51 protein-coding genes and 1 riboswitch (1 of these 52 only partly in view) are annotated in these 57,193 nt (G+C 66.4%); of the genes, 32 read left to right on the plus strand and 19 right to left on the minus strand.

Going from position 1 to position 57,193, the window contains the following annotated elements; translation table 11 throughout:
* Positions 1–74: 74 nt before the first annotated feature.
* The 3 genes from WKW82_RS25140 (at position 75) to arfB (ending at position 2,402) form a co-directional block, all read left to right on the plus strand.
* Positions 75–566 carry a DUF6630 family protein gene (locus WKW82_RS25140; protein WP_340345113.1) on the plus strand — a complete coding sequence of 164 codons (492 nt, stop codon included), beginning with the start codon at positions 75–77 and terminating at the stop codon, positions 564–566.
* Between the two features lie 241 nt (positions 567–807).
* Positions 808–1,992, plus strand: a complete 1,185-nt coding sequence (locus WKW82_RS25145; protein ID WP_340345115.1) for an acetyl-CoA C-acyltransferase family protein — start codon at positions 808–810, stop codon at positions 1,990–1,992.
* Positions 1,993–1,994: 2 nt separating this feature from the next.
* The gene (gene arfB, locus WKW82_RS25150; RefSeq protein WP_340345116.1) at positions 1,995–2,402 is read left to right on the plus strand and encodes an alternative ribosome rescue aminoacyl-tRNA hydrolase ArfB; all 408 of its coding nucleotides are present in this window, start codon (positions 1,995–1,997) and stop codon (positions 2,400–2,402) included.
* 407 nt (positions 2,403–2,809) lie between these two features.
* Here the strand turns inward: arfB and WKW82_RS25155 are convergent, their stop codons facing one another.
* The gene (locus tag WKW82_RS25155; RefSeq protein WP_340345118.1) at positions 2,810–3,004 is read right to left on the minus strand and encodes a hypothetical protein; all 195 of its coding nucleotides are present in this window, start codon (positions 3,002–3,004) and stop codon (positions 2,810–2,812) included.
* Positions 3,005–3,417: 413 nt separating this feature from the next.
* Between WKW82_RS25155 and WKW82_RS25160 the strand changes: the two genes are divergently transcribed.
* From WKW82_RS25160 to WKW82_RS25210, 11 genes are all read left to right on the plus strand, one after another.
* Complete coding sequence (locus WKW82_RS25160) at positions 3,418–4,380, plus strand: trypsin-like peptidase domain-containing protein (RefSeq protein WP_340345119.1); 963 nt, start codon at positions 3,418–3,420, stop codon at positions 4,378–4,380.
* A gap of 391 nt (positions 4,381–4,771) precedes the next feature.
* On the plus strand, positions 4,772–6,220 hold the full coding sequence (locus tag WKW82_RS25165; RefSeq protein WP_340345120.1) for an SrfA family protein: 1,449 nt from the start codon (positions 4,772–4,774) through the stop codon (positions 6,218–6,220).
* 69 nt (positions 6,221–6,289) lie between these two features.
* Entirely contained in the window at positions 6,290–9,331 is a 3,042-nt protein-coding gene (locus WKW82_RS25170; RefSeq protein ID WP_340345121.1) for a virulence factor SrfB, read from the plus strand.
* A 4-nt stretch (positions 9,332–9,335) separates the two neighbouring features.
* Positions 9,336–12,056 carry a virulence factor SrfC family protein gene (locus WKW82_RS25175; protein WP_340345122.1) on the plus strand — a complete coding sequence of 907 codons (2,721 nt, stop codon included), beginning with the start codon at positions 9,336–9,338 and terminating at the stop codon, positions 12,054–12,056.
* Positions 12,057–12,060: 4 nt separating this feature from the next.
* Positions 12,061–13,215: an SEL1-like repeat protein gene (locus WKW82_RS25180; RefSeq protein ID WP_340345123.1), complete on the plus strand. Its 1,155-nt coding sequence runs from the start codon at positions 12,061–12,063 to the stop codon at positions 13,213–13,215.
* A 42-nt stretch (positions 13,216–13,257) separates the two neighbouring features.
* On the plus strand, positions 13,258–15,228 hold the full coding sequence (locus WKW82_RS25185; protein ID WP_340345125.1) for a vWA domain-containing protein: 1,971 nt from the start codon (positions 13,258–13,260) through the stop codon (positions 15,226–15,228).
* The gene (locus WKW82_RS25190; protein ID WP_340345127.1) at positions 15,228–15,929 is read left to right on the plus strand and encodes an ABC transporter ATP-binding protein; all 702 of its coding nucleotides are present in this window, start codon (positions 15,228–15,230) and stop codon (positions 15,927–15,929) included. Before WKW82_RS25185 ends, WKW82_RS25190 begins: the two co-directional genes overlap by 1 nt.
* Positions 15,930–15,937: 8 nt before the next feature.
* Positions 15,938–17,161 carry an ABC transporter permease gene (locus WKW82_RS25195; RefSeq protein WP_340345128.1) on the plus strand — a complete coding sequence of 408 codons (1,224 nt, stop codon included), beginning with the start codon at positions 15,938–15,940 and terminating at the stop codon, positions 17,159–17,161.
* Positions 17,151–18,695: a formylglycine-generating enzyme family protein gene (locus WKW82_RS25200; protein WP_340345129.1), complete on the plus strand. Its 1,545-nt coding sequence runs from the start codon at positions 17,151–17,153 to the stop codon at positions 18,693–18,695. The genes WKW82_RS25195 and WKW82_RS25200 overlap by 11 nt, the downstream gene beginning before the upstream one ends.
* Positions 18,692–19,450 carry a hypothetical protein gene (locus tag WKW82_RS25205; RefSeq protein WP_340345130.1) on the plus strand — a complete coding sequence of 253 codons (759 nt, stop codon included), beginning with the start codon at positions 18,692–18,694 and terminating at the stop codon, positions 19,448–19,450. Before WKW82_RS25200 ends, WKW82_RS25205 begins: the two co-directional genes overlap by 4 nt.
* A 253-nt stretch (positions 19,451–19,703) precedes the next feature.
* Positions 19,704–20,216, plus strand: coding sequence for a hypothetical protein (locus tag WKW82_RS25210; protein ID WP_340345132.1), 513 nt, complete (start codon positions 19,704–19,706; stop codon positions 20,214–20,216).
* A gap of 268 nt (positions 20,217–20,484) precedes the next feature.
* Here the strand turns inward: WKW82_RS25210 and WKW82_RS25215 are convergent, their stop codons facing one another.
* Positions 20,485–22,296: a vWA domain-containing protein gene (locus WKW82_RS25215; RefSeq protein ID WP_340345134.1), complete on the minus strand. Its 1,812-nt coding sequence runs from the start codon at positions 22,294–22,296 to the stop codon at positions 20,485–20,487.
* 107 nt (positions 22,297–22,403) lie between these two features.
* Here WKW82_RS25215 and WKW82_RS25220 point away from each other — a divergent pair, with 107 nt between their 5' ends.
* The 3 genes from WKW82_RS25220 (at position 22,404) to WKW82_RS25230 (ending at position 24,959) form a co-directional block, all read left to right on the plus strand.
* Positions 22,404–22,577 (plus strand): hypothetical protein, encoded by a 174-nt coding sequence (locus WKW82_RS25220; RefSeq protein WP_340345135.1) that lies wholly within the window; start codon positions 22,404–22,406, stop codon positions 22,575–22,577.
* A gap of 164 nt (positions 22,578–22,741) precedes the next feature.
* Positions 22,742–24,133: an MFS transporter gene (locus WKW82_RS25225; protein ID WP_340345137.1), complete on the plus strand. Its 1,392-nt coding sequence runs from the start codon at positions 22,742–22,744 to the stop codon at positions 24,131–24,133.
* 25 nt (positions 24,134–24,158) lie between these two features.
* Positions 24,159–24,959: a class II aldolase/adducin family protein gene (locus tag WKW82_RS25230; protein WP_340345138.1), complete on the plus strand. Its 801-nt coding sequence runs from the start codon at positions 24,159–24,161 to the stop codon at positions 24,957–24,959.
* A gap of 4 nt (positions 24,960–24,963) precedes the next feature.
* On the opposite strand, the gene WKW82_RS25235 is transcribed toward WKW82_RS25230, so the two are convergent.
* On the minus strand, positions 24,964–25,884 hold the full coding sequence (locus tag WKW82_RS25235; RefSeq protein ID WP_340345139.1) for a LysR family transcriptional regulator: 921 nt from the start codon (positions 25,882–25,884) through the stop codon (positions 24,964–24,966).
* A gap of 69 nt (positions 25,885–25,953) precedes the next feature.
* On the opposite strand from WKW82_RS25235, the gene mdlC reads away from it, so the two are divergent.
* Together mdlC and WKW82_RS25245 are read left to right on the plus strand one after the other, a co-directional pair.
* Complete coding sequence (gene mdlC, locus WKW82_RS25240) at positions 25,954–27,576, plus strand: benzoylformate decarboxylase (protein WP_340345141.1); 1,623 nt, start codon at positions 25,954–25,956, stop codon at positions 27,574–27,576.
* Positions 27,577–27,607: 31 nt separating this feature from the next.
* Positions 27,608–28,708: an enolase C-terminal domain-like protein gene (locus tag WKW82_RS25245; protein ID WP_340345142.1), complete on the plus strand. Its 1,101-nt coding sequence runs from the start codon at positions 27,608–27,610 to the stop codon at positions 28,706–28,708.
* Here the strand turns inward: WKW82_RS25245 and WKW82_RS25250 are convergent.
* Positions 28,696–29,640 carry a LysR family transcriptional regulator gene (locus tag WKW82_RS25250; RefSeq protein WP_340345143.1) on the minus strand — a complete coding sequence of 315 codons (945 nt, stop codon included), beginning with the start codon at positions 29,638–29,640 and terminating at the stop codon, positions 28,696–28,698. The two genes, WKW82_RS25245 and WKW82_RS25250, sit on opposite strands and share 13 nt — an antisense overlap.
* A gap of 287 nt (positions 29,641–29,927) precedes the next feature.
* Between WKW82_RS25250 and WKW82_RS25255 the strand changes: the two genes are divergently transcribed.
* The 10 genes from WKW82_RS25255 (at position 29,928) to WKW82_RS25300 (ending at position 40,860) form a co-directional block, all read left to right on the plus strand.
* A complete protein-coding gene (locus WKW82_RS25255; RefSeq protein ID WP_340345144.1) occupies positions 29,928–31,082 on the plus strand; it encodes a muconate/chloromuconate family cycloisomerase in 1,155 nt (384 codons plus the stop codon).
* Positions 31,083–31,093: 11 nt separating this feature from the next.
* Entirely contained in the window at positions 31,094–31,384 is a 291-nt protein-coding gene (gene catC / locus WKW82_RS25260; protein WP_340345146.1) for a muconolactone Delta-isomerase, read from the plus strand.
* Between the two features lie 48 nt (positions 31,385–31,432).
* Positions 31,433–32,362 carry a dioxygenase family protein gene (locus WKW82_RS25265; protein ID WP_340345147.1) on the plus strand — a complete coding sequence of 310 codons (930 nt, stop codon included), beginning with the start codon at positions 31,433–31,435 and terminating at the stop codon, positions 32,360–32,362.
* A 147-nt stretch (positions 32,363–32,509) separates the two neighbouring features.
* Positions 32,510–33,883 (plus strand): benzoate 1,2-dioxygenase large subunit, encoded by a 1,374-nt coding sequence (gene benA / locus WKW82_RS25270; RefSeq protein WP_340345148.1) that lies wholly within the window; start codon positions 32,510–32,512, stop codon positions 33,881–33,883.
* Positions 33,883–34,368: a benzoate 1,2-dioxygenase small subunit gene (gene benB / locus WKW82_RS25275; RefSeq protein ID WP_340333884.1), complete on the plus strand. Its 486-nt coding sequence runs from the start codon at positions 33,883–33,885 to the stop codon at positions 34,366–34,368. Before benA ends, benB begins: the two co-directional genes overlap by 1 nt.
* Positions 34,369–34,393: 25 nt before the next feature.
* The gene (gene benC, locus WKW82_RS25280; RefSeq protein WP_340345149.1) at positions 34,394–35,410 is read left to right on the plus strand and encodes a benzoate 1,2-dioxygenase electron transfer component BenC; all 1,017 of its coding nucleotides are present in this window, start codon (positions 34,394–34,396) and stop codon (positions 35,408–35,410) included.
* Positions 35,407–36,255 (plus strand): benzoate diol dehydrogenase BenD, encoded by an 849-nt coding sequence (gene benD / locus WKW82_RS25285; RefSeq protein ID WP_422823576.1) that lies wholly within the window; start codon positions 35,407–35,409, stop codon positions 36,253–36,255. The genes benC and benD overlap by 4 nt, the downstream gene beginning before the upstream one ends.
* Positions 36,256–36,287: 32 nt before the next feature.
* Positions 36,288–37,670: an MFS transporter gene (locus WKW82_RS25290; RefSeq protein ID WP_340345150.1), complete on the plus strand. Its 1,383-nt coding sequence runs from the start codon at positions 36,288–36,290 to the stop codon at positions 37,668–37,670.
* Positions 37,671–37,830: 160 nt separating this feature from the next.
* On the plus strand, positions 37,831–39,153 hold the full coding sequence (locus tag WKW82_RS25295) for an amidohydrolase (RefSeq protein WP_340345152.1): 1,323 nt from the start codon (positions 37,831–37,833) through the stop codon (positions 39,151–39,153).
* Positions 39,154–39,189: 36 nt separating this feature from the next.
* Complete coding sequence (locus WKW82_RS25300) at positions 39,190–40,860, plus strand: tannase/feruloyl esterase family alpha/beta hydrolase (RefSeq protein WP_340345153.1); 1,671 nt, start codon at positions 39,190–39,192, stop codon at positions 40,858–40,860.
* A gap of 108 nt (positions 40,861–40,968) precedes the next feature.
* Here WKW82_RS25300 and WKW82_RS25305 read toward each other — a convergent pair whose 3' ends face one another.
* Positions 40,969–41,832, minus strand: a complete 864-nt coding sequence (locus WKW82_RS25305; RefSeq protein ID WP_340345155.1) for a LysR family transcriptional regulator — start codon at positions 41,830–41,832, stop codon at positions 40,969–40,971.
* Between the two features lie 91 nt (positions 41,833–41,923).
* On the opposite strand from WKW82_RS25305, the gene WKW82_RS25310 reads away from it, so the two are divergent.
* Together WKW82_RS25310 and WKW82_RS25315 are read left to right on the plus strand one after the other, a co-directional pair.
* Positions 41,924–42,853, plus strand: a complete 930-nt coding sequence (locus WKW82_RS25310) for a DMT family transporter (protein ID WP_422823577.1) — start codon at positions 41,924–41,926, stop codon at positions 42,851–42,853.
* 118 nt (positions 42,854–42,971) lie between these two features.
* Positions 42,972–43,331 (plus strand): DUF1428 domain-containing protein, encoded by a 360-nt coding sequence (locus tag WKW82_RS25315; RefSeq protein WP_340345157.1) that lies wholly within the window; start codon positions 42,972–42,974, stop codon positions 43,329–43,331.
* Between the two features lie 15 nt (positions 43,332–43,346).
* Here the strand turns inward: WKW82_RS25315 and WKW82_RS25320 are convergent, their stop codons facing one another.
* Genes WKW82_RS25320 through WKW82_RS25345 form a run of 6 tightly spaced genes read right to left on the minus strand, consistent with a single transcriptional unit; the run spans position 43,347 to position 47,760 of the window.
* On the minus strand, positions 43,347–44,000 hold the full coding sequence (locus WKW82_RS25320; protein ID WP_340345158.1) for a Do family serine endopeptidase: 654 nt from the start codon (positions 43,998–44,000) through the stop codon (positions 43,347–43,349).
* Positions 44,001–44,010: 10 nt separating this feature from the next.
* Positions 44,011–45,705: a SulP family inorganic anion transporter gene (locus tag WKW82_RS25325; protein ID WP_340345160.1), complete on the minus strand. Its 1,695-nt coding sequence runs from the start codon at positions 45,703–45,705 to the stop codon at positions 44,011–44,013.
* 31 nt (positions 45,706–45,736) lie between these two features.
* Positions 45,737–46,168: a type II toxin-antitoxin system VapC family toxin gene (locus WKW82_RS25330; protein ID WP_340345161.1), complete on the minus strand. Its 432-nt coding sequence runs from the start codon at positions 46,166–46,168 to the stop codon at positions 45,737–45,739.
* Between the two features lies 1 nt (position 46,169).
* Positions 46,170–46,433, minus strand: a complete 264-nt coding sequence (locus WKW82_RS25335) for an AbrB/MazE/SpoVT family DNA-binding domain-containing protein (protein WP_340345163.1) — start codon at positions 46,431–46,433, stop codon at positions 46,170–46,172.
* Between the two features lie 50 nt (positions 46,434–46,483).
* On the minus strand, positions 46,484–46,870 hold the full coding sequence (locus WKW82_RS25340; RefSeq protein WP_340345164.1) for a DUF2501 domain-containing protein: 387 nt from the start codon (positions 46,868–46,870) through the stop codon (positions 46,484–46,486).
* Positions 46,871–46,896: 26 nt separating this feature from the next.
* Positions 46,897–47,760 (minus strand): AraC family transcriptional regulator, encoded by an 864-nt coding sequence (locus WKW82_RS25345; protein WP_340345166.1) that lies wholly within the window; start codon positions 47,758–47,760, stop codon positions 46,897–46,899.
* An 88-nt stretch (positions 47,761–47,848) separates the two neighbouring features.
* On the opposite strand from WKW82_RS25345, the gene WKW82_RS25350 reads away from it, so the two are divergent.
* Complete coding sequence (locus WKW82_RS25350) at positions 47,849–49,099, plus strand: MFS transporter (RefSeq protein ID WP_340345167.1); 1,251 nt, start codon at positions 47,849–47,851, stop codon at positions 49,097–49,099.
* 76 nt (positions 49,100–49,175) lie between these two features.
* On the opposite strand, the gene arsC is transcribed toward WKW82_RS25350, so the two are convergent.
* From arsC to WKW82_RS25390, 8 genes are all read right to left on the minus strand, one after another.
* Entirely contained in the window at positions 49,176–49,535 is a 360-nt protein-coding gene (gene arsC, locus WKW82_RS25355) for an arsenate reductase (glutaredoxin) (protein WP_340345169.1), read from the minus strand.
* Between the two features lie 41 nt (positions 49,536–49,576).
* A complete protein-coding gene (locus tag WKW82_RS25360; RefSeq protein ID WP_340345171.1) occupies positions 49,577–50,089 on the minus strand; it encodes a 6,7-dimethyl-8-ribityllumazine synthase in 513 nt (170 codons plus the stop codon).
* 91 nt (positions 50,090–50,180) lie between these two features.
* Positions 50,181–50,359: riboswitch (FMN riboswitch) on the minus strand.
* Positions 50,360–50,498: 139 nt separating this feature from the next.
* On the minus strand, positions 50,499–51,596 hold the full coding sequence (locus tag WKW82_RS25365; protein ID WP_340345172.1) for a DNA glycosylase AlkZ-like family protein: 1,098 nt from the start codon (positions 51,594–51,596) through the stop codon (positions 50,499–50,501).
* 72 nt (positions 51,597–51,668) lie between these two features.
* Positions 51,669–52,547, minus strand: coding sequence for a sugar phosphate isomerase/epimerase family protein (locus WKW82_RS25370; protein ID WP_340345174.1), 879 nt, complete (start codon positions 52,545–52,547; stop codon positions 51,669–51,671).
* 4 nt (positions 52,548–52,551) lie between these two features.
* Positions 52,552–53,736, minus strand: coding sequence for a dihydrodipicolinate synthase family protein (locus WKW82_RS25375; protein WP_340345176.1), 1,185 nt, complete (start codon positions 53,734–53,736; stop codon positions 52,552–52,554).
* Positions 53,737–53,741: 5 nt separating this feature from the next.
* On the minus strand, positions 53,742–54,905 hold the full coding sequence (locus WKW82_RS25380; RefSeq protein WP_340345177.1) for a Gfo/Idh/MocA family protein: 1,164 nt from the start codon (positions 54,903–54,905) through the stop codon (positions 53,742–53,744).
* A gap of 23 nt (positions 54,906–54,928) precedes the next feature.
* On the minus strand, positions 54,929–56,368 hold the full coding sequence (locus tag WKW82_RS25385; RefSeq protein ID WP_340345179.1) for an enolase C-terminal domain-like protein: 1,440 nt from the start codon (positions 56,366–56,368) through the stop codon (positions 54,929–54,931).
* A 47-nt stretch (positions 56,369–56,415) separates the two neighbouring features.
* A protein-coding gene (locus WKW82_RS25390) for an ABC transporter ATP-binding protein (protein WP_340345180.1) crosses the window boundary here: on the minus strand, positions 56,416–57,193 show its 3' portion. 47 nt of this gene lie beyond the right edge of the window; the window shows 778 of its 825 coding nt (coding positions 48–825); its start codon lies off the right edge, out of view; its stop codon occupies positions 56,416–56,418.

Raw genomic sequence — 57,193 nt, forward strand, 5'->3', positions numbered from 1 at the left:
TTCGACAGTCTGAGAGACCTCGGCACGCCGCGACGGCGTGACCGGGGCATGGATTTTTCAGGGAGGAAACCAGCATGGCCCTAGAGCCAGATTCGATCGAGATCGCTGCCGTCGAGGAATTGATCGTCCTTGTCAACCCGACCGGTGAGAGCGCGGCCAGGCAACTGGCGGCTTTTCGGGAGGCCTTGCCGGCGCTGTCTGCCGACCAGCGCAACGACGGGGACCGGTTGATCTGGACCCTCAAGGACATCGTCGAGTGGGAGACCGGCTTCTTCGTGGACTGGAAGGACACGGAGTCCTTTGTCCAATGCATGGACGTGCTGTGCGCCGGCTGGAATGCCACCATCGATTGGGGCGAGCCCGATGCGGCAGAGGACAAGGATTTCCCCGAGCGCGTCGATCTTCCGGGCCTGTTGCAGATCGCGTTCACGGCGTTGGCGGCGCAAGGCCTGACCTTGTGGAGCTGGGACACGCAAGGCGATGCTTACGGTGGCTGGATTGCGCGCTCGGCATCGGACGGGAAGATGCTCGACGTTTCGAGTCGCCTGGAAGTCCACTTTTACTAGTGTGCTGTCCCACAAATAACTGCGCGTGAAATCGCGCCTTTCGTGCCATGGCGGCGTTGCAAATCCTCGCGATACCCACGGGTAGCGCTTTGGTTTGCGCCTTGCCCTGACACGAAATGCATCGATTTCATTTGGCGCAGCTATTTGCGGGACAGCACACTGGCCTCGAGCCGCGCGCCATTCGGCAAAATCGCGCTATCCATCCTTCCGGCCACCCGGCCCTCCACCCCAAGAGAAAACCATGAGCACACGCGACATTTTTGTGGTCGGCACCGCCCGTACCGCCATTGGCACTTTCGGCGGCTCGCTGAAAGACGTTCCGAACACGCAACTGGCGACCACGGCCGTCAAGGCCGCCATCGAGCGCAGCGGCGTGGCGGCGGATGCCATCGGCCATGTGGTGGTGGGCAACGTCATCCCGACCGACGTCAAGGACGCCTACCTGAGCCGCGTGGCTGCCATCGATGCAGGTTGCCCGATCGAGACGCCGGCCTTCAACGTCAACCGCCTGTGCGGCTCCGGCCTGCAGGCCATCGTGTCGGCGGCACAAGCCATTGCGCTGGGCGATTGCGACATCGCCATCGGCGCCGGCTCGGAATCGATGAGCCGCGGCCCGTACTTCGACATGTCGGCCCGCTACGGTGCGCGCATGGGCGACGCGGTGCTGGTCGACTACATGCTCGGGATCCTGCACGACCCGTGGCAGAAGATGCACATGGGCATCACGGCCGAGAACGTCGCGGCGCGCCATGGCATCACGCGCGAGATGCAGGACGAGCTTGCGGTGCTGAGCCAGCAGCGTGCGGTGGCGGCCATTGCGGCGGGGCGCTTCAAGGAGCAGATCGTTCCGGTCGAAGTGAAGACGCGCAAGGGCGTCGTGCTCTTTGATACCGACGAGCACGTGCGCGCCGACACCACGGTCGAGACGCTGGCGAAGATGAAGCCCGCGTTCAAGAAGGATGGCCTGGTAACGGCCGGCAACGCTTCCGGCATCAACGACGGCGCCGCTGCGATCGTGCTCGCCGAGGGTGCGCGCGTGCAGGCGCTGGGGCTGAAACCGCTGGCCCGTCTGGTCGGCTACGCGCATGCGGGCGTCGAGCCGGCGTACATGGGCATCGGCCCGGTGCCGGCCACGCGCAAGGTGCTGGAGCGCACCGGCCTGAAGATCAGCGACCTGGACGTGATCGAATCGAACGAAGCCTTTGCGGCGCAGGCTTGCGCGGTTATCAAGGAGCTGGGCTTCGACCCGGCCAAGGTCAACCCGAATGGCTCCGGCATTTCGCTGGGCCACCCGGTGGGCGCAACGGGCGCGATCATCACGGTGAAGGCGATTGCCGAGCTGCAGCGCACGGGCGGCCGCTATGCACTCGTGACGATGTGCATCGGCGGCGGCCAGGGCATCGCCGCGATCTTCGAGCGCGTCTGATCGTGGGTTCGGCCTCCGCGCAAGTCGACGAGCGCGAGGTCGAGTTCAGCGCCATCCGCGCGCAAGGCGCGGGTGGGCAGAACGTCAACAAGGTATCGAGCGCGGTGCATCTGCGCTTCGACATTCCCGCTTCGTCGTTGCCCGAAGGCGTGAAGGAGCGGCTGCTGGCATTGCGTGACAGCCGCATCACGCAGGAGGGCGTGCTGGTGCTCAAGGCGCAGACGCACCGCAGCCAGGAGATGAACCGGGCCGATGCACTGGCGCGGTTGCAGGAGCTGGTCGACAGCGTGGCCTTGGCGCCGCGCGTGCGGCGGGCTACCAAGCCGACTTATGGCTCGAAGCAACGGCGGCTGGAAGGCAAGAGCCAGCGCTCGGCGATCAAGCAGTCGCGCGGGCCGTTGAAGGACTGATATCAGCGTTGTGCGCCGCGCCTTTGTCATGCGCTTGCCATGACGGCCCTGCTGGCCAGCAGGGCGCAGAACGCACTCGTCGTCCGCATGTCCGAGGTCAACGCTCCATCCGGCGCCGGCCTCCGTCGTACAGAGAATCCCGGGCAGATTCGGCGGCCCGGGCAATGACGACGCCGGTGCCTGAACGTCAGGACAAGTCTTGTTCTTTTTCGCTTGAGGGCCGTGGGCCATTTGATGGGATTCGTGCCGATCTCATGGGCCTGCCTCCAGTACGCGTGACGCTTTCGCTGTCAGCTTGTTGACCTCGTCAAGAACAACTGCGCCTCAACGAGCGAGATCCGGCCTTCTTGGTAGTTCTTGTTGACAAGCTCGCCGATGGCGGGGACTGAATACGCACTCAGTGTTCCCTACAGCTTCATCGACACCTCGTCGAGTTGCCGCTGGCGCTGGGTGCATTGGGCGGCTTTGGTCTCGGTCCCCAGCGTCGAGCCCATTTTTGCGCCGGCATACGCACCGGCACCCAGCCCCGCCAATGCGCCGGTTCCGCCCTCCCGTGAATTGCCAAGCAGCAGCCCCGCCAGGCCGAGGGTCGTGGCGCCCATGGCGCCCATGGCAGCGGAGCGGCAACTGCTGTGCCGTCGCGCAAGGCAACACGGCGACGACCGCGATGGCGGCGAGCGTTGCGCCGAGCAAGCGTCTTTGAGAAAGGGTGTTCACGGCACTGAATTCACTTTCCTTGTCGGGAGGTCGACGCGTTCGGCTTGACTTGAAGTCTGGCATGCACGGTGCATTGTGTGGCGTGCGTCTGCGCGTGTCGGGCCGAGTCATGACGGTCGGCCGAAAAACATGCGAAGGGCCTTTCCGGAGGTCGCCAATCAGGCGTTGTTGTGTACACTGACCCGCACCATCCCTCCGGCCTTTGCTGGCCTCCAGTGGGCCGTCGTCCATGCCTGCAACCGACTCCCAAGACTACGCGAGATCACGTCGAACGCTCTGGGCTCTCGCATGTGCCGCGTTGCTTCTTCTTGCCGCGGCGGCGGGTCTTTGGTGGTGGCTCTCGCAGCAGGACAAGGCGCTGGAAGACCAGGGGCAAGCGAACCTCGAAGCAATCCTTGAGAAGCGGCGGGCGCTCGCGGTCGATCTGGCCGCGGCCAAGGCGGCGACCGCCGCCGACTGTCCACCCGGCCAGACCCGTCAGCCACTCGCCGGCGATGCGATGCCGCCCCCGGCAAGCCCGGTGCCCGCAGTCCCGGCGCGGCCGGCCTTGCCCACCAGCGGTGAGGTGAAGCCGCTCGGCGATGCAGCGCTGGCCGAGCGGCTCGAGCAGGCGACCGCGATGGTCCTGGTGCCGTCACCCGATGGCAAGGGCCTGGGGACGGGCACCGGCTTCTTCATCGCGCCGAACCTGCTGGTGACCAATCGGCACGTCGTTGAAAAAGCCAGCCAGCAGGTGCTGCTGGTCAGCAACGCCTTGCGCTCGATCCGGCATGCCAGCGTGCTGCGGATCACCACCAGTTCCAGCGTCGGTTCGCCCGATTTCGCATTGCTGCGCATGGACGACGGTGTCGCGCCCGGTGTGCTGGACATGACCCCGGAAATCGGCAAGCTGGCGGGCGTGGTGGCTGCCGGCTTCCCGAGTGTCGTCGTCGCCAACGACCCCAGGTTCCGGCGCCTGCTGGCGGGAGACTATTCGCAAGCGCCGGATCTCAGCCTGACGCAAGGCGCCGTGCAGTCGTTGCTGACGGGAGCCGACGGCATGCCGCTGATTGTTCACACGGCGTCCATCGCCAAGGGCAACTCAGGCGGGCCGCTGGTCGATGCTTGTGGAAGGTTGGTGGGCGTCAACACCTTCATCACCATCGACCAGAGCCAATCGTCGAAGATCAACTATGCGATTCGCGCGCAGGTGATGCAGGCGTTCCTGGAATCGTCCGGCAACGCGGCGCGTGCCGATGCGCGCGCTTGTGCGCACGGCTGAGGCCACGCAGCCTCAGCGCCAGTTCCCCATCGACCCGGACGGCGCCTGGCAACAGGGCGCCGACCAGGCTTCGACAGGGGTGGATCTCAGGCGCCCGTCGATCGTTGCCACCTGGGCCTCGTGCAACGCCTGCGCCTTCAGGCGCTCGCCGCCACGACCTGCATCGAAGCGTTTCACCACGACCGCCCGCGTGAGCAGGTTCTGCGTCCTGGCGTGGCGTCGCGTCAGGGAGAAATTTCGCGACCTGAAGAGGCTCGCAGTGCCTTCCTGATCGCTGTCGGGCCAGTTCGCCACAGTACACTGCAAACGTGTCTGGCACTTACATATTTTGTGCTCGATTGCGAACTCTGCAATACCCGTCCGCGAAGCAGATCAGTCCGAATCAAACCCAATGAACACACCTGCCTTCGGCGCCACAGGTTCCCAACTTGCACAGGATCGGGTGGACCGTTACCGGTCGCTGGGCGTGTTCGGCAAGCCCGCCTACCAGAGCCACGTGCAGTTGCGTGCCATGCTCAAGTCCAAGCGCGGCGACAGGGTGGCGAACTATTTCGCCAAGCCCACCTACAACCCGGATCTGGGTGAATTGCGCTGGACGGCGGAGGTCCCGGGCACCGTGCGCAGTTGGCACGACATGTCCGCGCAAGACCAGGCGCAAGGCGCACTCGAGCTGGAGGTGATTCGCGCGGGGCTGATGAGCTTCGCGCAGGAGTTGCGCACGCAGAGCGGTGGACAGCCGGGCGGCGCGGCGTCTTTCGCCAGCCTGCTCGAGCAGGCGATACGCGTGCCGAAGGATGGTCAGTTCCTCTATTTCGTGGGCGACCAGCCCATGATCGCTTTCTGGGGTTTCGAAGATCAGAACGGGCACAGCGTCGATCCCTTGTCGCTTGCGCCCCGCAGCAACGCGGTTGCGGCCCCGCCGGTCGGCGCGCCGCCGCCGCCGTCGAATGCCGTGCCAATCGCTGTGACGGTCGAGGAGAAGCGCCGCTCGTGGAAATGGCTTCTCTGGCTGTTGCTCGGCCTGTTGCTGCTGGCGCTGCTCCTCTTCTTCGGCCTGCGCGGCTGCACGCCGAAGGTCGCTCTCGTTCCACCCGACCTGTCCACGACCGCCAAGCCGCCGGATGGGGTGACGCCGCAAACGCCTGTGCCCACGCAGCCGCCCGTCGATTCGACGGTGGTGCCCGCCGTTCCACCTGTGGTCGGTGGGCCGACGACCGAAGTCCCGGGCACGGACTCGAAGGCACCCGCGGACACCGTGCCCGCCGTGCCCGACACGACGGCTGCGTTGCCGGATGGGAAAAAAGATCCGCTGGCCCCGATCGACACCAAGACATTGCCGAAGGACGTGCCGCCGGATGAAAAGGCGAATCTGCCCGATCCGAAAACCGATGCCGGCACGAAGAACGATCCGAATGCCAAGGCCGTTCCCCCGCCACCCGTGACGCCCCCGTCCCCCGACAAGGGCAAGCCCCTGGCGATGCCCGACGATCCCGGTGCCGCCAAGAAGCTTGGCTTCCTGGAAGGCGACTGGAAGGCAGGCGACGGATTGGCCGACAAGGTGACGAAGCAGCCGCTGGACCTGTCGTTCAAGTTCAGCAAGGACGGCACCGGCCAGGTCATGTTGCGCAAGCCCGACGGCACGACCTGCCAGGGCCCCGTCCAGGGGCGAATGGACGGCGGCAAGCTGGGCATCCAGGGCAACCAGGTCGTGCCGTGCAGCGATGGCGGGCGCTACGGTGCGCCGAAGATCGAATGCTCGAAGAGTTCCGGCGGGCAGACGCAGTGCTTTGGCATCAATCCGGACGGCAGCAAGTACTTCATGGGGATGCAGCGGCAGTAGCGCCACAGGTACATTGCTCCGGGCAGATCGAGAACCTCATTCAACTCCATAAAGCGACGCTCGACATCGATGGCACTGAACGAACTCATGCACTTCCCCGAAGTGGTCCCGCTGATTCCCGGCAGCGGTGTCCAGTTCCTGGATTTCGGCTTCTCGATCGACAAGCAAACGCCAGTGCCCAAGGAATGGGGTTACTTCGATGTCCGCAGCACCCCCAACATCGACAAGGTGCCACCGTGCGTGCGCCGTGGCGACGAGGAGCCCCGCGGCGTGGAGTCCTATGCGGTGGACATCAAGGCGATCGAGCAGATGTTCGACCGCGTCTGGATGCCGCTGCCGCTGCTGCGCCGGGAGGCCCAGGGCTTCTATCGCGGCCCGACGAACTGGGCACGCGCCTACCTGGCCCGTCTCGAGGAGCCGGACAGCAAGGGAAACACCTACCGGCTGGTCATCGCCGCTGACACGGCCCTGCTGCAGTTCGTGGAAAGCGAGGCCTATCTCGCACCGTCCCCCAACGATGCGCGCAACGGCCGCGAGTTCGCGTTGCCCGGTCCCAAGGACCCCATCGACTGGTATTTCGCGGAGAGCTGGGTGCGGGACTGGTGCCTCGAGACCTTCCGGGACATGCTCGAGCGTGAGGAACGACGCCGCCGGCATTTCTCGTTCCGTCCGTTGACGGATACCGAGGTGCGCGAGCAGATGCAGGGCAGCAACGAGCATGTGGCGCGGTACCGGGCCTTCGTCGAACTGTTGCATGCGCTGGACGTGCTGCCCTCCTTTCAGCTGGTCGACCGCATCACCGAGCCCCGATCGCCGCCGATCGATGTCGACCTGGTGCTCGACCTCGGCAACTCGCGCAGTTGCGGGCTGCTGATCGAGTCCGACCCGGAACAGCTGGGCGTCGACATCGCGAAGGCGGTGACCTTGCAGTTGCGCGACCTCAGCCGCGCCGAGCAGGTCTATTCCGACCCGTTTCCAAGCCGCTTCGAATTCGCGCGGGCGCAGTTCGGGCGGGACCACCTGTCCATCCGTAGCGGCCGCTCGGAAGCCTTCGCCTGGCCGACCGTGGTGCGCGTCGGCGTCGAAGCCGCGCGACTGGCGGCGCGACGCTCCGGAACGGAAGGCTCGTCGGGCCTGTCCAGCCCCAAGCGCTATCTGTGGGACGAGGACGCGCGGCGCGACTCGTGGCGCTTCAATGCGGCCGCCAACGACGGCGGGCAGTCGGACTATGCGACCGGCGTGGCTTTCACCACCCTGGTCAATGACCTCGGCGAGGCCTTGCACCGCCTGAAACCGGACCTGCTGGCGCAGTTCCCGGACAAGGGGTTCCCGGCGATCCGGGCCCAGTATTCACGACGCAACCTCACGTCGTTCGCGCTGGCCGAGATCTTCGTGCAGGCCATCGCGATGATGAATTCGCCGATGCACCGACTGCGCCGGCCGGCCAATGCCAACCTGCCGCGCCGGCTGCGCCGCATCATCATGACGATGCCCACGGCCATGCCGCTGGCCGAGCGGGACATCCTGCGCAAGCAGGCGGAAGCCGCCTGCGACCTGGCCAACCTCTCGCTCGGCCAGGCGCAACTCGACTATGACGACGATGGCGTCGCGCACCTGAGCTACAGCGTGAACGGCGCGGTCGAAGACAAGGCGCCCGAAGTCATCCTGCAGTGGGACGAGGCCACGGCGACGCAGGCGGTCTATCTCTACACGCAGGTGGCCCTCAACCATTCCGGCGACGCGCGCACCTTCTTCCAGAACGCACGCCACCCGGACAACCAGCACGACCCGGCCGCGTCGCAACGGTTCCGGCTCGCGACCATCGACCTCGGTGGCGGCACCACCGACCTGGTGGTGACATCGGTGGTGGCCGATGGCGTCGGCGCGCACGTCACGCTCACGCCCGAACAGGAGTTTCGCGACGGCTTCAGCCTCGCAGGCGACGACGCGCTGCTGCACATCGTGCGCGAGCATGTGATCAAGCCCATCCGTCGCCAGTTGCGCGAGGGCGGCATGGGCGAGAAGGTCGACTTCGCGCTGAACGAGATGCTCGGCGGCGACCACGGCAACATGACGGCGGTGAAGCTGGTGCGCCGGCAACAGTTCGCGGCCCAGATCGCCGCGCCGATCGCACTCGGACTGCTGCAGGACTACGAGGCCTACGATCCGCTCGCGCCGCCGCCCGTCACCACGCGCGCCTTTGCCGACTTCTTCACGCCGGACAACATGCCGACACCCGGCCTGCTCGACCACGTGAACCGGGAGCTGGCGGAAAAAGGCGCGCGCAACTTCAAGTTGCAGGACATGGTCTTCGAGATCTCGCTGCCCGACATCGACCGCACGGTGCGCAGCGTGTTCAAGGACATGCTGCGGGCGCTGGGCGAGATCGTGGCGCGCTACCGCTGCGACATGCTGATCCTGTCGGGCCGCACCTCGCGGCTTCCGGCAGTGCGCGCCATCCTCGAGGAAAGCGCCGCCTTGCCTTCACACCGGATTCTTCCGCTGCATACATTCCGGGTCGGCCAGTGGTATCCGTTCCGGGACTACCGGGCGACCATCGGCGACCCCAAGACCACCGCGGCCGTCGGCGCGATGATCTGCCTGCTGGGCAACGGCCAGCTCCAGAACTTCAACTTCCGCTCCAACGAATTGCGCGTGCGCTCCACCGCGCGCTATTTCGGCAAGCTCGACCAGTCGAGTCGCATGTTGAAGGCCGACGAGTTCTACAACAACCTCGACCTCGACAACATCGAGTACGAGTTGCCCGAGCAGCCTTTCGAGTTTCGCGGACCGATGCCCCTGGGCTTTCGCCAGTTGCCGGTGGAGCGCTGGCCCGCGTCGCGGCTCTACACCCTCGACTACGCCGGACCGGACGACGCGAACGCACTCAATCCAGTGACACCGCTGCGCATCACGTTGGGGCGCGCCGGCAAGAAGGTCACGAACAAGCGCACCGGCGAGGAATACATGGACAACCCCGAACTGAAGATCAGGCGCGTCGAAGACCGCGATGGAAGGTCGGTGGCGACCAACCGCCTGCGGCTGCGCCTGCAGACCATCGGCCAGCAGCAAGGCTATTGGCTGGACACCGGCATCGTGCAGGGAGATTGACGCCGTGATCGACCCGACCCAACAAATGCTGCTGGATGGTTCGCTGGCCCTGGGCCGCGCAAGTTCCCAGGCGCGCGCCTGGATCACGCGGCTGGCGCAGAGCGCGACATCCGTGGCCAGCGAGGAACACTCGCTGCTCGAGGAGACGCGGCGCGCCGAGAACCTGGCGCGCAAGGTTGCCGTATCGGCCGGCCGGCGCAACAGTGCCGGCGTGTTCGGCCCGAGCCAGGCCGGCAAGTCCTACCTGGTGTCGGTGCTCGGCAAGAGCCAGGGCGAGCCGCTCATCGCCGACTTTGCCGGCACGCCGAAGAACTTCATCCAGGAGCTCAACCCCGAAGGCGGCAAGGAAGCGACCGGACTGGTCACGCGCTTCACCATCGTCAAGGGAACGCGCGACGGCAAGCATTCCGTGGAGCTGCGCCTGCTGACCGAGACCGACCTGGTGAAGATCATCGGCAACAGCTTCATGTCGGACTTCGACCAGAACAACCGCAAGCTGGCGCTGCCCGCGGAAGACGACATCCGGGCCCTGCTCGCCAAGCTGGAGGCCAATGCGCGCGCCAGTGCGCCGCACCTCGACGAAATCGTGATGTTCGATATCGGCGAGTATTTCCGCGCCAACTTCGCTGCGGCCATCGGGCCGCTGGTGCGAAGTGGCTATTGGGATGCGCTCACCCGCTTTGGCCACCGCCTGGCGTTGGCGCAGCGCGCCGAGTTGTACAGCGTGCTGTGGGGCCAGTCGAAGGACCTCACCGACGTCTTCCTGCTGCTGGCGCGCATGCTGGAAGAGCTGGGCCATGCGGCCACCGGCCGCGCCACGCTCGACTGCCTGATTCCCCGCTCCCAGAGCATCATCGATGTCGACGTCGTCAAGCTCCGCCTGGGCACGCCGGAAGACCTGAAGGACGTGATCAGCGTGATCCCCGAGCTGGCCGAGGGCGGCGATGCGCCGCCCGTGAAGGTGCCGCGCGCCACGCTCACGGCGCTGGTGGCCGAGATCAAGGTCGTCATGGCCAGCCAGCCCTGGGCGTTCTTCGAGCACACCGACCTGCTCGACTTTCCCGGCGCCCGGGCGCGCGAGAAGATGCTGGAGCTGCCCGCCGACGCGCAAGAGCGCGCCTTCTGCGTGCGCAACATGCTGCTGCGCGGCAAGATCGCCTACCTGTTCCAGCGCTACACCGAGGAGCGCGAGCTGACCAGCATGCTGCTGTGCATGCCGCCGAGCAACCAGGAGGTGAAGGACCTCACCTCGCTGGTCGGCAAGTGGGTGGGGCAGACCCACGGCGACAGCGCCAAGGACCGCGGCAAGCTGCCTTGCGCGCTCTTCTTCGTGCTCACCAAGTTCGACCTGGAACTGATGGCCAAGCCCGGCGACACCGAGGAGTCATGGCGCAACCGCATCGACACGCGGCTCGAAGCCTCGATGTACCAGCTCTACAAGCAGGAGGACTGGCTGCAGAACTGGAATGGCAAGCCGTTCGCCAGCACGTATTTCCTGCGCAACCCGGACTACGAGATCGAAGCCGTGTTCCAGTACGGCCCTGGCGAGCCGGGGTCCAGGCGCGAGACCGGAATCGCCTCTCAGGCGCAGGCGCGCATCACCGCCAACCGGGAAGGCTTCATCGGATCGGAACGCGGGCGCAGGCACTTCACCGACCCCGCGCTGGCCTGGGATTGCGCGATGGCGCTCAACGATGGCGGCGTGAAATACCTGGTCGACAACCTCGAGCAGGTGCTTTCGCCGACGTTGAAGGCACGCCAGCTCGCCGGCCGCCTGGTCGACCAAAGCCAGCAACTGGACAGCCGCATGCGCCGGTTCTACCAGGCCGACGACGACTCCTCGCGCAAGGAGAAGGAAGGCGCGCTGATGAACCTGCGCCGCCAATTGCACGCGGCGAGCAAGGAGCGGGACTTCGTCAATTTCATGCAGCTCCTGTCGCAAATGAAGGTCGTCGAGGCGGACGTGCGCGGCGCATTCCTGAACATCGCGTCGATGAAGATCGAGGCGCAATCGGTGCCCCATCCCGCCGCCGCAGCAGCATCGGTGGCCGAGCCTGACCCGTGGGACGACGACCCCTGGGCCGAGCCGGCTACCGCCCCTGGCGCCGGCAGCACCCCGGCGCCCGCACCGCGCCGCCAGCGCGATCGCTTCGATCACTTCGCCGCACAGGTGCTCAACCTGTGGACCGAGAAGGTTCGGGGCCTCACGACCCAGCCGCAAACCCTGACAAGCCTGGGCATGGACGCGCAACTTGTCGGCGATCTTGGCAACGAACTGGTGATCGCCGCACACCGCACCCTGCTCAGCGAAAGGATTGCCGACCGCGTGCGCAACCAGGTCGAGGCCGCCAACCTTCGCTGGGACGAGGTGGCAGACCGAAGCGCGGGCATCGCCTTCCTGATGGTCAACGACTACGTGTCCCATCTCGGCTTCGGCGAATTGGCGCCGGACAAGCGCCCCGCCGTGCCCGAGGCGCCGAAGCCGCGGGTGCGTGGCGTTTTCGCGCCGTTGCCGATGCCGCAGCCGGGCCAGATCCCGACCTTGTCCGAAGCGAGGGTTCCGATGGAGAACGGGTATTTCCTGGACTGGGGTGTCGCGTTCAAGCAGCTCGGCCTGGACAACGTCAGCTTTTCAGGCGGGCGCGAGATCGACGAGGCAGACAACCGGGCGCTGGGCGCGATCCTCGCCGAGATGGCGCCGGCCCTTCAGGTGAAGGTGGACTGACGCCATGCCCACTCGCCTGATCCAACTCGAACAGCATCCCAGCGGTACGGCTTCCTTCCAGCTGTCCGGCCCCGCTGCCCTGCTGATCCTGGCCGTGGAAGACCTGGAGATCGCCATCATCCGGCCGGGTCCGCCCGAGCGCTATCTCGACCCGCGCAATCCCGACGATGCATGGGCGACGTCCGTCTATCGCTTTCGTCCGCTCAACCCGCGGCGCCAGGGCAACACGGTCTGGCTGGACATCGACCACGGGGTCACCTATCACCTGGAGGCCAACAAGCCTTACCTGCTGCGCTTGAAGCAGTTCGAAGGGATGGAGTCCGACGAGGTGTTCACCGGCCTGGCGACGTTGCGTCGTCCCTCGACCAAGCCCGCGGGCTGGATGCCACCGCCCGATCCGAAGGGGCCGGTCTCGCTGCCGCCGCCTCCACCGCCGCCCCCCGAGCCGCCGCCGAAAGTCGAACCTGAGCCGGTCGAGGTGCCGCCTCCGCCGGCGCCCGCCGTGCCTGTTCCGCCGCCCGAACCGCCACCACCGCCGCCACCGCCGCCACCCAAGGCGCCGGCCCCTGCGCCGGCTCCGGCCGTCGCGGCATCCGGGTCCAGGCGGGGGATGCTGGCTGCGTTGCTGGTGCTGGTCCTGATCGGCGCAGGCGTGGGCTATTTCATGTGGTCCAAGCGCTCGCCCGACCCCACGCCGCCGCCCGTCGCCGTGACGCCGGCACCCACGCCCAATGCCGAGCCGAGCCTGGAATCGATCCGCGCCTTGCTCGCCACCAATCCGGATGCCGCGCAGGTCCGCGCCATGGCCGATCCCTTGAGAAAGGCGAACAAGCTCCTCGACGGACAGTTCCTGCTCTACAGGTACGCCGGCGAACACGGCGATGCCGAGGCGGCCCGCATCGTCGGCGGCTTCTACGATCCGGACACCTGGACCCAGGAGAGCAGTCCCATGCCGGCCGCCAATCCATCGGAAGCCGGCCGCTGGCTGAAGCAGGCGGCTGCGGCCAACGACGCGGAGGCTCAATACCGCTACGCCATGCTGCTCAAGAAGGGCCGCACGGATGAGGCCGACGGCCCCGAGCAGGCCATCGGGTGGCTGCGCAAGGCCGCCGAGCAGGGCCACGCAGGCGCGAAGGCCGCGCTCGGCACGCCACCCTGACATCCCGCATCGCCGCACGTCGAATCCAACGGAAGCGTTCCCATGACCATCACGCACCTCAGGCTGCTGCTGCAGCGCCGCAAGATCTTCCTGCTCGCCGCTGGTGCGGCCGGACTGGGCATGCCAGCCTGGGCGCAGACGCGCACGCCGCTTCTCATGGACGGCAAGAAGACGCTTTTCCAGCGCGTGCTGACCCGGCCCGGTGCGGGGCTGGCCAGCGCGCCGGGCGGCGCGGCCGGCACGCCGCTCGAGCCCTTCAGCGTGTTTTTCGTCTACGAGCGCAAGGAGCAGGGCGGCAAGACCTGGCTGCTGGTCGGCGCAGGAAGTGACGGCAAGACGAGCGGCTATGTGTCCGAGGCCGAGGTCGTGCCCTGGCGCCACTCCATCACACTCGCCTTTGCCACGCCGGGCAACCGCGAGCGCGTGCTGTTCTTTCGTGAACGCGAAGGCGTGACGACATTCATCAATTCCGACAACGCGGTCGCCGAAACGCAGCGCGTGATCAAGCAGATCGCGGACAGCAAGGGCAGCCTCGGGCCCGCCAACCCGGTGATCGCCATCGAGCCCGAAAAGTATGTCGACCTGAAGAGCCAGTTCTACCTGCTGCCGGTCCTGGACGCGGCGTCGACCTTGCTCAAGTCCGGCTACCGGGTACGGCTGGTCAAGGTTGCGTCGGTGACACGCGACGCCGCCGCCTCGCCGACAACCGGGGCGGCGGCGCCGGCGCCGGCGAACAACTCGGGCATCGTCAACTTCAATTCGGCCGTGGTGTTCGTGATCGATGCCACCTCTTCGATGCAGCCCTACATCGACCGCGCCTACAAGGCGCTCCAGGAGGTGCTGCGCGAGTCCGAGGAGGCCAAGGTCTCCAACCGCGTGCGCTTCGGGCTGATCGGCTTCCAGGACGATCCGGCCAAGGCCAAGGGTGTCGAGTACTTGTCGAAGATCTTCGTGGACCCCGCGCAGAACGCATCGCGCGAGCAGTTCCTCGCCGGCATGAGCAAGTTGAAGGCAACGCAAAGTTCCACCCGGGCCTATGCCGAAGACGCCTATGCGGCCATCGACCAGGCCCTCCAGAAGATCAACTGGGAAAACTATGGCGGGCGCTACATCGTGTACATCACCGATGCCAGCGCACGGGAGGGCAATTCACCCTTTGCCTCGACCCGCCTGTCCACCGACCAGGTGCGCGCGCAGGCTCAGGAAAAGGGCGTGGCGATCTACACCATGCACCTCTTGACGGCCGAAGGTACCAAGGACCATGCCATCGCAGAAGCGCAGTTCAAGCGCTTGTCGAACTGGCCCGGCAAGGGCCCCCTGTACTTCCCGGTGACGGCAGGCGACCCCACCAAGCTCGAGAGCGACGTCAGGCGCATGGCGCATGCGCTTGTCGAACAGGTCAAGTCGCCGGACAAGACGTCCGCGCCGGCGGCAAAGGGCGATGAGGTGCAGGAAAGCGTGAACGCCGTCGGCCGGGCGATGGTGCTCGCCTATCTCGGCCGGCAGCAGGGCGTCAAGTCGCCGCCGATGTACGAGGCCTGGGCCTGCGACCGCGATGTGCGCGACCGCTCGACGGCCAGCCTCAGCGTGCGCGTGCTGCTCACGAAGAACCAGCTCTCCGATCTCCAGTCGACGCTGCGCAACCTGCTGGCCGCGATGGAAAAAGCGCAGGTCGATCCGGCGAGCTTCTTCAACCAGTTGCGCAGCGCCGCGGTGGCCATGGGCCGCGACCCGTCGAAGCTCGGGCAAGGCAAGGCAAAGAACCTGGAACAGGCCGGCCTGATGGGCGAGTACCTCGACGGCTTGCCTTACCAGAGCGTGCTGATGAGCATGGACTTCGACGCCTGGACCAACATGGGTGTCGGCAAGTCGCAGGCCGTGCTCGACACCATCCGGTCCAAGGTCGCGCTCTACCAGCGTTTCCATGACGACGTGGACCGCTGGGTCAAGCTGAACCCGGCCGCGTCCGACGGCGACCGCGTCTACCCGGTGCCGATCGACGAGTTGCCCTGATGGCCGTCCCGACGCTGCTGATCCGGCAACTGCGCTACCAGCGCGGCGCCGTCGGCACGGAAGGTGCTTTCGCGTTGAACATCGAAGAGCTCGCGCTGCAACCCGGCGAAACGGTTGGCGTGGTCGGCCCCTCTGGCTGTGGCAAGAGCACCTTGATCGACCTGCTGGCGCTGTTGCGCCGACCCACGAGCGTGGACACCTTTCAACTGCTGGACCGCGACGTCGCCTCCCTCTGGCGCCGCAATGCGACCGACGCCTGCACCGACCTGCGCGCGCGCCACATCGGCGTCGTGCTGCAGACCGGCGGGCTGCTGAACAGCGTCACCGCACGCGAGAACGTGATGTTGTCGCAACGCCTGCTCGGCCGCGTCGATGCCTCGTGGGTCGACACCCTGTTCGACGCGCTTGACCTGGCCGCGCTCGGCCATCGCCGCCCGGCACAGCTCTCCATCGGGCAGCGCCAGCGCGTGGCCGTTGCGCGCGCCCTGGCCCACCGGCCGGCGCTGGTGCTGGCCGACGAGCCGACCGCTTCGCTGGGCATCGACCACGCGCCGGGCGCACTGGATCTTCTGCTCGGGCTGGCGTCGACCAGCGGTGCGGCCATGGTGATCGTGAGCCACGACACCGAATTGCTGCGCGAACGGGGTGTCCGCCTGCGCCATTGCGTTGCGCGCAACGGCATGGTCGAACTGGCGCAGTGAGCTCGCCGATGAGCCACCCGCGCCTTCGCCTGTCCCAGTTGCTCCGACTGAGCTTCAACGACCTCTGGCACGAACGCTGGCTCGCCTTTTGCGCCGCATGCGTGCTGGCCGCCACGATGGCGCCGATCGGCACGCTGTGGGGGCTGGAACTCGGCGTGATCGGCGCGCTTGTCGAGCGCCAGGACCACGATCCGTTGATGCGCCTGCTGTTGCCGGAGAGCAGCGGCAGCACGCGCTTCGATGCGGCCTGGTTCGAGCGGGTGAGGCAGTGGCCGGAAGCCAGCTTCGTCATGCCCAACACGCGCGCCCTCGCCAGCCAGGTCGATCTCTACAGCGAGGGCGCCAATGCACCTGTCCGCGTCGACCTGCTGCCGACGGCGACGCGCGATCCGCTGCTGGGCACGTTCGCGCCGCCCGATGGCAACACCGTGCTGTTGAGTGCTTCCGCCGCACAGCAGATCTCGGCCAAGGCGGGCCAGGTGGTTCAGTTGTCGCTGGAGCGCGAGCGGAACGGGCGCAGCGAGCAAGCGGTGGTCGACTTGAAGATCGCCGCGATCCTGCCGCCCGAGCAGGTGGAGTCCCGCGCCGCGCTGGCCTCGCTGGCCTTGCTCGAATCGGTGCAGTCGTGGCGCGACGGCTATGTGATCGACGGGTTCAGCGCCGAAGGCTCGGGCCCGGCACCGAAGACGGAAACCTATCCCCTGTTCCGCTTGTATGCCAGGTCGATACGCGATGTCGAGCCGCTGGCCGCGCGGCTGGAGGCCGAGGGCGTTTCCACGCACACGCGGGTCCGTGAAATCGCCGCCACGCTGGGACTGCAGCAGAACCTGCGCACGGTGCTGGCGCTGATCGGCGGCATCGCGGTGGCTGGCGCGCTGGTGGCGTTGTCGGCATTGCAGTTTTCCACGCTGCGTCGCAAGCGGCGCGAATACGCGCTGCTGAAACTCACCGGGCACGGGCGCGCGTGGCTGATGGCGTTGCCCTGTGTGAATGCCGTCGTCGTCTCGCTCGTCGGCGGCATGCTGGCGCTGGCTTTCTATGGCGCCACCGCGACCGCGATCAACCTGCATTTCGCTGCGCACCTGTCACCCAACGAAGCTGCCGTGCGACTGCCACCGGGCAACATGGGCGCGGGCCTGCTGGCCGCGATCATCATTTCCGTGCTGCCGGCCCTGTGGGGCGGCTGGCGCGCATCCAGAGTAGAGGCTGCCGATGAATTGCGTGACAACTGAATTTGGCCGCCGCGTCGCCCAGGTGGCCGCGTGGTCCTGCCTGTCGACAGGCTCCGCGTTGGCGCAGGCGCCATGGCCCGTTGATCTCGTCAACCCGAAGCCGGCGACGGACGACGTTGTCCTGCCGATGCCTTGCGGCGGCTCGATGGTCTTCCGGCGCGTCAACGTCCCCAGCGCGAACGCACTGGACGACCGCCGGGTCATGCTGGGCAATCCGGAGGCACGCTTCGCCTACGCCGAGAATTCGCGCAGCGACTATGTCGGTGGCGGCTTCTCGGACGCCAAGGTCAAGGGCCAGCGTTATTACCTCATCGGCAAGTACGAAGTCACCGCACTGCAGTTCGACGCGGTTTCCGGCACCTGCCCGGCAGTGAATCCCGATGGACGGCTGCCGAAGACCGGCATCACCTGGAGCGAGGCCGCTTACTTCAGCGGGCGCTATGCCGACTGGCTGGCAAAGAATGCGGCCGCCAAGCTGCCGCAGGAAGAAGGTGCGCCGGGATTCGTGCGGCTGCCGACCGAGGCGGAGTGGGAGTTCGCGGCACGCGGTGGCGTGGCGGTTGGCGAAACCGTGTTCGAGCAGCCGGCCTTCGCGATGCCCGAGGGCCCGCAGCGCTATGCCTGGTATGCCGGCACCGACTCGTCCAACAACGAGCTCAACGGCATCGGCTTGCTCAAGCCCAACCCGCTCGGCCTGTACGACGTGCTGGGCAATGCGGGCGAGTTCGTGCTCGATGCCTTCCGCCTCAACAAGTATTCGCGCCTGCACGGCCAGGCCGGTGGCTACATCGTCAAGGGCGGCGACTACCGTACGGCGCTGGCGGATTTGCGCAGCGCGGCGCGCACCGAGTACATCCCGATCGACAAGAACGGCGAGCGGCGCGACAAGGCCACGGGGTTGCGGCTGGTCGTCGTGCCCGGCGCGCTGCCGAGCGCGACGCGGCTGCAGTCCGTGCGCAGCCTGTGGACCGGCCTGGCCGACTCGGGCGTCAGCGCGTCGCAGTCGCTGACCGACCCGGTGAAGGAAGTCGAGGCACTCGCCAAGGCCACCACCGACCCGGCCCTGAAAGCGCGCATCGAAGGCGTCGGCAACGTGATCAAGGCCAACATCCAGGCACGCAATGAACAGCGCGACCGGTCCGCTCGAAGCGAGATCCGCGTTGCCGCCTACCTGGGCCGGAAGATCCTGGAGGACGGACTCAAGATCCGGGCGCAGGAGATGTATGCCAAGGTCGCGCCCGACGACAAGAAAATACGCGCGACGATCGACGCGAGCAAAGAGAATCTGGACGCAACGCTCAACTACATGATCGAAACGGTCAAGCAGATCGGGCTCGACTACCCGACCGCAACCACCGCTGCGCAAGGCGAGATATTGAAGCGCGAGTTCGAGGCCCGCTCGGTGCCCGGCTACACGCCGCTGGTCGACCTGGTGATGACCCGGAGCCAGGGCGCGCGAACGGGCAAACCGGTCTCGAAACCAGAGTTGCTTGCAGAACTGACATCCATGGAAGCAAAGGTACTCAACAAATGAACATCACCACCTGGCAGCACGCTGGCACACGCGCCATCGTTGCAGCGGTCATTCTTTCCCTGGCCGGCTGCCAGGCACCGGGGCCGACGGCGGGTTCTTCGCCAGCCGGGGCGCAGTCCCAGTCCTTGAGCCCCGCCGAAATGCAATTGCGGGAGGACGAGGAGCGCTTCAACAACACCGTGATTTCGGCCGTGTTGACCGGCGCCGCTGGCGGCGCGCTCCTTGGTGGGGTGCTGGGAGCGGTGACAGGGCGCAAGGACAAGAAAAGTATCCTGACGGGCGCTGCGGCAGGCGCCGTGGTCGGTGGCACAGCGTTGGGAATCGATGGCTACCTCACGGCCAAGAAGGAGCAGGCGGGACGGCAGAATGTGCGCGCCGCGCAGGCCGCCGCCGCCGACGTGCAGCAGGACAACAACCGTCTCCAGGCGTACCTCGACACGTCCAGCCGCGTCTTGGCCGAAGGGCAGGCGCGCCTGGCCAAGCTCCAGCGGGATATCGCGGCGAAAAAGGTGAGTACCGCGGAAGCCCAGCAAGCGCGTGCGCGCGAAGAAAAGAACATCGCATCGATGAACCAGACGCTGACGCAGGCGCGCAAGACGCGTCAGGAATATGCCGAGGCGTCGGAAAAGCTGAAGGGGTCGCGCGAGAACACGCGCGACATGGACGGCGAGATCAGGCGCATGGACCAGCAGATAGGCCAACTTGAGAGCACGGTGAGCGCCTACAACAAGGCGCTCTCCGTCTCGAAGGCATGACCCTAGAAAAAGCAGTTGACCGCGCTCAACCTTTGGAAAAGCCGCATGGAAGCTGAAACTTCTGCCTTCGATCACGTTCGCCGCCGGGGTGAAAGCGCTATGCACCCGATTGCACCGCGCTCGACGTGTCATGCGGCGTTGCTCGGCCTTGCGGGCATGAGCCCGCGGCGTTCTCCCGCCTTGCCTGGCACGCCGATCACGGCGCACTCGGGCGCATCCAACTGCTTTTTCTAGGATGACGAAAGGAATCCCCATGACGATCCGATTTCCGAAGGCCGGCGTTGGCGCGCTGCTTGCCCTTGCCCTTGCCCTTGCCGGCTGCGCGAACAATGCCTATCTCGCGTCCAAGAGCTATACGGCGTCGGGTGGGCAGATGGAGAGCGACATCGCCACGGCCAACTCGAACCTGGCCACGGCCCAGCAAACCAATGTCCAGTTGAAGCAGGATGTCGCGCTACGCAACGAGGCCATCGAGCGGGACGCTCGCCGGATCAACACGCTGAATGGCGACCTCAACGCGCAGGATGCGCAACTCAAGCGGGCACTCCAGGCCAAGAAGGTGAGCCAGTCTCGTCACGCGGAACTCAAGCGGCAGCTCGACTCGATTCGGCAGGAAACCCAGAACGCCGACCTGGAGAACCAGCGCGCCAAGATGGCGAAGACACCCGACCCGAAGGCCGACGCGGCGAAGGAGGCCCACCTGCGTGACCTCGAGAAGCGCAAGAAGGATCTCGATACCGCATTGAAGGCGTTGACCGCCAACTGACCGCCAGCCCCGACCCAGCAACGCACTTCGGGGCGAGCGCTCACCGGCTCATTTCAGTTTTCCACCACGCTGTCGCGCGACCCGCGGCACATGAAGTTTGTGCGAGCAATGCCCGTTCGTGGGCACCCGCGGAACCGGCTTTGCCGGGCCGCTGGGTGCGCCCCCTTGAGCGGCTGAGGGCCGCGGCTCCAAGCCTGCCTGCGCAGGCTCGGACGGCCCGCAGGAGCAGCCGCCTCTGGCGGCCGCCCGGGCGCCGCGGGGGTGGGTTTCACTTTGCGCAGTTGGCCGGACCCATCACGTCCTCGGCGGCCCTGCGGGTCATGGCGGCCACTTCGGCGGCATTGCGCGCGGTGAACACGCGCCCCCCCGTGGCCTTGGCCAGGCAGTTGCCGGCACCCGTGCCCGTGATGTCCACGACGTTGATCTTCAGGTGCGGCTTGCTGCGGGCGAGCGCCGCAGCGACGGCGCAAGGATCCTGGCCGCAGCTTTCCACGCCGTCGGAGATCACCACCATCAAGGCTTCGCGCGTCACGCCATCGATCATCTGGCCCGCCTTGGCCACGCCATCCGCCAGCGGCGTTCCACCCCGCGGCTGGATCGATTGCAAACCTCCGAGCAGTTCGCCGCGCCGCGCCGGCGGATAGTAGCCTGCGCTCCTGGCGGCGGGACACTGGTCGACCAGCACCAGTCCGATGTTCGAATCCGACGGCGCCCGTTGAACCGCGGCAACAGCCGCCTGCTTGGCCGCCGTGATGCGTGATGGCTCTCGCGTGAGCCGGGCCATGTCCACGCCAGGACCACCCCGGCCGCCCAGGAACTGCTTCATCATGTTCTGCATCGCGTCCATGGCCGCCATCTGCTGGATCTCCTGCTCGGTCACGTCCAGGCTGAATCGCATCGAGCCCGATGCGTCGAACACCAGGGCCAACTCGGGGGCGAGTTCCTTGGGGCGCTGGCCGGGGCACATGTTCTTCGCCTCCTTGATCATCTGCTCCTTGCAGTTCTGCTGAAGCGCCTGCATGACCTGCTCCTTGAGCGGCGCTGCGCGTGGATCCTTGCCTCGCGCTATCAAGGGATCGCGCGTCAATTGCTGCAGTGCCTTGCAGTCCTTCTTGCTCGCGTTGACCTTCTTGGTCAGCGCATCGTAGGGATCGACCTTGGGGGCCTCGGCGACCTTGGGCGTCGGCGGCTCGGGCGTCGGTTCGACGGGTGGAGCAGCGGGTGGGGGCTCGGCGGCCGCTTGCGGAGGCGGCGTGGGTTCGGGTGCCGGTGGCGGGGTCGGGTCGGGCGGACGGACGCAGATGAACTTGGGCGTGTCCGCACGGGTCTTGGCGATTTCCGCCTCAAGTGCCTTGTTGGCCGCTTCGGCCTCGCTGATCTGCCTGGCGAAGTCGCCCGTGCGTCCGGACAAGTCGCTGCAACGCTTCAAGCCCAACAGCACGAAGGCCACGATGGCCAGCAAGAACAGCCCGCCAACCAGCCATCGCCAGATGCCGCGGCTGCCGGATGCGGCGGCAACCTGGGTGACCCCGACGTCGACCGCGGCGGCTGGCGCCGCAACGGCAGCGACAACAGGCACTTCCGGTGCGGAAACAGCGGCGGCGGCGACGGCTTTGGACGCGGGCGCGGCCACGACGTGCGCGCTCTGCTCAAGCGCATCGCTGTGTCCCCACATCAACATGACCGGCTTGCCGCCAACGCTGTAGAGCCAATCTCCGCTCGGAAAGCGCGTGGCCTGTTCCAGCATCTGACCGACCATGAGTGCCGAGGCGCCTTCGGAGCGCAGTTGCTCGCCGAGGCTGCGCACGTCATTCAACAGGCGCTGTGCAATGCGCTCGACTTTTTGACGCTCTTCCGGGAGAAGTGATGTGGCTGGCACCGCTTCGCCAGCAAGGCGCGTAGACCACTCGATGGCGCCGTCGTCCGTGGGCTTCGGCACCGCGAACAGGTCGCCATGCGCCTGGCCCAACCGGCTTTGAACAATGGCAACAAGTTGATCGCGCGAGGCAAACAACTTGCGTCCATTGAACTCAAGCGGAAACCCGGCGGAGCCGGCAGTCTGAGTTAGTCGTTGTGGCACGAAAAGTGTCCCTCGCAGCGTCGGCATTTGCCGACATCAGAACGCTCGGTTGCCAGCGTTGTTAATGTAGCAGCGGCAACTCCTGGGCAAAAGCCACAGGTGCATGTTTGACGGCCAAGCAGCTCGATGCGAAGGCCATCGTCGCGCTGCGTGTTCACCACGACATGCACGAGCAGTTCACTTCCGAATCTCGCGAGAACTGTCTTTGCAGCCATGTCGCGGCGAGCATGACTTTTGCGCGAAACGGCAATTTCAATGCCGGGCTTGAAATTCGATACTGAATCCGCACCCCACAGCGCCGAGCCTGCACACGAGCGCTGACCGCTCAACCCACGGAGACAAACGTCATGACCGGATTTCATCCTGGTGGCTTCGCCACGTCCCTGCGGCACGCCATGCCGCCCCTGAATCGCAGCGCTTGCATCTGTTTCGCGGAGGTCTCGCGATGAGCACGACCGCAGCACGCCACGGTCCGTCCGTGGACATCGGGCGCCTCCTCGATGACGGCCCGTTCACGCGCATGCAGAAGATGGTGGTGCTGCTGGCCTCGCTGTCGATCGTGCTGGACGGCTTCGACGGCCAACTCATCGGCTATGCGATTCCCGACATCATCAAGGAGTGGGGCATCACCCGTGGCGCCTTCGCACCGACGGTGGCGGCCGGGCTGGTCGGCATGGGCATCGGCAGCGCTGGCGCTGGCCTTTTCGCAGATCGCTTCGGTCGCCGGCTGGCGGTGGTCGCCAGCGTCTTCCTCTTCGGTGCCGCCACCTGCGCCATCGGGTTTGCGCCCGACATCCTGACGATTGCCATCCTGCGCTTCATTGCCGGCCTCGGCATTGGCGGCGCATTGCCGACATCGACCACGATGACGGCCGAGTTCACGCCGGCACGTCGCCGGACGCTGGCGGTCACGGCCACGATCGTTTGCGTGCCATTGGGCGGGATGCTCGCAGGGCTCTTCGCCAGCGTCGTGCTGCCCCTGTACGGTTGGCGCGGCCTCTTCTTCATCGGTGGCGCGATCCCCATGGTGATGGGCATCCTGCTGCTGTTCAAGCTGCCGGAATCGCCGCGCTACCTTGCCCGCCACGGTGGGCGCTGGAGCGAACTGGCCGGCTTGCTGTCCCGCATGCAGCGGCCGACGGTTGCCAACACGGTCTTCACCGACCTGACCGAACAGGCCGTCGAAAAGCGCAAGGGCTTCGGTGCCTTGTTCGAGACCGGGCGCAAGCGCGACACCATCGCGATCTGGTGTGCGTTCTTCATGTGCTTGCTGACGGTCTACAGCGCGTTCAGCTGGCTGCCGACGATGCTGGCTTCCGAAGGGCTGCCCACGCAGATCGCCGGCTCCGGCTTGACGGCCTGGAACCTCGGTGGCGTGCTGGGTGGGCTGGGTTGTGCGGTGGTCATCGCGAGGTTCGGATCGCGCTGGCCGATGGTCGTCGCCAGCGCCGGGGCGGTCGGCATGGCGTTCCTGCTCAAGAATGTGAACGTGGCCCAGGACACGAACCTGCTGATCTTGGGGCTCGGCGTGCTGGGGCTCTTCGTCAATGCCGTCCAGTGCACCTTGTACGCCCTGTGCGCCTACATCTACCCGACCAACATCCGGGCGACCGGCACGGCGGGAGGCCTGTCCTTCGGTCGACTGGGCGCCATCCTGAGCGCTTTTGCCGGCGCCATGGTCATCACGGCGGGCGGCGCCGCCGGCTACCTGACGTTGCTGGGCTCGTCCATGTTGCTGGTGACGGTCGCACTGCTGGTGGTCAAGCGCCACATTCCGAAGCTTGCCCGGAGCCCGGCCACGCCACTGAACCCCGTGCCAGTCGCACTGGGCAAGTAATCCATATCCGAACCGGAGACCCACCATGACAACCATGCCCCTGACGAATCCCCAACTCATCGAGGCGCTTGCCGAGAGCCGGCGCACGTCCCACCAGGTCGACCCGGCCGAGTGGGCAATGCGGGTCGAACTCGCCGCCTGCTATCGCCTCGTCGCGCACTTCCGCATGACGGATTGGGTCTACAACCACATCTCTGCGGCCATCCCCGGCTCGCCGGATCACTACCTGATCAACCCTTTCGGCCTGTTGTACGAGGAGGTCTCGGCGTCCAACCTCGTCAAGGTGGATGTCGCTGGCAACCTGGTCGATGACGTGCCCTATGACGTCAACCCCGCGGCTTTCGTGATCCACGGCGCCATCCACCAGGCCAGGCCCGACGCGGTGTGTGTGCTCCACACGCACACCGCGGCAGGGGTAGCGGTGTCGGCGCAGGCAGAAGGATTGCTGCCGCTTTCGCAGCATGCGCTGCGCTTCCATGACCGCGTGGCCTATCACGGCTTCGAAGGCATTGCGCTCGACCTCGATGAGCAGCGTCGGCTGGTGCAGGATCTCGGGAGCAAGAAGGTCCTGATCCTGCGCAACCACGGCCTGCTGACGGTGGGCAAGACCGTCGGCGATGCCTTCAAGGAGATGTTCTTCCTGGAGCGCGCATGCCAGATCCAGGTGGCGGCGCTTGCCGGGAATCGCACGATGACGCTTCCCCCTCCAGAGGTCTGCGAGCACACCGCATCGCAGTTCGACAACGATGCGTCCTTCCTGCAAGGTCGCGACTGGCGGGCGCTGCTTCGTCTCCTCGATCGGATCGATCCGTCGTACAAGGAGTGATCGATCAAGCGGAAGCCGGCGGGTCCTGCGCCATGAGCAGGCGCAATTCTTCGAGCAACTTGACGGCGGGGCCAGGCAGGATGCCATTGCGCCGGCGAAACGCCGTCATGGTGCGCGTGCCGATCACACCCGGGATCGGCAAGGCATCCAGCAGCGACGCCTTGATTTCCGCCTGGTACAGCGGTTCGGGCATCCAGCTCAGGAAGCCGGATTGGGCCACGAGGTTCTTGAGCATCATGACGGAGCGGGTCTCGACCAGGATCTCGGGCATGCCCAGTCCGTTGTCCGCGAAAACCTGCTCCATGTGGGCATAGGGCGCCGTTCCCTTGGGCGTGGTGGTCCAGCGCTGGTCGATCACGTCGGCGAGTTCAAGCGCCTTCTTTCGCCGCAATGGGTGATCGAGCGCGGCCACGACGTGGCTGCGGTCGTCCCAACGGCAGTCCTTGATGGCGGTGATCTCGGCGCTGTCCGCCACGGAAACACCCAATGCCAGATCGATCTCGTGCTTGACCAGTCCTTCGGCGAGCCGGTCCCATACGCCTTCGACGACGTACACGCGCAGCTTCGGCCACTTCACCAGCACACGGTCGATCGCCTGCGGCAATGCAAGGCAGGCGATGGTGCCCAGCGCGCCGACGCGAATCGTGCCCTTGGCAAGCCCGCGCATCGCGTTGATTTCTTCGCTCGCATGCTCGGATTCGCGCAGCAGCAAGGTCGCGTGCGGCAGCAGCACGCCGCCGATGTCGGTCAGGTGCATCCCCTTGGAATGGCGTTCGAAGAGCGGTGCGCCGACCTGGTCTTCCAGGCGCTTGATGGTGCGACTGAGCGCCGGTTGCGTGATGTTCAAGGCCACCGCAGCGCGCCCCAGGCTGCCGGTCTCGATGATGGTCGCGAAGGCATGCAGGTGCTGCAAGTCGTAGGGCATGCAAAACGGTAATGGCTTTCTCGCGAAATGGCAATTTCGCTTGTGCGCCGCGACTTTGATACTGCGGGCATGAACATGCCGCTTCGCATCACAGCCAACGAATCACTGGCAGATCGCCTGACCTCCATCACCGTGCGCGACGCCGTCTACGACCTCATGCGGCGATTCGGCATGACCTCGGTGTTCGCAAATCCCGGCTCCACCGAGTTGCCGATGTTCCGCGGCTTCCCGAGCGATTTCCGCTATGTGCTCGGACTCCAGGAAGCGGTCGTCGTCGGCATGGCGGACGGATATGCGCAGGCCACGCGCAATGCGTCCTTCGTCAACCTGCATTCCGCAGCCGGCGTCGGCAATGCGATGGGCAACATCTTCACGGCACACAAGAACCGCACGCCGATGGTGATCACCGCCGGCCAGCAGGCGCGGTCCATCCTGCCATTCGATCCGTTCCTGGCCTCGCCACACGCAACGGAATTGCCCAAGCCCTACGTCAAGTGGAGTGTGCAGCCGGCCCGTGCGCAGGACGTGCCTCTCGCCATTGCACGGGCCTACTACGTTTCGATGATGCCGCCGTGCGGACCGGTGCTGGTGTCGGTTCCTGTCGACGATTGGGACCAGCCGGCCGAGTCTGTCGCCGAGCGCGTGGTGGGCACACGCCTGGGTGCCGACCCGGTCGTGCTCGACCAGATCGGCGCTGCGCTCGATGCCAGCCATCGCCCGGCCTTCGTGGTCGGCGCGGCAGTGGACCGTGATGGTGCGTGGGATGCGGTGGTGGCGCTGGCCGAGATGCACAACGCCCGCGTGTGGGCCGCGCCGTTGGCCGGACGATGCAGCTTTCCGGAAGACCACCGGCTGTTTGCCGGCTTCCTGCCGGCCGCGCGCGAGAAGATCGTCGGACTGTTGCAGGGCCATGACGTGGTCTTCGCCATTGGCGCACCGGCGTTCACTTATCACGTGGAGGGCGCCGGGCCGCACGTGCCACCGGGTGCCGTGTTGTGCCAGGTGATCGACGACCCGGACACGGCGGCCTGGACGCCGGCAGGCATGGCCGCGGTCTGCAGCGTGGGGCTGGCCATCAAGGACCTGCTGGCACGGTCGGCCCCACCGGCACGACCGACGCCTCCGCCTCGCGTCGCCCGGCCGAAGGTCGAACCTTCCGGTCCCCTGTCGGCGGCCTACGTCCTGCAGACGCTTGCCGAAGTACGCGACGCAGCGGATATCGTGGTCGAGGAGGCGCCCAGCGCGCGCTCGGCCATGCAGGAGCACCTGCCGATCACGCGCAGCGAAGGCTTCTTCACGATGGACAGCGGTGGCCTGGGCTACGGCATGCCCGCGGCCGTCGGCGTCGCGCTGGCCAAGCCTGGAACCCGTGTCATCGCGCTGATCGGCGATGGGTCGAGCATGTACTCGATCCAGGCGCTGTGGAGCGCTGCGCAACTCCGGCTGCCCATCACCTTCGTGATCCTCAACAACCGCCGCTACGCTGCGCTGCAGGAGTTCGCGCCGGTGTTCGGCTTCGGTGCAGCCGACGTGGTGCAGGGCACCGAGCTTCCGGACATCGACTTCGTCGGGCTGGCGAGGAGCCTGGGCTGCGAGGCCGTGCGCGTGGCCACTTCGGCTGCTTTGCATGACACTCTGCGTGAGGCACTGGGCAACTCGCGGCCCACCGTCCTGGAGATCGAGATTGCCTGATCAACCATCCTCACCGCACCTGGAGACAACCATGAGTACGACCCTTGTTCGCCCCAATGTCCCGATCATCACGTCGGTGATGGCGCGTGCGGTCAACGTGCCATTGAAGTACCCGGTGCGCACCAGCGTCGGCACCATCGCAACATCGCCGCTCGTGCTGATCGACATCTCGACGGACGCCGGTGTCATTGGGCGCGCGTACCTGTTCACGTACACCCCCATGGCATTGGAAGCGACCCGGCAGATGGTGCTCGCATTGGGGCGTTCGATCGAAGGTCAGCCGCTTTCGCCGTTCGAACTGGACCGGGGATTCGTGCAGCGCCTTCGCTTGCTGGGCCGTACCGGCGTGGCCTTGATGGCGTGCGCCGGCATCGACATGGCGGCCTGGGACGCACTGGCAATCCAACAGGGCCTGCCGCTTGTCACGCTACTGGGTGGACGGCCCCGTTCGGTGCCGGCCTACGACAGCCACGGCATGGACGGCAAGGCGCTCGGGGTCGAGCGTGCTGCGCGAGCGCGGGACGAAGGCTACAAGGCCATCAAGACCAAGGTCGGCTATGCCACGCTGGAAGAAGACCTGGACATCGTCCGCGCCTTGCGCAAGGCCACGGGGCCCGACATGGCGATCATGGTCGACTACAACCAGGGATTGACGGTGCCCGAGGCCACGCGTCGCATTCTTGCGCTTCAGAACGAGGGCATTGCATGGGTCGAGGAGCCGACGCTCCAGGAGGACTATCGCGGCCATGCCTCGATCCGCGCCAAGGTGACGGTGCAGGTCCAGATGGGGGAGAACTGGTGTGGCGTCGACGAGATGACGAAGGCGCTGGATGCAGGCGCCTGCGACCTCGCGATGCCCGATGCCATGAAGATCGGCGGCGTCACCGGTTGGCTGCGCGCGGCGACGATTGCGCAGGTGCGCGGCATTCCGATGTCGAGCCACATCTTCCAGGAAGTCAGCGCGCATTTGATGGCGGTGACACCAACCGCCCATTGGCTCGAGCGCATGGATCTGGCCGGCCCGATCCTTGCCCATCCGCTGTCCTTTCAGGACGGCTCTGCTGTCATTGGCGACGAGCCCGGCATCGGAATCTCCTGGAACGAAGAGGCGGCGTCGCGCTACGCGGTTTGATCGGTCGCGGCGGCCTGTTGCGCTCGCCGCGCGATGCTGCGCACGGACGTCGGCAGTGACCGGACCATCTCGGCCAGGTAGGTCGTCAACTCCGATTCATCGTTGCGACGCCGGTTCATGATGACCGGCGTCGTCACACCCTCGTCTCCCAACGGCAGGTAGAGCACGCCCTCGCGGTGCAGGTTCTGAACCGACTGCGGCACCAGTGCGTAGCCGAGGCCCGCGACGACCAGGCCGATGGCGGTCTGCACCTCGTTCGACTCCAGCGCGATCACCGGCTTCAGCCCGCGCGACTGAAACATCTCCAGCACCTGGTCGGCATAGCTCGGCCGCGGCTTCGAGGGGTACAGCAGCAGGGGCTCCGTCGCCAGCTTGGCCAGGCTGATCTTCTTGTGCTTGACGAGGCGATGGTTGACGGGAAGCGCCACCATCACGCTTTCCTCGCGCACCAGTTCGCCGACCACGTCCTCGTCGTCGAAGTTGAGCCGGCCGAAGCCCATGTCGATGCGACCGGCCTTGAGTGCCTCGACCTGCTGAACCGTCGTCATCTCGTAGAGGTTCAGGTCGACCGCGGGCTGCGCTTCGCGGAACTGGCGGATCACGTCCGGCAACTTGCCGTAGAGCGTGGAGGGCGCGAAACCGATCGCGTACCAGGTGCGGCGGCCACCGGCGATGCGCACCGTGGCGGTCTGAATCTCGGACATGCGGTCGAGCATCTGCTGCGCCTGGATCTGGAAGAAGCGCCCGGCTGGCGTGAGGCGCAGCGGGCGCGATGTGCGGTCCAGCAATTCCACGCCGAGTTCCTCTTCCAGCGTCTTGATCTGGCGGCTCAAGGGTGGCTGCGCGATGTGCAATTGCTCGGCCGCGCGGCTGAAGCTGAGCTCACGGGCAACCGCGCAGAAATAGCGCAGGTGACGCAGTTCGATGTGCATGGATGTCTCCTGTTGCGGATCGCGTGGGTCGGAGGCTTTGATCAAGTTCCGCGCGAGGACGCGCGCCTCGGCTCGGGATGGGATGCAAGGCGCAAGCCGCAGCCATGGCTGACGCTATGGCGAGAACTTGCAACGCCGCAGACCGCCCGAGCAGAGGATGCGCATTCCGTGGGGGACTTGATCAGAGCCTCCCTTGGTAAAAACCCGATGCCTCTATACCTTGAAGGTATTTTGCCGGACTCAATCGATATTGGACCAAAGGGCGCGTGAAGAGGACCATTCAATCCATGAACACGAGCCCCACCATCCACTCCATCGAGGCGATCCTGGTCGACCTGCCGACCATCCGCGCCCACAAGCTGGCGATGACGACCATGATGCGCCAGACGCTGGTCATCGTTCGCCTGGTCTGCAGCGACGGTCTCACCGGCATCGGCGAAGCCACCACCATCGGCGGCCTGGCCTACGGCGACCAGAGCCCTGAAAGCATCAAGAGCGCGATCGACACCTACCTGGCGCCGCTGCTGGTCGGTACCGATGCGACCCGCGTCAACGTCGCCATGCAACGTGTGGCCGCTTCGGTGCAAGGCAACTCGTTTGCCAAGTCGGCCGTCGAGATTGCATTGCTCGATGTCCAAGGCCAGCGCCTCGGCCTGCCGGTGCATGCGCTGCTTGGCGGTGCGATGCGCAGTGCATTGCCCGTTCTCTGGACCCTCGCCAGCGGCGATGCCACACGCGACGTCGACGAGGCGTTGGCCCTGATCGAAGCGCGCCGCCACAAGGTCTTCAAGCTGAAGATCGGCAGCCATCCGCTGGCCGAGGACATCGCCCATGTGCAGGCGATCCGCCGCGGCCTCGGCGATGAGGTGATGCTCACAGTCGATGTCAACCAGGCCTGGGACGAGACCACCGCCGTGCAAGGCATCGCGGCGCTCGAAGCGATCGGCGTCAGCCTGATCGAACAGCCGGTGGCACGTCGCAACCGCCGCGCGCTGAAGCGGCTTGCAGCACGTTTCGACGTGGCCATCATGGCCGACGAAGCGGTGCACGATGCCATCGATGCCTTCGACCTCGCGACCGATGCCGCGGCTGACGTATACGCATTGAAGATCTCGCAGGCCGGCGGCCTCTGGCCCACCTTGCGTGCTGCGGCCGTTGCCGATGCGGCCGGCGTGGGCATCTACGGCGGCACCTTGCTGGAAGGCAGCATCGGCAGCATCGCCGCGGCCCATGTGTTTGCCGCCAGCCCGACGCTGGCCTGGGGCACCGAGCTGTTCGGCCCGCTGCTGCTCAAGGACGACATCGTGGTGCAGCGCCCCGAATACCGCGACTTCGAATTGCAGCTGCCGCAAGTGCCTGGCCTGGGCGTACAGCTCGACCTCGACAAGCTCGCCTACTACCGCCGCGACCGCGCCTCGCAGGCCGTCGCTGTCACCGCCTGAGGAGCAAGACCATGCTGTTCCACGTCGAAATGACCGTCAACCTGCCGCATGACATGACGCCGGCGCAAGCCGACCAGCTCAAGGCGCGCGAGAAGCAGATCGCCCAAGGCCTGCAACGCGATGGCGTCTGGCGCCACCTGTGGCGCATCGCCGGGCGCTACGCCAACGTCAGCATCTTCGACGTGGCCGACAACGCCGCGTTGCACGACACGCTGATGACGCTGCCCCTGTTCCCCTACATGGACATCGTCGTGCGGCCGCTGTGTCGGCATGCCTCGTCGATCCATGGCGACGACCGCTGATCTTCAAGTTTTCTCAACCACCCCCACGACCCCAACGGAGACATCCCCATGAATGAAATGAACAAGACCCAACTGCTGGAAAAAGTCACCCACTCGAACCGGCCCAACGGCAACCCGCGCGTGCAGAAGATCACCGCGCGCATCGTCGGCGACCTGTTCCACGCCATCGATGACCTGGACATCCAGCCCGACGAGTTCTGGGCTGGCGTCGACTGGCTCTCGCGCCTGGCTTCGGGTGGCCAAGCCGGGTTGATCACCGCCGGCCTCGGCTTCGACCGCCTGCTGGACATCCGTCTCGATGAGGCCGATGAACGCGCCGGTCGCAATGCCGGCACGCCACGCGCCATCGAAGGGCCGCTCTACATCGCCGGCGCACCGCTGTCGAAGTACGAAACGCGCGTCGACGAAGAAGGCGACGAGCAACGCGGCGAAACGATGGTGATGGAGGGTCGTGTGCTCGACATCGACGGCAAGCCGGTGGCCGGCGCCATCGTCGACGTGTGGCATGCCAACGAGCTGGGTCGCTATTCGCACTTCGATCCGGACCAGGCCGAGTACGCGCTGCGCCGCAAGATCGAGACCGATGCGCAAGGCCGCTATCGCTTCCGCAGCTTCCTGCCGCCGGGCTACGCGATCCCGCCGAACAGCCCGACCTCGGAACTGTTCACGGCCATCGGTCGTCACGGCAATCGCCCCGCGCACATCCACTTCCTGGTGGTCGCGCCGGGCCTGCGCACGCTGACCACGCAAGTCAACGTGCCGGGTGACAGCTTCATCGACGACGACTTCGCCTTCGCCACACGCGACGGCCTGATCCTGAAGCTCGAGCGCAACACGCCGCCCAAGGGCTACGAATCGCTTGGCGTGACGACCCAGTTCACGCGCGTGCCCTTCGACTTCGTCATGCAGCCGGCCATCGACGAGAGCGAAGCATCGCCTCAAGCCCGTGTAGCCCGCGCCGTCGCCTCAGAAGCCTGACGCGCCGCCTTCCGTCCTGAGCCGCGCCGCCGGCCGGCCAGGATTCCATTTCCATACCGATCGTCGATGACAGAAGCAGGGTGCTTCGGCTTTGCGACGACCCCCTTTCAGCAAATCGCCATTCCGCAGACCTTCCGGAGACACAACATGATCCCCATCTACCCCGTCAAGTCCACGCCGAACCTCGCCAAGCTCGACGCGCTGCTCGAAGACGATCCGGTCGAGCACAAGTACCGCCTGGACCGCTCGGTCTTCACCGACGAGCAACTGTTCGACCTCGAGATGAAGCACATCTTCGAAGGCAACTGGGTCTACCTCGCGCATGAGAGCCAGATCGCCAACGTCAACGACTACCTGACCGTGTACGTCGGCCGCCAACCGGTGGTCATCACGCGCAGCAAGGACGGCAAGCTCAACGCGCTGGCCAACACCTGCACGCACCGCGGCGCCATCCTCTGCCGCCACAAGAAGGGCAACAAGTCCAGCTTCACCTGCCCCTTCCACGGCTGGACCTTCAACAACGCCGGCAAGCTGCTCAAGGTCAAGGACAACAACGCCGAGGCCGGCTACCCGCCCAGCTTCAACTGCGAAGGCAGCCATGACCTGGCAAAGCTCGGCGCCTTCGAGAACTACCGCGGCTTCCTGTTCGGCAGCGTGAACCCCGACGTCGCGCCGCTGAAGGAGCATCTGGGCGAGGCCGCCAAGATCATCGACATGATCGTCGACCAGTCGCCGGAAGGCCTGGAAGTGCTGCGCGGCGCATCGACCTACACCTTCGACGGCAACTGGAAGCTGGGCGCGGAGAACGGCGCCGACGGTTACCACGTCTCGTCGGTGCACTGGAACTACGCGGCCACCACCAGCCGCCGCAGCGTCGACGGCAAGGTCGACACTGTCAAGGCGATGAACGCCGGCAAATGGGCGCAGCAAGGCGGCGGTTCCTACACCTTCAAGCACGGCCACCTGCTGCTGTGGACCAACTGGTCCAACCCGGAAGACCGTCCGCTGTACTCCAAGCGTGACGAGTGGATCGGCAAGTTCGGCGAGGCCAAGACCGACTGGATGCTGGGCAAGTCGCGCAACCTCTGCCTGTACCCCAACGTCTACCTGATGGACCAGTTCAGCTCGCAAATCCGCATCGTGCGGCCGGTCTCGGTCAACAAGACGGAAGTGACGATCTACTGCATCGCGCCGAAGGGCGAAGCACCCGAAGCGCGCACGCGGCGCCTGCGCCAGTACGAGGACTTCTTCAACGCCACCGGCATGGCCACGCCAGACGATCTGGAGGAATTCCGTTCCTGCCAGCACGGCTACGGCGCACGCGCCGTCAAGTGGAACGACATGAGCCGCGGCGCCACGCACTGGATCAAGGGCGCGGACGCCACCGCCGACCTGATCGAACTCAAGCCCGAGATGAGCTGCATCAAGACGGAGGACGAAGGCCTCTACATCGGCCAGCACGAGTACTGGCTCGACACGATGAAGAAGGCCGTGGTCGCCGAATCGGAAGGAGCCCTGTGATGTTGTCCTACCAGGCCATCCAGTCCTTCGTCTACTCGGAGGCACGCGCACTCGACGAGAACCGCTGGGCCGACTGGCTCGACTGCTACGCCGACGACGCCGAGTTCTTCATGCCCTCGTGGGATGACGACGACAAGCTGACGACGGACCCGCAGAACGAGGTCTCGCTCATCTATTACCCGAACAAGCAGGGCCTCGAAGACCGCGTGTTCCGCATCCAGACCGAGCGCTCCAGCGCCACGATGCCCGACACGCGCACCGGCCATGCGATCAACAACCTGGAGGTGCTGTCGCAGGACGACAAGCAATGCGTCGTGTCCTTCAACTGGACCACGCACAGCTTCCGTTACGACATCGTCGACGTGTACTTCGGCAGCTCGCAGTACACGCTGGACACGAGCGGCGAGAAGCCGCAGATCAAGCGCAAGTACGTCGTGCTGAAGAACGACTACATCCACCACCTGCTCGACATCTATCACATTTGAAATCCGAAGGGTCAAGGAGACAACCATGACGTACAACATCGCCCTGCAGTTCGAGGATGGCGTCTCGCGCATCATCCCGTGCGAGCCCAACGAACTCGTCGCCGACGCGGCCTACCGCGCCAAGATCAACATCCCGCTGGACTGCCGCGACGGCGCCTGCGGCACCTGCAAGTGCCACTGCGAGAGCGGTAGCTTCACGATGGGCGACTACATCGAGGATGCGCTGGCCGATGACGAAGCGGCCAACGGCTACGTGCTGACCTGCCAGATGAAGCCGACCTCCGATTGCGTGGTGCGCGTGCCGGCTTCGTCGGCGGCGTGCAAGACGGAAGTGGGCGCGCATGGCGGCAAGCTCACGAAGATCGAACGCGACTCGGCCACTACCGTGTCCTTCTCGCTGCAAGCCGAGCGCCCGCTGGCCTTCCTGCCGGGGCAGTACGTGAACCTCATGGTGCCGGGCAGCAAGCAGACCCGCTCGTACTCGTTCAGCTCCGCGCCGAACACCTCCGAGCTGGCCTTCCTGATCCGCGACGTGCCCGACGGCCTGATGAGCACCTACATGCGCAAGCAGGCGCAGCCCGAGGACTTCATGATGTTCACGGGACCGTACGGCAGCTTCTACCTGCGTCCTGCGGTGCGTCCCATCTTGATGCTCGCGGGCGGCACGGGCCTCGCGCCCTTCCTGTCGATGCTGCTGTGGCTGAAGCAGAACCCGACCGACCATCCGATCCGCCTGGCCTATGGGGTCAACACCAACGATGACTTGGTCGAGCTGGAGACGCTGGCGGAACTGAAAGCCGACCTGCCCGACTTCGAGTTCTTCACCTGCGTGGTGGACGCGGACAGCGGGCACCCGAAGCAGGGCTACGTGACCAACCACCTGTCATCCGGAGACCTGCACGACGGGAATGTCGACGTGTACGTGTGCGGCCCGCCGCCGATGGTGGAAGGCGTGCGCAGGTGGATGTCGGGTGTGGGCGTCACACCGAAGAGCTTCCACTTCGAGAAGTTCTCGTCGGCCAACGAAGCGGTGGCGGCATGAACCGCGAGGCCGCTCTCAAGGCGAATACCGCAGCGCGCAGCGCGGAGGTTGGGCAAATCGTTGCTTCACGCTTCAAGAACAAGGTCGTCATCGTCACCGGGGCCGCGCAAGGCATCGGCCGTGGCGTGGCGCTGCGCATCGCGGCCGAAGGCGGGACGGTGCTGGCGGTCGACCGCGCCGATATCGTCAATGAAGTGGTGCAGGAGATCGAGGAGGGCGGTGGCAACGCCGCAGCCTTCCAGGCCGATCTCGAAACCTTCGCGGGCGCGCAGGCCATGGTCGCCGAGTGCCTCGCCCGCTTCAAGCGCGTCGACGTGCTGGTCAACAACGTGGGCGGCACGATCTGGGCCAAGCCCTACGAGCATTACGAGGAGGCGCAAATCGAGGCCGAGATTCGGCGCTCGCTGTTCCCCACGCTGTGGTCCTGTCGCGCGGCCTTGCCCTTCATGGTCAAGAAGAAGCGGGGCGTCATCGTCAACGTGTCGTCGATTGCGACGCGCGGCGTGCATCGTGTGCCGTATTCGGCGGCAAAGGGCGGCGTGAACGCGCTGACCGCGTCGCTGGCAATGGAGCACACGCGCAACGGCATCCGCATCAACGCCACCGCACCCGGCGGCACCGAGGCCCCGCCGCGTCGCGTGCCGCGCAACCAGGTGAAGGCGAAGCCCAGCGCCCGCGACACCGCCTGGTACCAGGGCGTGGTCGACCAGACGGTGGATTCCAGCCTCATGCACCGCTACGGGACGATCGACGAGCAGGTCGCGCCCATCCTGTTCCTTGCCTCCGATGACGCTTCGTACATCACTGGGACTGTGGTCCCGGTGGGTGGCGGCGATCTCGGCTGATCGACACAACACAACCTCACGAGACAAAGACCATGCGCAATATCGATCTCCACAAGCTCGCCGACGAGGCCCGCTTCAATCGCTTCCACGGCCTGGTGCTCTTCTGGTGCGCCCTCATCATCATCTTCGACGGCTATGACCTCGCGGTCGCCGGCATCGCCTTGCCGTCGATCATGAAGGAGATGGGCGTGAGCCCGACCAATGCCGGCTTCATGGTCAGCTCCGCGCTGTTCGGCATGATGTTCGGCGCCATCTTCCTCGGCACCATTGCCGACAAGATCGGGCGGCGGCGCGCCATCGTCATCTGCGTCGCGCTGTTCAGCGTGTTCACCGCGGGCGCAGGCCTCACGCACGAGCCCATCAGCTTCAGTGTGATGCGCTTCCTGGCCGGCCTCGGCATCGGTGGCGTGATGCCGAACGTGGTTGCGCAGATGACGGAATACTCGCCGCGCAAGATCCGCAGCACCATGGTCACGCTGATGTTCAGCGGCTATGCCGTCGGCGGCATGCTGGCTGCGCTGCTCGGCAAGGGGCTGATGGAGGCCTATGGCTGGTCATCGGTGTTCCTCGCGGCCGGCCTGCCGGTGCTGCTGATCCCTGCGATCCTGAAGTCGATGCCCGAATCCATGCCCTTCCTTATCAAGGCCAACCGCCTCGACGAGTTGCAGCAACTGGCGAAGAGGCTCGATCCAGGCTACGTGCCAGCCGCAGGCGACAACTTCGCACTGCCCCGTGAGGACAAGGCCGTCAGCGCACCCATCGGTCGCCTGTTCCAGGAAGGCCGCGGCTTCAGCACCGTGATGTTCTGGATCGCCTTCTTCATGTGCCTGTTCATGGTCTATGCACTCAGCTCCTGGCTGACCAAGCTGATGGCCAGCGCGGGCTACAGCCTCGGCTCCGCGCTGACCTTCGTGCTCGTGCTGAACTTCGGCGCGATGATCGGCGCGGTGGGCGGCGGCTGGTTGGCGGACCGCTTCCACATAAAGTACGTGCTGGTCGGCATGTATGCGCTGGCCGCGGTGTCGATCACCTTGTTGGGCTATCGCGTCCCGACCGAAGTGCTGTTCCTGCTGGTCGGCCTGGCGGGCGCCTCGACCATCGGCACGCAGATCGTGACCTATGCCTACGTCGGGCAGTTCTACCCGATGGCAGTGCGCGCCACCGGCATCGGCTGGGCCTCGGGCGTGGGACGCAGCGGCGCCATCCTGGCACCCATCGTCATCGGCAGCCTGGTCGGCCTGGCCCTGCCGCTGGAGCAGAACTTCATGGCGATCGCGATCCCCGCGGTGATTGCGGCCATTGCGGTGTCGCTGATCAACCATGGGCGATCCACTGGTGCGCAGCGCGCGGATGCCTCGCATGCGACGCATGAGCGTCCGGCGGTCGGGGCCAAGGTCGCCGTCGCGTCGAAGTAGCCACGGATTCCGCCACAAGCCCCGAGTTCTTTGCCATGATGCAACGAGTGCACGCCATCGTCGCTGCAGTTCATCGTCTCGTGACAGCCTCGGGCGCTTTGATCGATGCAGCGACACCCATCGTTGATCGCACCGCCCTCACCCAATTGGATAAATCAAGATGATTCATGGTGTCTTTCACCGCAGCGCATTGCTCGCCGCCATCCTTGTCGCTTCAACCGCCGGCGCACAGACGCCCTCGCCATTGCACACGCAGGTCGCGCCCATCGTCAGCGGCATGTACCCATCGCTCGAAGCGCTCTACAAGGACCTGCATGCGAACCCCGAGATCGCCTTCCAGGAAGTGCGCACCGCCGGGAAGATGGCCGAGGAGATGCGCAAGCTCGGCTTCGAAGTGACCGAGAAAGTCGGCGGCACCGGTGTGGTCGCGATCTACAAGAACGGCGCTGGCCCGACGGTGCTGGTCCGCACCGAGCTCGACGCGTTGCCGATGGAAGAAAAGACCGGCTTGCCCTATGCCAGCAAGGCCAAGACCCAGTCCAACGGCCGCGAGTCCTTCGTCGCGCACAGTTGCGGCCACGACATCCACATGGCCAGCTGGGTCGGCACCGCGCGCACGCTGCTGGCCATGAAGGACCAGTGGAAGGGCACGCTGATGTTCGTCGCCCAGCCGGCCGAGGAAACCGTCTCCGGCGCCAAGGCCATGATCGCCGACGGCTTGTTCAAGCGCTTCCCCAAGCCCGACTACGCCTTCGCGCTGCACACCTCGCCATCGCCGTACGGCTTCGTCGGCTACAAGGTCGGCGCGATCAGTTCGAACTCCGATTCGATCGAGATTACCTTCAAGGGCCGCGGCGGCCACGGGTCCGCGCCGGACAAGACCATCGACCCGATCGCCATCGCCGCGCGCTTCGTCACCGACGTGCAGACCGTGGTGAGCCGCGAGAAGGACCCGGCGGAATTCGGCGTCGTCACGATCGGTGCGATCCAGGGCGGCACCGTGGGCAACATCATTCCCGATACCGTGGTGCTGCGCGGCACCGTGCGCTCCTACAGCCCGCAGGTGCGCGAGAAGCTGCTGGCCGGCATCCGTCGCACAGCCAATGCGGCGGCCATGATGGGCGGCGCGCCCGAGCCTGCCGTCGAACTCGTGCCCGGCGGTGCCGCCGTCGTCAATGACGAGGCCGTGGTCAAGCGTACGGTCGCCGCGCTCAAGAGCGCGTTCGGCGATCCCAAGGTGGTCGCGGTGCCGCCCATCACGGCCAGCGAGGACTTCTCGGAGTTCGTGAACGCCGGCGTGCCGTCGATGTTCTTTTTCGTCGGCGTGCTATCGCCGGAGGACGTTGCTGCCTCGATGAAACCCGGCGGCAAGCCCATCGCGTTCAATCACTCGCCGTTCTTCGCGCCGGTGCCGGAGCCGTCGATCAAGACCAGCGTCGAGGCCATGAGCGTGGCGGTGCTGACGACGATGGCGCCGAAGTAGTTTCAGCAACAGGACCAAAAGCGCCCAAGGAGCCCCATGAAGTACGCCCTGCATACCCGCCTGAAGATGTTGGGCGCTTTCACTTGCGCCGTGCTGCTGGCCGGGTGCGCAAACACTCCGCCGGTGCCCGACCAGGCCGCATTGCGCCAGGGTTGCCAGGCGCTCGCCGGCCAGTCGGTGGCTGCCGCGGAGATCCGCCTTCCCAGCGGCGTCGCGTCGGTGCGTTCCGCCGCGCTGATCGCCGCGGCCAATGGACTGCCCGAGTACTGCCAGGTCCTCGGAAGCATCGCCGCGCGTACCGCAGACGCCGAACCCATCCGCTTCCAACTCAACCTGCCGATCCAATGGAATCACAAGGCCTTGATGTACGGTGGCGGCGGCTTCAATGGCGTGCTCATCACCGGCCTCACGCCCCTTCGCGATGCGCCGGCAGGTTCGCCGCTTCCGATCACTCGCGGATACGCCACCTTCGGCACGGACTCGGGACACGACGGCACTTCGTACCCGACCGATCCCGCCAGGTTCGCCTTGAACGACGAGATGTTCGAGAACTTCGCCTTCGCCTCGTACAAGAAGGTGAAGGACGTGGCGACAGTCCTGATGCAGCGCTACTACCAGCGCAAGCCTGCGCAGCAGTACTACTTCGGCGGCTCGGAGGGCGGGCGCGAAGGGTTGATGCTGGCGCAGCGCTTTCCGCAGGATTTCGACGGCATCGTCGCCGTGGTGCCGGTCATCCAATGGAACGGCCTCTTCAACAGCTTCATCAGCTTCATCAAGCCGCAGTACAACGGTGGCGTCCTCAACCCCGCCAAGACGCGCCTGATTGCCAATGCCGTGAACACCGCCTGCGACGGCCTGGATGGCCTGGCCGATGGCGTGATCCAGAACTACCTGGCCTGTCCGGCGCGCTTCGACGTGGAGACCTTGCGCTGCCCCGGCGGCACCGATGCGGGCGACGCCTGCCTCTCCGATGCGCAGATCGCCACCTTTGACGGAGCGTACAAGCCCACAGTGCTTCCCTTTGCCCTCGCCAACGGATTGACCGCCTATCCCGGGCGGCTCTTCGGTGGCGAGATCCAGCCCGGTGAAGGCATCGAGCGCTGGGTCAGCGATGGCAAGCCGCCGGGCGTCGAGTTCGTCACCACCGAGGCGCGAGGCGTGGTGTACGGTCTGAGCTACGCGCGCAACGTCATCGCGCGAGAACCAAGGCTGGATCCGCGGCGGTTCGATGCCGCGACTTACCGCGATCGCATCCAGCAGGTGTCCGCGATGATGGACTCGACCGATCCTGACCTGAGCGCGTTCCTGCGCCGCGGCGGCAAGTTGATCATCCGTGAGAACACCGGCGACATGGTGCAAAGCCCGGTCGCGGGCATGCAGTACTACGACAGCGTGATTGCGCGCATGGGCCGCGCCGACGCGGAACGCTTCCTGCGCCTGTACGTGTCGCCGGCCTCATCGCATGGCGGCACCGCGGTGAGCCTGACCACGGGCACCCCGGTGCCGACGACAACCGACCTGCTCGCAACGCTGGACCAATGGGCCGCTGGCGGCAAGGCGCCCGATGACGTGTTGATCCAAGTGCGCAACGAGACCGTTGCGCCGTTCACGACGCTGGCATCCCGTCCGATGTGCCGCTATCCGAACCATCCGCAATTCGTTTCTGGAGATCCGCTCAAGGCTGCGAGCTATCGGTGCGTTGCGTAGCGCCGGGATCCGGGGTGTCTGGCCGCAACGGCCGAACTGCCGCCGCGGCCAGACTGTCGCCGCTGCACTGGCCACGCGCGATGCGGCTGTGCCGCCAGCCGAGACGGGTCAGCCGTTACGCCGCAACGTGCGCAACACCTCCGCATGCAGCGCGTCCACCGCGTCTGACCCCGCCGAGGCCCGGCTGCGCAGCGCGGCCACTTCCATGGAGGGCAGGGCGGGCAGGCCGTGCTTCTCCTGCAGTTGCACCAGCCCCGGCGGCATGCTGCAGCGCGTGAGCACTGCAATGGCAAGCCCGCTCTCGACGGCAGCCAACTGTCCGGCCAGGCTCGCGCTGTTGTAGACCACGCGGTACGCCCGCCGTTGGGACGCCAGCGCGGCCAGCGCCGCACGGCGCGCCATGCTGCCAGCCTCGTAGGCGGCGATGGGCAGCGGGTCGCGCCGCCAGGCTTCGTGCTGCAGCGAGCCGACCCACACCAGCGGCTCGTGGAACAACAGCGTGCCCCGGTTCGCGCGATCCCTCGACACCACGGCCAGGTCGATCTCGCCGCGCGAGATCTTCGGCAGCAGCGTGGTCGACTGCTCGCACACCAGGTCGATCTCGACAGCGGCATGGCGTGCGCCGAAGCTGCGCAGCACGGGCGTGAGGTAGGCGGCCGCGTAGTCGTCGGGCACGCCCATACTCACACGGCCGGTGACGGCCGGGCCGTGCAAGGCCGCCTGCGCCTGCGCATGCACCTCGAGCAGCCGCCGCGCGTGGCCCAGCAATTCCAGCCCGGTGGGTGTCAGTTCGAGGTGGCGCGGGCCGCGGTTGAGCACCGGCCGGCCGACGGCGTCCTCCAGCTTCTTGAGCTGCATGCTCAACGCCGACTGTGAGCGGTGCACCAGCGGTGCGGCCGCCGTCAGCGAGCCCGCGTCGACCACCGCGACGAAGGCGCGCATCCAATCGAGTTGCAGGTCCGTGGTGGGCATGCGGTGCGCTCCAATATTCGATTATCGAATGCTAGCAGTCAGAACAATGCGCTTGTCGCAGTGTGAGCCGCGCCGAACAATGCGGGTCATCATGGACAAGCTGATCACACCTTCTCTCCCGCTCGTGCCTCTCGCTGGCGTGCCAGCCACCACGCCGCGCGAGCGGCGGGGCGTGGCGATGATGGTCGGCGGCGGCCTGCTGCTGGGCACCCTCGGCGTGTTCGTCGAGGAAGCCGGGCAAGACCCGCTGACCACCGTGTGGTTCCGCTGCGCCTTCGGCGGACTGGCCTTGATGCTGTGGGGCGCCGCGACCGGGCGGCTTGGCGAGTTGCGCCTGCGTGGCGCGGCCCTGGCGGCAGCGCTGGCCGCCAGTGCGTTGATGATCGCCAACTGGGCGCTGTTCTTTGGCGCCATCGAGCGCACCTCGATCGGCGTGGCCACCGTCGTCTTCCACGTGCAGCCGTTGTGGGTGCTGGCACTCGGCGCGTGGTGGCTGCGCGAGCGCGTGTCGTGGCGCCAGGCCGGCGCGGCGTTGGTGGCGCTTGGTGGCCTGGCCTTGGCTACCGGGCTGTTCGACGGCGGCGCAGTCGGCAACCTCCACCAGCGCGACTACCTGGTCGGCTTGGCCATGTGCCTGGGTGGCTCGCTCAGCTATGCCGGCGTGACGCTGATCGCCAAGCTGGCCCGCGGCTTGAGTTCGTTCGCGCTGGCCTGGAGGCAATGCGCGGTGGGCACTGTGGCACTGGCATGGTGGCCCGTCTTGCACGGGTGGCCCGCGCCCGGCGCCAGTTGGGCCTGGCTCGCGGGCCTGGGCGCCATCCACACCGGCCTGGCCTATGTGGTGCTGTATGCCGGCATGGCCCGCCTCGAAACGAGCCGCATCGCGCTGCTGCAGTTCGTTTATCCGGCTGCGGCGATCTTGATGGACTGGGCCGTGTACGGGCGCGCGCTCAGCGCGGTGCAGATGGCTGGCGTAGCCCTGATGGCTGTGGCCCTGACGGCGGTGCGGCGCGGAGCCTGAATGACGCGCCCGTGATGCGTCGTGTCGCGAGTGCGCCGCATCGGCCAACCTGGCCACCCTGATTCGCTTGCACGTCTGGGCCGGACGCCGTAGCGTGGAGGCATTCAAGGAGCAGCCCATGGCCTACGTCGACGGATACGTCCTCCCCCTGCCCAAGGCCAATGTCGAGGCCTACCGCGCGATGGCCTTGCAGGTCGGTGCCATTTGGCGCGAGCATGGCGCGATCGAGTATCGCGAGGCGCTGGCGGACGACGTGCAGCCAGGCCAGCACACCTCGTTTCCCCAGGCGGTGCAACTGAAGGACGACGAACTGGTCGTGTTGTCGTGGATCGTCTTCGAGTCGCGCGCCAGGCGCGACGAGGTCAATGCCATGGTCATGGCCGACCCGCGCCTGAAGGAATGGATGGATGTGTCGAAGCTGCCCTTCGATGGCAAGCGGATGTTCTGGGGCGGCTTCGAGATCATGATGACCTTGTAGCCATCACGTCGAAGCCTACTTCGCGGCCTGCACCACGGCCGATCCGGGTGCCGTGACCTCGATACTCAGCTTGACCAGCGCACCATCGCGCCAGACGCCCAGCGGCGCCCTGTAGCCCGGTGCCATCAGGCCCACGATGGATTGCAACTCCACGGGCGTCTGAACCCGCTGGCCCGAGATTTCGACCACCACGTCGCGCGCGCGCAGGCTGGTTTGCCCGAGGCCCGGTTCCACCACGAATGCGCCGTAGGCGCTGCGCATGCCCAGCGTGCGGGCCATCGCCGGCGTCACCGCTTCGAACTGCACACCCAACTGCCCGCTCACCACCGGGTTGGCGGAAGTCCCGGCCTGGGCATTGGCGCAGCCCTTTTCCTGCTGCACCTGCTGGATCGCATCGACATGCCAGCCGTACACCTTTTGCGGAAACCCCACCGTCACGCGGTAGCCCTGCTGCATGGCGCCCAGGAAGCGTCCCAGCATGTAGCAGTCATTGCCGCGATAGTCGGCGGGCGTCGCGTTCATGCGCGCCGGCGTCTGGGCTGAAAGCGCCTCGACGCTGTCTTCATCGACGATGGGGTTGACCTGGCCGGCGCAGGCCGACAGCAGTGCCGCAATGGGGAACATCGCGCACATCAATCCACGCCGGAATGAACCGATCTTCATCGTCATCATGACCAGCCTACGCCGGTTGGCTTGTCAATGCTGACAGTGCGTCCGCATCGGTGCGGTAGACGAACAGCAACGGCCCCGGCGCGAGCAGGCCGGCGCGTTCCAGCACCTGCTGCGCCGGCAGCTTGAGGCCGCTCAGGTGCAGGCGCACGCCGCCGTTCTTCAGCGTCCGGCGGATCGAGCCGAACACCTCCGCACCGGTGATGTCGATGCGGTTGATGGGCTGCGCGAACAGGCACACGTCGGTCAGGCCCGGCCGCGCCGCGACGGCTTCGGCGATGGCGCGTTCCAGCGTGCTGGCGGAGGCGAAGTCCAGTTCGGCATCCATGCGCAGCGCATAGAGGTTGGGGGCCAGCACCGGCAGCTTCCACAGGTGGCGGTCGCGCAGGCTGCCGTCACCGTGCAGGCCGACTTCGATGATGCGCGGGTGCAGATGCCGGTACATGTAGTTGGCCAGGCTGGCCAGCAGGCCACCCAGCACGCCCCAGTAGATCGATGGCGCGGTGGCCATCGTGAGCAGGAAGGTGCCGAACGCGATGCCGGCCTCGACGCGCGAGACCTTCCACAGCGCCGCGAAAGTGCGCGGCTTGAGCAGCCCGAGAATGGCCGTCATCACCACCGCCGCCAATACCGATTGCGGCACGTGGTACATGAGCGGCATCAGCCACAGCAGCGCGATGGCGACGAACACCACGCTGAACAGCGTGGCCCATCCGGTCTGCGCGCCGGCATAGAGTGTGATGGCCGAGCGCGAGAACGACGAACTGGTCGGGAATGCGCCGGTCAGCCCCGACGCCACCTTGGCCAGGCCCTGGCCGATCAGGTCCTGGTTCTCGTTCCAGAGCGTGCCTGCGCGGGCGTTGTCGATCTTGGCGCTCGACGCCGTCTCCAGGAAGCTCACCAGCGTCACCATGAGCGCCGGCAGCAACAGCGCGGGCAGCTTCTGCAGCGACGAGAAGTCCGGCAGGTACAGCGAGGGCAGGCCGGAGGGCAGCGCGCCCACCACGGCGCCGCCCAGCAGCGCGTAGCTGATCGCATAGCTGATGGCCGCGGAGCCCGCGACCAGCGCCATCGTCGTCGGGAACTTGGGCACCCAGCGCTTGCCCAGCCACATGACCGCCATGCTGCCGAGGCCGAAGGCCATGGCGGTCCAGTCCGGCGGCGTGCCGCCTTGCAGCGCCTGCATGACGGTGCGGCCGGTGAAGCCCAGCAGCGAAGGCAATTGCGACAGCGCGATCAGGATGGCCGCGCCTTGCGTGAAGCCGCTCAGCACCGGCGAATTGACCAGCCGCAGGATCCAGCCGAAGCCGCCCGCGCCGATCACGATCTGGATGGCGCCGGAGATCAGCGTGAGCCACACCGCCATCGCCACCCATTCGGCGCTGCCCGCCACGGCCAGCGGCGCCAGCGATGCGCCCACCAGCAGGCTGGTGAGGGCGGTCGGCCCGACCGACAGGCGTTGCGAGGAGCTGAACAGCACCGCCACCAGCGCCGGCCACAGCGCCGCGTACACGCCGGTCACGAGCGGCATGCCGGCCAGGGCGGCGTACGCCACGCCCTGCGGCAGCACCATGAGCGCCACCGTGATGCCGGCCATGGCTTCGTTGTGCAGCAGTTTGCGGCTGGGGCGCGGCCAGCCCAGGCAGGGCATGAAGCGGGCGAGGCGCTGGCGCAGGGGAGGGGACGCGTCGGGAGTCGAATTCATGGAGCGAGAACATTAACCCAGGAGCGGTCGGTCACAAGGTGATGCGCCGCATGCCGGAGGGTAACCCGCGCAGCCCGAGGTCGGCGGAGACGAAGACACTCGCGTCCGCCAGCGTGGCGGTTGCGACGTGGATTGCATCCGGCGTCTTGAGCGACGGCAAGTCGGCCCGCAATTGCGCGGCCAGAAGCAAGACCTCGCGACTGACCGGCCTCGCATCGAGCAGCGTGTCGAACAACCGCTCATAGGTCGCGATCAATTCGGTGTCGTTCTGGCGAATGGGACGCACGAGCACCTCGGTCAGCGCGAGTTCGCTCGTGATCAGTTGTGCTCCGGCCGCTTCTACCGCCTTGAACAGGACGGCGATCGACTTCTTGAACAGCGGATTCCCCTCCGTCAGGTAGATGATCGGATTCGTATCGAGGTAGACGGTGGCGCCGCGCTCAATGGTGAGCTTCTCGCTCACCTCACTTGTCCCATGCGGCGCGCTCGGCATCGACCTGCGCATCGATGTCCTCGCGCGTGCGGCCGGGGCCCCTTCGTTCATTCAGGAAGGCCACGATACCCGGTCTCGCCTTGACTGCCTTGCGGGCAGACGCCGGCCGCAGCAGGATGCCATCACCCCACTGGGATGCTTCCAGATAGTCGCCCGTCTCCAGCGCCGCCGCCTTGCGCAAGGTGACGGGAATGGTGACCTGAAACTTTTCCTTGACGCGAACAAGCTCTGACATGGTGGCAAGAGGGTTGGAAAGTTGGAAATTCTAACTCGACGCCACTCAACTCAGACCAGCGACTTCGCGTTCTTCAGCACGTAGTCGCAAGCCTTCGTCTTGAGCTTCCCCGACACGTTCTTGAGGTCGAAGGACTGGCCGTCGGTGCCTTGCAGCAGGCCCTTGGCGCCGGTGGCGTAGCCTTCCTGCTGGGGCTGCTGGCCGGTGACCGCACCCAGCAGCTTGTCCTTGACGGCATTGGCATCGCCGCCGGCCAGGTAGTTGTTCTTCACGCAGTACTGCAGCACGCCGGCCGCATTGCCCATGGTGCTGGAGCCCATCTCGGGCATCGAGAAGTTCCCGGCCTGGGATTTGAGGGTGCCCAACAGGTCGGCAGCCGATGCGGCGCCTGCGACGGTGAGCGTGAGACTGGCGATGAGAGCGATGCGGGACTTCATGACGGACTCCTTGGTTGTGCGCGGCCTTATGACTTCTTCTTGTGTTGAAAAGCAGTGGGGGATTGACCTGTGGCGGCCTTGAACATGGCGCAGAAGGCGCTGTCGGTGGCGTAGCCGCTGGCGGTGGCGACCTGGCTGACCGGCATGCCGCGCGCCAGCAACGGCAGCGCATGCGCCATCACGGCCTGCTGGCGCCATTGCTGCCAGCTCATGCCGAGCTGGTTGCGGAACATGCGCGCCACGGTGCGCTCGCTGGCGCCGATGGCATGCGCTCGCTCGGCCAGCGTGGCGCGGCTTGCGGGTGCACGCAGCATCGTCTCGCACAACTGGCGCAGGCGTTTGTTGGCGGGCAGCGGCACGTCGATGCGGATCTGCGTGGCGCGCTCCAGTTCGTCGACCAGCAGCGGGGCGATCCAGCGCTCGCGCTGCGCGGCATGCGGGTCGACCGGCGGCAGGCCATCGGGCGTGGTGTCCAGCGCGAGCATGAGCGCGCGCAGCAGGCGGCTGATTTCCAGCACTTCGCAGCGCTCCCAGTTCGGTGCGATCCATCCGTGCAGGTACACGGTGCGCAACTCGGCATCCTCGATCAGCGTGATGCTGTGCGGCATGTTGGCCGGCACCCACAGAGCGCGCGAGGGCGGCACGATGTAGCTGCCGTCCTCGGTGCTGAGCCGGATCACGCCGCGCGTCGAGAAGGTGAGCTGCGGCCACGGATGCTGGTGCAGTTCGACCAGCGTGTCGGCCTTCAGGAAGTGCTCCTTGGCGCGCAAGGGGCGCACCGCGTCCGGCGCGTAGAGATGCGGTGTCAGCGGCCCGACGCTGGTGGTCGGCGCGCCCACCGTGCTGCGCGGGAGTTCACGGAGCCTGTCGGGGGTTTCAGTGCTTGGCATGATCGCGACAATTGTTGTCCCTCTATCGCCATTCTGACGCTGCTTGCCCGACTAGCATCAGAGTCCGCTTTCGAATTTGTAGCCAGACATGACCGCCGCTTCCCACACCACCGCCGCCACGCCGACCTTGCGATCCGACGCCAAGTTGATCGGCCTGGTCGGCTTGGCCCACGCCATCAGCCATTTCAGTCAACTGACGCTGGCGCCGCTTTTCCCCTGGCTCAAGGACGCCTTCAACGTCAGCTACACGGAACTCGGCGCGGTGCTGACGGTGTTCTTCGTGGTCTCCTGCGTGGTGCAGGCGGCCTCGGGCTTCGTGGTCGACAAATTGGGGCCGCGGCCGGTGCTGTTCGTGGGCCTGGGCCTGCTGGGCATGGCTTCCATCGGCTATGCGCTGGCGCAGAGCTACTGGATGCTGCTGGCCTGCGCGGTGTTCGCGGGCATGGGCAACGGCGTGTTCCATCCCGTGGACTACACGCTGTTCAACCGCAAGGTGATGCCCTCCCGCCTGGGCCATGCGTACAGCGTGCACGGCATCACCGGCAGCCTCGGCTGGGCGCTGGCGCCGGCTTTCGTGGTGCCGCTGGCCATCGCTTTCTCGTGGCGCGTGGCATTGGCCTCGGCAGGTGTCGTCGCGCTGCTCGTGCTGCTGGTGCTGTGGCTGTACCGCAAGGAACTGGCGCTCGACGTCAAGGAGGTGCACAAGGCGACGGGGCAGGGCGACAGCGCGCACGTCGGCGGTGACTTTGACTTCCTGCGCATTCCCGCCGTGTGGATGTGCTTCGGCTTCTTCCTGTTCTACGCCATGGTCATCAGCGTGGTGCAGACCTTCGCGCCGGTGGCGGCCGGGCACCTGCATGCGGTGCCGGTGGCGGTGGTCGCGGTGTGCCTCACCGTGTACATGGTGGCGAGCGCCGGCGGCATGGTGGTGGGCGGCTTCCTGGCCTCCGACCCGTCGCGATGCGAACGCATCGTGGGCGCGGGCTTTGGCGTTGCGGCATTGCTGGCGCTGGTGCTGGCCTTCGCGAGCTTTCCGGCGGCGATGGTGCCGGTGCTGTTCGGGGCGATGGGTTTTGCGTCAGGTATCGCCGGGCCGTCGCGTGACCTGCTGGTCAAGAAGTCGACGCCGCCGAATGCGACCGGGCGGGTCTATGGTGTGGTGTATGCCGGGCTCGACATCGGGCAGGCGGTGGCGCCGCTGGTGTTCGGGCCGCTCATGGACCGTGGGCAGTACCTCAGCGTGATCCTTGGCCTGGCGCTGACGCAGGGTGTGCTGATTGCCAGCGCGTTCAATGTGCGGCGCGTGCGGCGCACGCTTTTGGTTCCGGCCTCGGCCTGAACGCGGTCGTCCCAAAAATCAAAGAGGGCCGGTGCAGGAATGCGCCGGCCCTTTTGCCTTGGGCGGGAAGGTGGTTTCAGCGCGGCGGCAGTATCTCGGTCACGACCTCCTTGGGCCGGCAGATCCGCGTGCCCATCGGCGTGACGACGATCGGGCGCTGCAACAGGATTGGATGTTCCTGCATGAAGTCGAGCAGTTGCGCGTCTGTCCACTTCGCATCGTCCAGGCCAAGTTCGTCGTAGGGCGTGCCCTTCTGGCGCAGCAGGCCGCGGACTGTGGTGCCCATGGCGGCTGCGAGCGCTTGCAAGGTCTCCCGCGTTGGGGGTGTCTTGAGGTACTGGATGACCTCCGGCTCGATGCCTTGCTCGCGAATTATCGCGAGCACGTTGCGCGAGGTGCCGCAGTTGGGGTTGTGGAAGATGGTGGTGGTGCTCATCCCGCCATTTTCGCGCTGCGGCGCACGTGACTTCTGAGGGCTCAGGCCGCCGTCGTCAGCGTCTCGACCAGTCGCAGGCTTTCCAGCGTCTTGATGCAGGCATCGGCCGCCTCGGTGCCCTTGATGGCGAAGTGGCGGTGGAAGTACTTGCGGTGCTCGATGTGCTCGTGGAAGTGGTGCGGCGTGAGCACGGCCGAGAGCATCGGCACGTTGGTCTCCAACTGCAGCGACATCAGCGTGCTGACGACGGTATTGGCGACGAACTCGTGCCGGTAGATGCCACCGTCCACCACCAGCGCGCAGCCGACTATGGCGGCGTACCGGCCCGACAGCGCGAGCCGCTTGGCATGCAGCGGGATCTCGAAAGCGCCCGGTACGTCGACTACGTCGATGCGGTCGCGGGCAAAGCCCTGTCGCTCCATCTCATCGAGGAAGGCATCGCGCGCCTGGTGCACGATGTCCGAATGCCATTGTGCCTGCACGAAGGCGATGCGCAGTCCGCGCGATGCGTCGGACGGGATGGCGGAAAGGGGAAGGTCGTTGATCTGACTCATGGTGCCTCTTTTGTAAAGCAGGTTGTATGAATCAGGGCGCACGAAAGCACGGACCCGACTGCGCCCAAAAGCGCGCAGCCCGGCCTGCGATTCGCGCTCTCTTTCATCCGGACTCTAGGGAACTGCTTGCGCAGTGCCCAACCGTCGGCTTCGGAATCGCACCGAAATCTGCTGACCCTGAACCTCGAGGAGGCCAGGCGCTCGCGGGCTCGTGCGGCTTTCGCCGCCATCACCGCCGGTGGGGAATTACACCCCGCCCTGAGAACGCTTCGCCCCCGCTTGCGCGGGAGCGGATCGAATTCTAGGCATGCTGGCTGGATTGCGCTGTCACGCAGGGCGCAAGACCCCACGGCGCACGAGTCAGCGGCGAGGAGCGCGCTCGATCTTCGGCGGGGGCGGGCTGGGCGAGTTACGGCTGGGGGCTCTGCAGGAACTGCGTCATGCGCTGCAGTTCGTCATCGAGCGCCGAGCGGAAGGCCGCGCCTCGTGGTTGCGCGGCGACGTAGCCGAAGCCAGGGTGGAGCGAGCCGCCGCTGGCCGTCACATTGGCCCAGCCGATCACGCGGTCGTGCCACAAGACCGGCAGCGCGTAGTAGCCGAACTGCCGCTTCGGTGCGGGGGTATAGGCCTCGAAGACGTAGCGCCAGCCCCAGAGCAACTCGAAGCGGCGACGATCCCACACCACCGGATCGAAGGGGGCGAGCAGGCGCAGCGCATCGTCGGGCGCATGCCGGCGCGAGGCGGGGTTCTCGTCGCCCGGCCAGTACCAGGTGGTGCCGTCGATCGTGCTGCTTGCCAGGTGCTCGCGCGCAAGGCGCAGCGCGGTCTGCGTCTGTTCTGCCAGGTGCGGGGCGCCGTAGCCGAGCAGACGCACGAGGTAGGTCAGGCTCGCGGCCGGTAGCGGCGCGTACTTGCGCACGATCAACTCGACCAGCGCGGCGGCGCGTTGCGCGCGGCCGCCGGGGCTGTCGTCTGGGGGCAGGTGCGTCACGGCTTCGTAGACGCGCGTGCCGCTGTCGCGCCGGGCCACGCGCAACATGCCGCGGTAGTGCATGCCGTCGAGCAGGTGCGTGGTGGCGTTGCTGGAGCCGCCCCAGTAGTTCTTGACGCGGCCGTGCGCGAAGTGCAGTTCGACCTCGCGCGGATGCACGCGCCCTTGTTCGCGCACGAAAGCCAGCACCTCTTCGGCCTTGCGTCGGGTCGGCTCGTCCCATGGCTGCTTCGCTTCGCGCGGGTGCATCAGCGCCAGGTGCTCGCGCGGCAGGAAGCCGTAGTTGACGAGGCAGTCTTCCTCGATGGCCAGGCGGCTGTATTTGCGCTCGAGATCGCCGGCGCGGTAGTCCTTGACGCGGTGGCGCAGCGTCAGGTCTTGAGCACGCGCCGGCGCACGGATGGGATCGGCCTGCACGAAACCAAGGCGCTGAATCGCGCGCGGCAGGGTGGTGGGCCTGAACAGCGTGCGCGCGACGGCATAGCGGCGCAAGTCATCGAGGTTCGGGTTGGCCATGGCAAGCGGAATGCCCAAATTACCTTTTGGATGTCCTTCTGCGTCGAGCGCTCCGGTTCCTGCAGCCTCGAATCAAACGCAGTTGCGGTGCCGCTCGATGCAGGTGTCCAGCGTCTCTTCGCCGCTGCGCTGCCACCAGTCCAGCGACGAGAAGATCTCGACTTCGCAGAAGCCTTCGAAGCCGGCGGCCTCGACCCAGCCGCGCACCTTCTTCAGTTCGACCACGCCGTCGCCCATCATGGCGCGATCGGTCAGCAGGTCGCGCGTGGGCGTGCGCCAATCGCAAAGGTGGTAGGCCAGCAAGCGCTGCTTGCCGGCGCGTGCGGTCTGCTGCTCCAGCTTGGGGTCCCACCAGACGTGATAGATGTCGAGCGCCACGCCGAGCATGCCGGTCTGCTGCGGGTCGAGTTCGTCGCAGATGTCGAGCGCATGTTCGAGCGTGTTGATGCAAGCGCGGTCGGCCGCCTGCATCGGATGCAGCGGCTCGATGGCCAGCGGCATGCCGACTTCGCGTGCGTATTCGAGCGAGGCCGCGATGCCGTCGAACACCTCGCCGCGCGCGCGGCCGATGTCCCTGTACGCGACCTTGCCTTCGAGCGCGCCGGGCAGGCCGCCGACCACGAGCACCACGCAAGGCGCGTCCAGGGTCTTGGCCTCGTCGATGGCGCGGCGGTTGTCGTCGAGCGCGGCCTTCAGGCCGGCCGCGTCGGGCGCCGGATAGAAACCGCCGCGGCAATAGCCGGAGAGGCCGATACCGTGTGCCTTGAGTTGCTTCGCAGTCTTGTCGAGCCCAGCCGCCATGACCTGGTCGCGCCAGGGGGCGATCGCGCGGATGCCACGCTCGGCGCACTGGTCGATGATGCGGTCGAGCGGGACCTCGATGCCCCGTTGCTTGCGCACGGTTGCGGTGTTGATGGAAAGCCAGTGGTGGTCGTTGGAGAAATCGCGCATCACACTACTCTAAGCCATGCATCGCCAGCAAGGTCTTCATGCGATGCACGGCCAGGTCGGGTTGCTCCAGCAGGTTTGCGGCATCGGCCAGCCGGAACAGTTCGGCCAGGTGCAGCAGCGATCGCGTGCTCTGCTGTCCGCCAACCATGGTGAAGTGCGACTGGTGGCCGTTGAGCCAGGCCATGAAGACCACGCCCGTCTTGTAGAAGCGCGTGGGCGCCGCAAAGATGTGGCGCGACAGCGGCACCGTCGGGCCGAGGATCGCGTGGAAGCGGTCGACGTTGCCTTGCGCGAGTTCGCCGAGCGCGGCACTGGCGGCCGGGGCGATCGCATCGAAGATGCCCAGCAGCGCGTCGCTCCGGCCGTGCGTCGGCTCGCTGCCGTGGCCGTCCCCGGCGATCAGTTCGGCGTAGTTGAAGTCGTCGCCGGTGTACATGCGCACGCCTGTGGGCAGGCGGCGGCGCATCGCGATCTCCTTGTCCTTGTCGAGCAGCGAGATCTTGATGCCGTCGACCTTGTCGGGGTGCGCCGCGATGATGCCGAGCGCGGTGTCCATCGCGGCGTCGACATCATGCGAGCCCCAGTAGCCCGCGAGCGCCGGATCGAACATGTCGCCGAGCCAGTGCAGCAGCACGGGTTGCCTCGCCTGCGACAGGATGCGGTCGTACACGCGTTCATAGTCGGCCGGGCTCGTCGCGACACGGGCCAGCGCGCGGCTGGCCATGACGATGAGTTTGCCGCCGAGTGCCTCGATCGCCGCCATCTGTTCCTCGTAGCCGCGGATCACGTCGTCGACACCTTTCACCTTGTCGATGTCCAGGTGGTCCGTGCCGCAGCCTGATGCGACCAGCGCGCCGGGCGTATCTTTCGCAGCATCGAGCGAGCGGCGGATCAACTCCAGCGAGGTCGGCCAGTCCAGCCCCATGCCGCGCTGCGCGGTGTCCATCGCCTCGGCCACGCCCAGGCCGAGCGACCACAGGTGGCGGCGATAGGCGAGGGTCGCGTCCCAGTCGACCGTGGCCTGCAGCCAGGGATCGACCGCGGCCAGCGGATCGGCCACGACGTGCGCGGCCGAGTAGGCGATGCGGTTGAACGCGATGCCGGCGCGCGGCTTCACCGGCACGTCGCCACGAAGCGTATAGGGCACGAGCGCACCGCTCTCGACAGGAAGGTTGAGCGTCAGGGCCATGTCGTTCATACGTGCAGCGGGGACACGTCGACCCAGCGTCGCTCCTTCCAGCTCTCCAGCGCGGCCTCGACCAACTGCACGCCTTTCGCGCCCTCGGGCAGCGTCCACCGGTACGGCGCGTCTTCCATCACGTGGCGGATGAAGTGCTCCCACTGGATCTTGAAGCCGTTGTCGTAGACCTGCGAATCCGGGATCTCCTGCCATTGGCCGAAGAAGTCCATGCCCTGCCTCTCGTCGGGGTTCCACACAGGCCGCGGCGTGGCCACGCGCGATTGCGCACGGCAGGTCGACAGCCCCGCGACGGCCGAGCCATCGGTGCCGTCGACATGGAAGGTCACCAGGTCGTCGCGTCGCACGCGCGTGGCCCAGCTCATGTTGAGTTGCGCGATGACCGGTTCGCCTTGATGCCCGATCAGTTGGCAGGTCGCATAGGCCGCATCGTCGGCCGTGGCTTGATACGGCTGCCCGGCTTCATCCCAGCGCTTCGGGATGTGTGTGGTGCCCAGGCAGGACACCGACTTCACCTCGCCGAACAGGTTGTCCAGCACGTAGCGCCAGTGGCACATCATGTCGAGGATCATGCCGCCGCCATCCTCCTGGCGGTAGTTCCAGCTCGGCCGCTGGATCGGCTGCAGGTCGCCCTCGAACACCCAGTAGCCGAACTCCAGGCGCACGCTCAGCATGCGGCCGAAGAAACCGGCCCGGCGCAGCATGTCGAGCTTGCGCAGGCCGGGCAGGAAGAGCTTGTCCTGCACCGCGCCGTGCTTGAGGCCGGAGCCTTGCGCGAGGCGCGCGATCTCAACCGCCTCGTTGAGGTTGGTGGCGATCGGCTTCTCGCAGTACACATGCTTGCCCGCGCGAATCGCCTTGGCCAGCAGCGCCGGCCGCATCACCGTGGTGCCGGCATCGAAGAACACCGTGTCGTCGGGGTTGGCCAGTGCGTCATCGAGATCGGTGCCCCAGCGCGTCACGCCGTGGGCCTTGGCCAGTGCCTCGACTTTCGCAGCATTGCGGCCGACCAGCATCGGGTCCGGCACCACCCTGTCGCCGTTCGACAGCGCGACGCCGCCCTGCGCGCGAATGGCGCAGATCGAGCGGATCAGGTGCTGGTTCGTGCCCATGCGTCCTGTCACGCCGTGCATGATGATTCCGAGTCGTTGGGTTGCCATGGGGTCGATGTCTCCGGTTGGAACTAGACGAGAAGCGGCGCGTCGGCCAGGGGGCGCAGGCTGTCGAAGTCGGGGACCGCGCTGGAGGCGAAACCCGTGCGCGCGAGCGACTGGATGGCGATGCGGCCGTCACGGATGGCGAGCCGGGCGCGCCCGGATGCCGCCTGGTACAAGCCCATGTGCGCGACGGCGAAGGCGATCTGTTCCTGCTCGGGCGCGTCGCCGAAGCCGTCGACGTAGTGATGGCCGTTGCGCTCGCAATGCGTCAGGCCGAGCAGCGCGGCCAGCGCCAGGTCCTGCTGCACGGAAAGGCCGGCCTGGCAGGTGAGGTCCTCGGCTGACATGAAGTAGCGGGGACCGTCTGGCGCTCGTGCGTTCCACTTGTCGCAGCGAGCGCGGTTGATGATCGACTTGTAGAGCCCCTTGCAGCCCTTGCTCGACACGCCGCGCCATCCTGCGCTACGACCCGATGGGAACGCGGCGAGCGAGCCGTCGGCTTCGTCCAGCAGCAAGGGTGCCGGACTGTCGAGTGATGCAAGGTCGGCTTCCAGGCTGGCGTCGCGCGCGAGTGGTTGCTCGATGTAGAGCAGGGCGTCGGGTCGCGCGGCCAGTCGGGGCAGGGTACGCAGGCCTTCGCACAACGCCGCCAGCGCGTCGGTGTCGGCATATTGCTCGTTGCCGTCGAGCGTGAAGCAATGGCCCGGCTGCTCGCTGTCCAGCGTGGTCAGGACCGCATCGAGCCGTGCCAGGTCGGCGGCCACATCGCCGCCGAGCTTGATCTTGAAGTAGCGATGGCCGTAGCGGCGCACGACCGCCGGCAGGCCCACGGGCAGCGCGGTGGGGTCCGCGTCGCGCTCGTCGGTGAGCGCATCGAGCATGCCAATGGTGTGGCGGGCGTGCAATGTCGTCGAAGGAATGAGAGCGGCCAGCCAGTTGTTCCAGTCCCAGTCGGCCATGTCGGCGGCAATCGCGGTGTCGGTGAGGCCGACCAAGTTGCGCTGGATCGCGCCGTAGACGGAGCTTCGGGTGGCGCGACACAGCGCGTCGAGCACCGCGCGGTCGAGTACGGCCTGTCCGAACGCGGTGGACAGCTCGGTCGAGTCCCGGAAAGTGCCTTCCGCCATCAACTCCGGGTAGTGCCGCTCGAAAAGGCCGAAAGCGGGCTGCGCGGCGCTGTGGGTGTAGGCATCGGCCGCGGCGGCCACGGCCAGTTGCAGGTCGCGCACGTTGCCGGCGAGGCTCGGTCCGCTGCGCTTGTCGAACCAGCGCGGCACCATCATCTCCGCGGCCCAACCGGTCGTGGTGCCATGCGCGCCGCAATCCACGACGGCCCGCAAGAAAAGTTGCGGGCAGCGTGTGAGCGTGGCAGCGCCGAACTTGAATGGCAGGCGCAGCGTCATCGGCCGCACGCCGCAGGCCACGTCGAGCACGCGTACCGTGGGCGCGGTGGATGCGTCAGGCATGGCAGCTTCTCGTGGCGCCGCCGGCGCAGTCGGGAGCGGGCTTCATTTCAATCGAGGTTGCCGTGCGCAAAGAAGTGCGCGCGCAGCGTCCTGGCATGGGCGGCGAACTGCGCGCTGCCCATCACGTCGAGCGCGCGCGGGCGCGGGAGGTCGATGTCGTACACCGCGGCAAAGCGGCCCGGCCGCTCGCTCATCACGAAGACGCGGTCCGACAGGAAGATCGCCTCCGGAATGCTGTGCGTGATGAGGAGCACGGTCTTGCCCGCGGCCATCCAGATGCGCTGCAGTTCGACGTTCATCTTCTCGCGCGTCATCGCGTCGAGTGCGCCGAAGGGCTCGTCCATCAGCAGCACCGGCGGGTCGTGCAGCAGGGCCCGCAGGATCGCGACGCGCTGCTGCATGCCGCCGGAGAGCTGCCAGGGGTACTTGTTCTCGAAGCCTTGCAGGCCGGCCATCGACATCAGCTTGTCGGCGCGTTCACGCGCCGCGGCCTTGGGCAAGCCGCGGATCTCCGCCTGCAGCAGGATGTTGTCGATCACCGTGCGCCAAGGTAGCAGCAGGGCGCTCTGGAACACGATGCCGATGTCGGTCTGCGGTCCGTGGACCCGCTTGCCAGAAAGCTTCAACTCGCCGCCGCTGATCGGCAGCAGGCCGGCCACCATCTTCATCAGCGTGCTCTTGCCGCAGCCCGACGGCCCGATCACCGAGACGAACTCGCCGGCGCGGATCTGGAAGTCGAGCGGCTTCAGCGTCTCCACGTCGCCATCGCGGGTGCGGTAGGTCTTGCTGACGCCGTGCCCTTCGATCAATACGGGCGCGACCGCT

The sequence above is a fragment of the Variovorax rhizosphaerae genome (assembly GCF_037889975.1).
Lineage (GTDB): Bacteria > Pseudomonadota > Gammaproteobacteria > Burkholderiales > Burkholderiaceae_C > Variovorax > Variovorax rhizosphaerae.

Coding starts and splice junctions, on each gene's coding strand:
- WKW82_RS25140 (WP_340345113.1), top strand. CDS start 75: ATGGCCCTAGAGCCAGATTCGATCGAGATCGCTGCCGTCGAGGAATTG.
- WKW82_RS25145 (WP_340345115.1), top strand. CDS start 808: ATGAGCACACGCGACATTTTTGTGGTCGGCACCGCCCGTACCGCCATT.
- WKW82_RS25155 (WP_340345118.1), bottom strand. CDS start 3,004: ATGGGCGCCACGACCCTCGGCCTGGCGGGGCTGCTGCTTGGCAATTCA.
- WKW82_RS25165 (WP_340345120.1), top strand. CDS start 4,772: ATGAACACACCTGCCTTCGGCGCCACAGGTTCCCAACTTGCACAGGAT.
- WKW82_RS25170 (WP_340345121.1), top strand. CDS start 6,290: ATGGCACTGAACGAACTCATGCACTTCCCCGAAGTGGTCCCGCTGATT.
- WKW82_RS25180 (WP_340345123.1), top strand. CDS start 12,061: ATGCCCACTCGCCTGATCCAACTCGAACAGCATCCCAGCGGTACGGCT.
- WKW82_RS25185 (WP_340345125.1), top strand. CDS start 13,258: ATGACCATCACGCACCTCAGGCTGCTGCTGCAGCGCCGCAAGATCTTC.
- WKW82_RS25190 (WP_340345127.1), top strand. CDS start 15,228: ATGGCCGTCCCGACGCTGCTGATCCGGCAACTGCGCTACCAGCGCGGC.
- WKW82_RS25195 (WP_340345128.1), top strand. CDS start 15,938: ATGAGCCACCCGCGCCTTCGCCTGTCCCAGTTGCTCCGACTGAGCTTC.
- WKW82_RS25205 (WP_340345130.1), top strand. CDS start 18,692: ATGAACATCACCACCTGGCAGCACGCTGGCACACGCGCCATCGTTGCA.
- WKW82_RS25210 (WP_340345132.1), top strand. CDS start 19,704: ATGACGATCCGATTTCCGAAGGCCGGCGTTGGCGCGCTGCTTGCCCTT.
- WKW82_RS25225 (WP_340345137.1), top strand. CDS start 22,742: ATGAGCACGACCGCAGCACGCCACGGTCCGTCCGTGGACATCGGGCGC.
- WKW82_RS25230 (WP_340345138.1), top strand. CDS start 24,159: ATGACAACCATGCCCCTGACGAATCCCCAACTCATCGAGGCGCTTGCC.
- WKW82_RS25235 (WP_340345139.1), bottom strand. CDS start 25,884: ATGCCCTACGACTTGCAGCACCTGCATGCCTTCGCGACCATCATCGAG.
- mdlC (WP_340345141.1), top strand. CDS start 25,954: ATGAACATGCCGCTTCGCATCACAGCCAACGAATCACTGGCAGATCGC.
- WKW82_RS25245 (WP_340345142.1), top strand. CDS start 27,608: ATGAGTACGACCCTTGTTCGCCCCAATGTCCCGATCATCACGTCGGTG.
- WKW82_RS25250 (WP_340345143.1), bottom strand. CDS start 29,640: ATGCACATCGAACTGCGTCACCTGCGCTATTTCTGCGCGGTTGCCCGT.
- WKW82_RS25255 (WP_340345144.1), top strand. CDS start 29,928: ATGAACACGAGCCCCACCATCCACTCCATCGAGGCGATCCTGGTCGAC.
- catC (WP_340345146.1), top strand. CDS start 31,094: ATGCTGTTCCACGTCGAAATGACCGTCAACCTGCCGCATGACATGACG.
- WKW82_RS25265 (WP_340345147.1), top strand. CDS start 31,433: ATGAATGAAATGAACAAGACCCAACTGCTGGAAAAAGTCACCCACTCG.
- benA (WP_340345148.1), top strand. CDS start 32,510: ATGATCCCCATCTACCCCGTCAAGTCCACGCCGAACCTCGCCAAGCTC.
- benB (WP_340333884.1), top strand. CDS start 33,883: ATGTTGTCCTACCAGGCCATCCAGTCCTTCGTCTACTCGGAGGCACGC.
- benC (WP_340345149.1), top strand. CDS start 34,394: ATGACGTACAACATCGCCCTGCAGTTCGAGGATGGCGTCTCGCGCATC.
- benD (WP_422823576.1), top strand. CDS start 35,407: ATGAACCGCGAGGCCGCTCTCAAGGCGAATACCGCAGCGCGCAGCGCG.
- WKW82_RS25290 (WP_340345150.1), top strand. CDS start 36,288: ATGCGCAATATCGATCTCCACAAGCTCGCCGACGAGGCCCGCTTCAAT.
- WKW82_RS25295 (WP_340345152.1), top strand. CDS start 37,831: ATGATTCATGGTGTCTTTCACCGCAGCGCATTGCTCGCCGCCATCCTT.
- WKW82_RS25300 (WP_340345153.1), top strand. CDS start 39,190: ATGAAGTACGCCCTGCATACCCGCCTGAAGATGTTGGGCGCTTTCACT.
- WKW82_RS25305 (WP_340345155.1), bottom strand. CDS start 41,832: ATGCCCACCACGGACCTGCAACTCGATTGGATGCGCGCCTTCGTCGCG.
- WKW82_RS25310 (WP_422823577.1), top strand. CDS start 41,924: ATGGACAAGCTGATCACACCTTCTCTCCCGCTCGTGCCTCTCGCTGGC.
- WKW82_RS25315 (WP_340345157.1), top strand. CDS start 42,972: ATGGCCTACGTCGACGGATACGTCCTCCCCCTGCCCAAGGCCAATGTC.
- WKW82_RS25320 (WP_340345158.1), bottom strand. CDS start 44,000: ATGACGATGAAGATCGGTTCATTCCGGCGTGGATTGATGTGCGCGATG.
- WKW82_RS25325 (WP_340345160.1), bottom strand. CDS start 45,705: ATGAATTCGACTCCCGACGCGTCCCCTCCCCTGCGCCAGCGCCTCGCC.
- WKW82_RS25335 (WP_340345163.1), bottom strand. CDS start 46,433: ATGTCAGAGCTTGTTCGCGTCAAGGAAAAGTTTCAGGTCACCATTCCC.
- WKW82_RS25340 (WP_340345164.1), bottom strand. CDS start 46,870: ATGAAGTCCCGCATCGCTCTCATCGCCAGTCTCACGCTCACCGTCGCA.
- WKW82_RS25345 (WP_340345166.1), bottom strand. CDS start 47,760: ATGCCAAGCACTGAAACCCCCGACAGGCTCCGTGAACTCCCGCGCAGC.
- WKW82_RS25350 (WP_340345167.1), top strand. CDS start 47,849: ATGACCGCCGCTTCCCACACCACCGCCGCCACGCCGACCTTGCGATCC.
- arsC (WP_340345169.1), bottom strand. CDS start 49,535: ATGAGCACCACCACCATCTTCCACAACCCCAACTGCGGCACCTCGCGC.
- WKW82_RS25360 (WP_340345171.1), bottom strand. CDS start 50,089: ATGAGTCAGATCAACGACCTTCCCCTTTCCGCCATCCCGTCCGACGCA.
- WKW82_RS25365 (WP_340345172.1), bottom strand. CDS start 51,596: ATGGCCAACCCGAACCTCGATGACTTGCGCCGCTATGCCGTCGCGCGC.
- WKW82_RS25370 (WP_340345174.1), bottom strand. CDS start 52,547: ATGCGCGATTTCTCCAACGACCACCACTGGCTTTCCATCAACACCGCA.
- WKW82_RS25375 (WP_340345176.1), bottom strand. CDS start 53,736: ATGGCCCTGACGCTCAACCTTCCTGTCGAGAGCGGTGCGCTCGTGCCC.
- WKW82_RS25380 (WP_340345177.1), bottom strand. CDS start 54,905: ATGGCAACCCAACGACTCGGAATCATCATGCACGGCGTGACAGGACGC.
- WKW82_RS25385 (WP_340345179.1), bottom strand. CDS start 56,368: ATGCCTGACGCATCCACCGCGCCCACGGTACGCGTGCTCGACGTGGCC.